56 protein-coding genes and 3 pseudogenes are annotated in these 53275 nt (G+C 66.5%); 39 read left to right on the top strand and 20 right to left on the bottom strand.

Annotated elements, in window-relative coordinates; genetic code table 11:
- Positions 1–446 (bottom strand): tautomerase family protein (locus NV2_RS28675; protein ID WP_067881404.1); only part of this gene is annotated, 446 nt, incomplete at its 3' end.
- Positions 447–603: 157 nt separating this feature from the next.
- On the opposite strand from NV2_RS28675, the gene NV2_RS28670 reads away from it, so the two are divergent.
- Positions 604–1524: a LysR family transcriptional regulator gene (locus NV2_RS28670; RefSeq protein ID WP_067881402.1), complete on the top strand. Its 921-nt coding sequence runs from the start codon at positions 604–606 to the stop codon at positions 1522–1524.
- 143 nt (positions 1525–1667) lie between these two features.
- A pseudogene (locus NV2_RS28665) lies at positions 1668–2117 on the top strand (methyltransferase family protein); the annotation flags it as partial.
- Positions 2118–2179: 62 nt separating this feature from the next.
- Here the strand turns inward: NV2_RS28665 and NV2_RS28660 are convergent.
- Positions 2180–5092, bottom strand: a complete 2913-nt coding sequence (locus NV2_RS28660) for a carboxypeptidase regulatory-like domain-containing protein (RefSeq protein WP_157103136.1) — start codon at positions 5090–5092, stop codon at positions 2180–2182.
- 157 nt (positions 5093–5249) lie between these two features.
- Between NV2_RS28660 and NV2_RS28655 the strand changes: the two genes are divergently transcribed.
- On the top strand, positions 5250–5861 hold the full coding sequence (locus NV2_RS28655) for a TetR/AcrR family transcriptional regulator (RefSeq protein ID WP_067881393.1): 612 nt from the start codon (positions 5250–5252) through the stop codon (positions 5859–5861).
- Positions 5862–5871: 10 nt separating this feature from the next.
- Here the strand turns inward: NV2_RS28655 and NV2_RS28650 are convergent, their stop codons facing one another.
- Positions 5872–6645 (bottom strand): sulfite exporter TauE/SafE family protein, encoded by a 774-nt coding sequence (locus tag NV2_RS28650; protein ID WP_067881390.1) that lies wholly within the window; start codon positions 6643–6645, stop codon positions 5872–5874.
- A gap of 236 nt (positions 6646–6881) precedes the next feature.
- On the opposite strand from NV2_RS28650, the gene NV2_RS28645 reads away from it, so the two are divergent.
- Both NV2_RS28645 and NV2_RS33070 read left to right on the top strand, forming a co-directional pair.
- Positions 6882–8261: an MBL fold metallo-hydrolase gene (locus NV2_RS28645; protein WP_067881387.1), complete on the top strand. Its 1380-nt coding sequence runs from the start codon at positions 6882–6884 to the stop codon at positions 8259–8261.
- Positions 8262–8382: 121 nt separating this feature from the next.
- A complete protein-coding gene (locus NV2_RS33070) occupies positions 8383–8556 on the top strand; it encodes a DUF8730 family Cys-rich protein (RefSeq protein WP_507763254.1) in 174 nt (57 codons plus the stop codon).
- A gap of 117 nt (positions 8557–8673) precedes the next feature.
- On the opposite strand, the gene NV2_RS28640 is transcribed toward NV2_RS33070, so the two are convergent.
- On the bottom strand, positions 8674–9321 hold the full coding sequence (locus tag NV2_RS28640; protein WP_174550646.1) for a hypothetical protein: 648 nt from the start codon (positions 9319–9321) through the stop codon (positions 8674–8676).
- A gap of 17 nt (positions 9322–9338) precedes the next feature.
- Between NV2_RS28640 and NV2_RS31835 the strand changes: the two genes are divergently transcribed.
- From NV2_RS31835 to NV2_RS32515, 3 genes and pseudogenes are all read left to right on the top strand, one after another.
- Positions 9339–9512 (top strand): hypothetical protein, encoded by a 174-nt coding sequence (locus tag NV2_RS31835; RefSeq protein ID WP_168436210.1) that lies wholly within the window; start codon positions 9339–9341, stop codon positions 9510–9512.
- Between the two features lie 84 nt (positions 9513–9596).
- Positions 9597–10124: pseudogene (locus tag NV2_RS32520) on the top strand (TIGR03086 family metal-binding protein); the annotation flags it as partial.
- A gap of 75 nt (positions 10125–10199) precedes the next feature.
- Positions 10200–11039, top strand: coding sequence for an alpha/beta fold hydrolase (locus NV2_RS32515; protein ID WP_067881419.1), 840 nt, complete (start codon positions 10200–10202; stop codon positions 11037–11039).
- Between the two features lie 16 nt (positions 11040–11055).
- Here the strand turns inward: NV2_RS32515 and NV2_RS28630 are convergent, their stop codons facing one another.
- Positions 11056–12012 (bottom strand): zinc-binding dehydrogenase, encoded by a 957-nt coding sequence (locus NV2_RS28630; RefSeq protein WP_067881384.1) that lies wholly within the window; start codon positions 12010–12012, stop codon positions 11056–11058.
- Between the two features lie 93 nt (positions 12013–12105).
- Here NV2_RS28630 and NV2_RS28625 point away from each other — a divergent pair, with 93 nt between their 5' ends.
- Positions 12106–12702, top strand: a complete 597-nt coding sequence (locus tag NV2_RS28625) for a TetR/AcrR family transcriptional regulator (RefSeq protein ID WP_067881381.1) — start codon at positions 12106–12108, stop codon at positions 12700–12702.
- A 13-nt stretch (positions 12703–12715) separates the two neighbouring features.
- On the opposite strand, the gene NV2_RS28620 is transcribed toward NV2_RS28625, so the two are convergent.
- The 7 genes from NV2_RS28620 to NV2_RS28590 form a co-directional block, all read right to left on the bottom strand.
- Positions 12716–13351 (bottom strand): hypothetical protein, encoded by a 636-nt coding sequence (locus tag NV2_RS28620; protein WP_245662820.1) that lies wholly within the window; start codon positions 13349–13351, stop codon positions 12716–12718.
- Positions 13352–13465: 114 nt separating this feature from the next.
- A complete protein-coding gene (locus tag NV2_RS28615; RefSeq protein WP_067881378.1) occupies positions 13466–14341 on the bottom strand; it encodes a carbohydrate ABC transporter permease in 876 nt (291 codons plus the stop codon).
- Positions 14319–15236 (bottom strand): carbohydrate ABC transporter permease, encoded by a 918-nt coding sequence (locus NV2_RS28610; RefSeq protein WP_067881375.1) that lies wholly within the window; start codon positions 15234–15236, stop codon positions 14319–14321. Before NV2_RS28610 ends, NV2_RS28615 begins: the two co-directional genes overlap by 23 nt.
- Positions 15233–15499, bottom strand: a complete 267-nt coding sequence (locus NV2_RS28605) for a hypothetical protein (protein WP_067881371.1) — start codon at positions 15497–15499, stop codon at positions 15233–15235. The genes NV2_RS28610 and NV2_RS28605 overlap by 4 nt, the downstream gene beginning before the upstream one ends.
- On the bottom strand, positions 15496–16818 hold the full coding sequence (locus NV2_RS28600; protein ID WP_067881416.1) for an ABC transporter substrate-binding protein: 1323 nt from the start codon (positions 16816–16818) through the stop codon (positions 15496–15498). The genes NV2_RS28605 and NV2_RS28600 overlap by 4 nt, the downstream gene beginning before the upstream one ends.
- Positions 16819–16977: 159 nt before the next feature.
- Positions 16978–17181 carry a ferredoxin gene (locus NV2_RS28595; protein ID WP_067881369.1) on the bottom strand — a complete coding sequence of 68 codons (204 nt, stop codon included), beginning with the start codon at positions 17179–17181 and terminating at the stop codon, positions 16978–16980.
- Positions 17182–17191: 10 nt separating this feature from the next.
- Entirely contained in the window at positions 17192–18391 is a 1200-nt protein-coding gene (locus NV2_RS28590) for a cytochrome P450 (protein ID WP_067881365.1), read from the bottom strand.
- 202 nt (positions 18392–18593) lie between these two features.
- On the opposite strand from NV2_RS28590, the gene NV2_RS28585 reads away from it, so the two are divergent.
- The 3 genes from NV2_RS28585 (at position 18594) to NV2_RS28575 (ending at position 20883) form a co-directional block, all read left to right on the top strand.
- Positions 18594–19286, top strand: a complete 693-nt coding sequence (locus NV2_RS28585; protein WP_067881362.1) for a GbsR/MarR family transcriptional regulator — start codon at positions 18594–18596, stop codon at positions 19284–19286.
- Positions 19287–19385: 99 nt separating this feature from the next.
- The gene (locus NV2_RS28580) at positions 19386–20390 is read left to right on the top strand and encodes a TIGR03617 family F420-dependent LLM class oxidoreductase (protein WP_067881359.1); all 1005 of its coding nucleotides are present in this window, start codon (positions 19386–19388) and stop codon (positions 20388–20390) included.
- 151 nt (positions 20391–20541) lie between these two features.
- Entirely contained in the window at positions 20542–20883 is a 342-nt protein-coding gene (locus tag NV2_RS28575) for a hypothetical protein (RefSeq protein WP_210749841.1), read from the top strand.
- Between the two features lie 60 nt (positions 20884–20943).
- Here the strand turns inward: NV2_RS28575 and NV2_RS28570 are convergent, their stop codons facing one another.
- The 3 genes from NV2_RS28570 to NV2_RS28560 all read right to left on the bottom strand — a co-directional run bounded on the left by NV2_RS28570 (position 20944) and on the right by NV2_RS28560 (position 22867).
- The gene (locus NV2_RS28570) at positions 20944–21363 is read right to left on the bottom strand and encodes an ester cyclase (protein WP_067881355.1); all 420 of its coding nucleotides are present in this window, start codon (positions 21361–21363) and stop codon (positions 20944–20946) included.
- Positions 21360–22298 carry an alpha/beta fold hydrolase gene (locus NV2_RS28565; RefSeq protein ID WP_245662818.1) on the bottom strand — a complete coding sequence of 313 codons (939 nt, stop codon included), beginning with the start codon at positions 22296–22298 and terminating at the stop codon, positions 21360–21362. The genes NV2_RS28570 and NV2_RS28565 overlap by 4 nt, the downstream gene beginning before the upstream one ends.
- Before the next feature lie 101 nt (positions 22299–22399).
- On the bottom strand, positions 22400–22867 hold the full coding sequence (locus tag NV2_RS28560) for a MarR family winged helix-turn-helix transcriptional regulator (RefSeq protein ID WP_067881352.1): 468 nt from the start codon (positions 22865–22867) through the stop codon (positions 22400–22402).
- A gap of 97 nt (positions 22868–22964) precedes the next feature.
- On the opposite strand from NV2_RS28560, the gene NV2_RS31170 reads away from it, so the two are divergent.
- Genes NV2_RS31170 through NV2_RS28540 form a run of 4 tightly spaced genes read left to right on the top strand, consistent with a single transcriptional unit; the run spans position 22965 to position 25405 of the window.
- Positions 22965–23612, top strand: a complete 648-nt coding sequence (locus tag NV2_RS31170) for an SgcJ/EcaC family oxidoreductase (protein WP_157103135.1) — start codon at positions 22965–22967, stop codon at positions 23610–23612.
- A complete protein-coding gene (locus NV2_RS28550) occupies positions 23609–24328 on the top strand; it encodes an SDR family NAD(P)-dependent oxidoreductase (RefSeq protein WP_067881349.1) in 720 nt (239 codons plus the stop codon). The genes NV2_RS31170 and NV2_RS28550 overlap by 4 nt, the downstream gene beginning before the upstream one ends.
- Positions 24329–24338: 10 nt before the next feature.
- Positions 24339–24785 (top strand): SgcJ/EcaC family oxidoreductase, encoded by a 447-nt coding sequence (locus tag NV2_RS28545; RefSeq protein ID WP_067881346.1) that lies wholly within the window; start codon positions 24339–24341, stop codon positions 24783–24785.
- Positions 24782–25405: an NAD(P)-dependent oxidoreductase gene (locus NV2_RS28540; protein ID WP_067881343.1), complete on the top strand. Its 624-nt coding sequence runs from the start codon at positions 24782–24784 to the stop codon at positions 25403–25405. Before NV2_RS28545 ends, NV2_RS28540 begins: the two co-directional genes overlap by 4 nt.
- A 12-nt stretch (positions 25406–25417) precedes the next feature.
- On the opposite strand, the gene NV2_RS28535 is transcribed toward NV2_RS28540, so the two are convergent.
- From NV2_RS28535 to NV2_RS28530, 3 genes and pseudogenes are all read right to left on the bottom strand, one after another.
- Positions 25418–26944 carry a flavin-containing monooxygenase gene (locus tag NV2_RS28535; protein ID WP_210749842.1) on the bottom strand — a complete coding sequence of 509 codons (1527 nt, stop codon included), beginning with the start codon at positions 26942–26944 and terminating at the stop codon, positions 25418–25420.
- Position 26945: 1 nt separating this feature from the next.
- Positions 26946–27233: pseudogene (locus NV2_RS32510) on the bottom strand (hypothetical protein); the annotation flags it as partial.
- Between the two features lie 226 nt (positions 27234–27459).
- Positions 27460–28047: a TetR/AcrR family transcriptional regulator gene (locus NV2_RS28530; protein ID WP_067881341.1), complete on the bottom strand. Its 588-nt coding sequence runs from the start codon at positions 28045–28047 to the stop codon at positions 27460–27462.
- 115 nt (positions 28048–28162) lie between these two features.
- Between NV2_RS28530 and NV2_RS28525 the strand changes: the two genes are divergently transcribed.
- From NV2_RS28525 to NV2_RS28430, 20 genes are all read left to right on the top strand, one after another.
- Positions 28163–28777, top strand: a complete 615-nt coding sequence (locus tag NV2_RS28525; protein ID WP_067881338.1) for a TetR/AcrR family transcriptional regulator — start codon at positions 28163–28165, stop codon at positions 28775–28777.
- A gap of 98 nt (positions 28778–28875) precedes the next feature.
- The gene (locus NV2_RS28520; protein ID WP_067881335.1) at positions 28876–30096 is read left to right on the top strand and encodes a cytochrome P450; all 1221 of its coding nucleotides are present in this window, start codon (positions 28876–28878) and stop codon (positions 30094–30096) included.
- Positions 30093–30329 (top strand): ferredoxin, encoded by a 237-nt coding sequence (locus tag NV2_RS28515; protein ID WP_307613585.1) that lies wholly within the window; start codon positions 30093–30095, stop codon positions 30327–30329. The genes NV2_RS28520 and NV2_RS28515 overlap by 4 nt, the downstream gene beginning before the upstream one ends.
- A 137-nt stretch (positions 30330–30466) precedes the next feature.
- Positions 30467–31303 (top strand): DUF1684 domain-containing protein, encoded by an 837-nt coding sequence (locus tag NV2_RS28510; protein WP_067881332.1) that lies wholly within the window; start codon positions 30467–30469, stop codon positions 31301–31303.
- A 170-nt stretch (positions 31304–31473) separates the two neighbouring features.
- A complete protein-coding gene (locus NV2_RS32880) occupies positions 31474–31836 on the top strand; it encodes a sigma factor (RefSeq protein WP_067881330.1) in 363 nt (120 codons plus the stop codon).
- The gene (locus NV2_RS32875) at positions 31826–32335 is read left to right on the top strand and encodes a tetratricopeptide repeat protein (RefSeq protein ID WP_067881327.1); all 510 of its coding nucleotides are present in this window, start codon (positions 31826–31828) and stop codon (positions 32333–32335) included. Before NV2_RS32880 ends, NV2_RS32875 begins: the two co-directional genes overlap by 11 nt.
- A gap of 34 nt (positions 32336–32369) precedes the next feature.
- Complete coding sequence (locus tag NV2_RS28495) at positions 32370–33788, top strand: FAD-dependent monooxygenase (RefSeq protein WP_067881324.1); 1419 nt, start codon at positions 32370–32372, stop codon at positions 33786–33788.
- Positions 33789–34014: 226 nt separating this feature from the next.
- The gene (locus tag NV2_RS28490) at positions 34015–34425 is read left to right on the top strand and encodes a hypothetical protein (RefSeq protein WP_067881321.1); all 411 of its coding nucleotides are present in this window, start codon (positions 34015–34017) and stop codon (positions 34423–34425) included.
- 102 nt (positions 34426–34527) lie between these two features.
- Complete coding sequence (locus tag NV2_RS28485) at positions 34528–35871, top strand: family 1 glycosylhydrolase (RefSeq protein ID WP_067881318.1); 1344 nt, start codon at positions 34528–34530, stop codon at positions 35869–35871.
- 152 nt (positions 35872–36023) lie between these two features.
- A complete protein-coding gene (locus NV2_RS28480; RefSeq protein WP_067881315.1) occupies positions 36024–36983 on the top strand; it encodes a DUF5996 family protein in 960 nt (319 codons plus the stop codon).
- Positions 36984–37101: 118 nt separating this feature from the next.
- Positions 37102–38736 carry an acyl--CoA ligase family protein gene (locus NV2_RS28475; protein ID WP_067881312.1) on the top strand — a complete coding sequence of 545 codons (1635 nt, stop codon included), beginning with the start codon at positions 37102–37104 and terminating at the stop codon, positions 38734–38736.
- Between the two features lie 93 nt (positions 38737–38829).
- Complete coding sequence (locus NV2_RS28470; protein WP_067881310.1) at positions 38830–40089, top strand: NAD(P)/FAD-dependent oxidoreductase; 1260 nt, start codon at positions 38830–38832, stop codon at positions 40087–40089.
- Positions 40090–40184: 95 nt separating this feature from the next.
- The gene (locus NV2_RS28465) at positions 40185–41033 is read left to right on the top strand and encodes a 3-hydroxybutyryl-CoA dehydrogenase (RefSeq protein WP_067881307.1); all 849 of its coding nucleotides are present in this window, start codon (positions 40185–40187) and stop codon (positions 41031–41033) included.
- Between the two features lie 413 nt (positions 41034–41446).
- Entirely contained in the window at positions 41447–42421 is a 975-nt protein-coding gene (locus NV2_RS28460; protein ID WP_067881303.1) for a quinone oxidoreductase family protein, read from the top strand.
- A gap of 26 nt (positions 42422–42447) precedes the next feature.
- A complete protein-coding gene (locus NV2_RS28455; RefSeq protein WP_067881300.1) occupies positions 42448–43341 on the top strand; it encodes a TauD/TfdA dioxygenase family protein in 894 nt (297 codons plus the stop codon).
- Between the two features lie 40 nt (positions 43342–43381).
- Entirely contained in the window at positions 43382–44434 is a 1053-nt protein-coding gene (locus NV2_RS28450; protein ID WP_067881295.1) for a beta-keto acid cleavage family enzyme, read from the top strand.
- 88 nt (positions 44435–44522) lie between these two features.
- Positions 44523–45122, top strand: coding sequence for an RBBP9/YdeN family alpha/beta hydrolase (locus NV2_RS28445; RefSeq protein WP_067881292.1), 600 nt, complete (start codon positions 44523–44525; stop codon positions 45120–45122).
- Positions 45119–45889, top strand: coding sequence for a CoA transferase subunit A (locus NV2_RS28440; protein WP_067881289.1), 771 nt, complete (start codon positions 45119–45121; stop codon positions 45887–45889). The genes NV2_RS28445 and NV2_RS28440 overlap by 4 nt, the downstream gene beginning before the upstream one ends.
- A complete protein-coding gene (locus NV2_RS28435; RefSeq protein WP_067881288.1) occupies positions 45886–46551 on the top strand; it encodes a 3-oxoacid CoA-transferase subunit B in 666 nt (221 codons plus the stop codon). The genes NV2_RS28440 and NV2_RS28435 overlap by 4 nt, the downstream gene beginning before the upstream one ends.
- A gap of 2 nt (positions 46552–46553) precedes the next feature.
- The gene (locus NV2_RS28430) at positions 46554–48122 is read left to right on the top strand and encodes a long-chain-fatty-acid--CoA ligase (protein WP_067881281.1); all 1569 of its coding nucleotides are present in this window, start codon (positions 46554–46556) and stop codon (positions 48120–48122) included.
- Positions 48123–48151: 29 nt separating this feature from the next.
- Here NV2_RS28430 and NV2_RS28425 read toward each other — a convergent pair whose 3' ends face one another.
- The gene (locus NV2_RS28425; RefSeq protein WP_067881278.1) at positions 48152–49165 is read right to left on the bottom strand and encodes an AraC family transcriptional regulator; all 1014 of its coding nucleotides are present in this window, start codon (positions 49163–49165) and stop codon (positions 48152–48154) included.
- 222 nt (positions 49166–49387) lie between these two features.
- Between NV2_RS28425 and NV2_RS28420 the strand changes: the two genes are divergently transcribed.
- The 3 genes from NV2_RS28420 to NV2_RS28410 all read left to right on the top strand — a co-directional run bounded on the left by NV2_RS28420 (position 49388) and on the right by NV2_RS28410 (position 51879).
- On the top strand, positions 49388–50686 hold the full coding sequence (locus tag NV2_RS28420; RefSeq protein WP_067881275.1) for an MFS transporter: 1299 nt from the start codon (positions 49388–49390) through the stop codon (positions 50684–50686).
- A gap of 11 nt (positions 50687–50697) precedes the next feature.
- The gene (locus NV2_RS28415) at positions 50698–51438 is read left to right on the top strand and encodes a DUF8020 domain-containing protein (protein WP_157103134.1); all 741 of its coding nucleotides are present in this window, start codon (positions 50698–50700) and stop codon (positions 51436–51438) included.
- Between the two features lie 81 nt (positions 51439–51519).
- A complete protein-coding gene (locus NV2_RS28410; RefSeq protein ID WP_067881407.1) occupies positions 51520–51879 on the top strand; it encodes a carboxymuconolactone decarboxylase family protein in 360 nt (119 codons plus the stop codon).
- 44 nt (positions 51880–51923) lie between these two features.
- Here NV2_RS28410 and NV2_RS28405 read toward each other — a convergent pair whose 3' ends face one another.
- On the bottom strand, positions 51924–53018 hold the full coding sequence (locus tag NV2_RS28405) for an aminoglycoside phosphotransferase family protein (protein WP_067881269.1): 1095 nt from the start codon (positions 53016–53018) through the stop codon (positions 51924–51926).
- Positions 53019–53275 lie beyond the last annotated feature (257 nt).

Genomic DNA, 53275 nt, shown 5'->3' with positions numbered 1-53275 from the left:
CCGGGAGAGGTGGATCGTGTCGTGGCCGCGGTGTCGGTGGGGACATCGGTCATGCGTGTGTCGTAGCCGGTTGCGGGGTTCACGACGCGGCCGGCCGCCCACCAGTTCTCGCGGGCCGTTTCGACGATCATCATCATGACGTCTTCTTCCGGGACGTCGGCGAACAATCGCAGGTTGCTGGTAATCGCTTGGAACAGTTCGTTTTTCTGCTCGGCTGTGCGATGGTTGAACGACAGCTGGATGAGCATGGTGCGCTCGCTGCGCGCCACGCCGAACACCACCGGCTGCATATGGAAGTTGTCCGGGGTGACTTCCAGAAAGACGTGAAACTGGTCGTCCTGCGGGATCTTCAAGACCTCGACCATGGCTCGGTGGAGGGCTGTCGAGATATTGCGACGGTGCTCGGGGGTGGTGCCCTGGCGTAGGTAGATGGTGATCAGTGGCATGGTCGTTCCTTTTCGGGACGTCAGGTGGTGGTGCGTGGATCTGGAAACAGGCCGGCGGCGCACTGGTTTCGAGGTATCGATCGACGAGGTTCACAGTAGGAACCACGCGAGGCATTCGGAAAGCGAATGGTTCGCATACTGGATATGCTGTTTGCTCATGGACATCACCCTGGTTGGCCTGCGGGTGCTGCGTGAAGTTGCCGAACGGGGGACCTTCACGGCTGCCGCCCGGACACTGGGGTACACACAGTCGGCCGTCTCTCGGCAGGTGGCGGCGCTGGAGCAGGCCACCGGTACTCGACTGTTCGACCGGTATCCCGGCGGTGTGCGGCTGACCGTGGCGGGCCGGGCTCTGCTGCGACATGCTGTGACGGTGCTGGACGCGCTCGATGCGGCCACACGGGAACTCGGCAGGGGAGAGGACGACTCCGGTCCGGTGCGGCTCGGATTCTTCCCTGCCGCCGGAGCGGTGCTCGTCGCTCGCGCCCTGGCGACCATGTGCCGCCAGTACTCCCACATCCGGGTCACCACCCGGGAAGGTGCGACACCATCGCTGGTACGGGGATTGCGTGCCGGAACACTCGACCTCGCTCTGCTGACCTCGCGGCCGCCGCATCGGTTGCCCGACACCGATGATCCGTCCTTGCTGGTGGAACCGCTGTTGGACGACCATTTGGTTCTGGCCGTACCGGCACACGGCCGGTTCGCCGACCACGACGGCGTCACCGCTGCAGATCTGGTCGGCGAGAAGTGGATTGCCGGCCCCGCCGCCGCCGACGAGCCGTCACTGGGTGTCTGGCCGGGCTTGCCCGGACGACCCCGCGTCCATCACACCGCTCGAGATTGGTCGACCAAACTGCACCTGGTCGCGGCCGGAGCAGGCATCACTACGGTCCCCGCGACACTGCGGTCCGTGATCCCGGCGGGCGTCCGCATCGTCAGAGTCGAGGACCTTCCCGAGGAACGACGCCGCATCAGTGTGGTTCGCCTGCCGGGGCCTGCCACGGCCCCGATGCGCGTCCTCGTGCACACCCTTCGTCACCACGCCTCCGACCTCGCCGAGCAGAACCGCGAATAGGGGCCGGCAGCACAGTTGTCAGCGACTGTTGCCGTGTCCGGACCCTGAGTTGCCGGTGCCGGCCGACGCTCGGGGAGGGCGCTTCGAATCGTGCGAATCGGCCTGGTGGAAGGGGTTCGCGCGGCGTAATCTACCTGCAGCTGTGGCGGCCGCTGCCGGCGGAGGTCTGGCACGTGTCGGCCACCCCGGCGCGGATTGTGCTGTATGCGATCTCGCTGGCGGGCTGGGCCCTGGTGCTGAGCTCGACCTTCGCCATCGATCACTTCGACCTTTTCGGTGTGCGGCAGGTCGTTCGCCGGCTGCGCGGACAGCCGGGCGCGGACCCCGATTTCCGTACGCCCGCGCTGTACCGGACGGTCCGGCATCCGCTCTATCTGGGCTTCGTGATCGCCTTCTGGGCGGCTCCGACCATGACCGCCGGTCGGTTGCTGTTCGCCGCCGTCACCACCGGCTACATTCTCGTCGCCGTCCGCTTCGAGGAGCACGACCTCGTCGGGGTCTTCGGTGATCGCTACCGCAACTACCGGCGACAGGTCCCGATGCTCGTCCCGCATCCGCATCACCGCGGCGGCGTACATTCGGCCGGTCTCTGACGCGGACCGGATGGCGGTGCGCGGCGCTGTCGTCCACCGGAACGAGACCAGCGCACCGATTCTCAGGCCGGTGGCTCGGTGTGCCCGAGTGTGATCGTGTGGACGTTGTTGTCGTCAGCGCTGATCGTGACGCGGCCGGTCCGCGGGGGGTAGCCGGTGGTCACGACGGTGTAGTCGCCTGGGGGTACGCCCTGGATCGTGTAGCGGCCGTGGGGGTCGGTGCGGGCGCGCGCGACCGGGGTGCCGGTGTCGTCGAGCACGCTGACCGTCGCGTTCGCCACCGCGCCGGCAGTGGAGTGGACCCGGCCGGTGAGTACGGTCGTCGGTGTCATCTCGATGTCGTGGTGTTGTGTCCTGGATCCCGAGGGCAGGGTGAGGGCGGTGGGTCCGTAGCCGTCCGCCGATACGATCAGCATCCGTGCGCCCGTCGCGGACGTGTCGATCAGGTAGCTGCCGTCACGGCTCACAGTGGTCCGCGAAACCTTTTGTCCTCGTTGATCGATCAGGGTCAGGACCGCGCCCGGAACGGGGCCGCCGGTCGACCCGCGAATACGACCGCTGATCGATCGGTGCTCTCCGGTTGTCGGCGGATTCTCGATCGGAGAGCTCGTCAACAGGGTGGTGGCGCCCGGGGCGCCGTTTCCGTCGCCGACCGGTACCGGCCGCGGCACGGTCGCCAATTGTGCGTGCAGTGCGAACAGTTCACTTCCGACCGCGGGGGCATCGCCGGCGTAGTCACTGCCCCGCACGGTGAGGCCGAGGCGGGCGGCGAGGTCGGCCAGCAGATCGTCCAGATATCCGAGGTAGTGCAGGGCGTGCTGCAGTTGCACGTTCTCCGGTGTGACCGACACGATCTGTTGCAGCCGCCGGATATCGTCGGCGCGACGGCCCCACACACCGGATGCAGATGTCTCGGCGGAGTTCTCCCGGGCGGGCTCGTTCTCGACGATCTCGGCGAGCTCGTCGATCGAATCGGCAAGCCCGGCAGTGAGTGTCAGCAAGTGTTCGCGTTGTGGGGAGGTCAGCAGCGCTTCGCCACTGCCGACCGACATCTCCCGGGCGCAGACCACGGCCACCCGCAGGGTGGTGCGAATATCCTCGGCGCGCGCGTGGTCCCCGCCGGGCAGTCGAATGAGTGAATTGCTGAACCGGTCCAGTTCGTGTGCGGCCTGATCCACCGCCCGGGCCTGTTCCCGGGTGCCGTCCGCGCCGGCGAACCCGCTCCACACCTCACCGGACTCCCGCACGAAACTGGCCAGGGAACGCACATGGGTGACCTGCGCGTGGCGTAGCAGGGTACGAGTCGCGATCGGCAGCACCACCAGACCCACCGCGGTGGTGACCAGCGCGCCGATGGCGTTCTCACCTGCGCGCAGCACCACGATGGAATCCTCGTATCCCCCTGTGAACGCGTAGAGCTGGATGAGTGCGAAGGCCAGTGCGCCGGCCCACACCGAGTAGTAGGCGCTGATCGCATAGGCGCCCACTGTCAGTGCGATACAGAGCAATACGACGGTCGCGAACGGATGCTGCACCCCGACCAGGTGGGCGACACCGACACCGATGAACCCTCCGACGAGTGTGCCGAGGACACGTTTGACGGTTTTGCGCACGCGGTCGTGGGGGGAGTGTGTGCCGCCCATAACGATCAGCACGCCGATCAGCGCCCAGTAGTAACGGTATCCGTTGAGCGCATCGCCCAGCGGCAGCACGATGAACAACGCGATCAGCGTCTGCGCGGCGACTCGGAGCTCGGGTTTGGGGTTGGCCCAGACATTCCACGGTGACCGCATGCCTCCGGAGGCGAGGACTCGATTGGCCAGGAGTCCGGCGCCGGGCAGTCTGCCCTTCTCCAATTCGACGGGGGTGGTGAACGGTTCGTGGTCGGCGTCGTCGGGCAGGTCGCCGATGCCGGCGAGCCAGGCCTCGTCGGCCCGGCGCAGATCGCCGAGGAGGGCGACGAATCGGTACAGCCTCGCGACGAGCAGTTCGTGTTCGGGATCTCGAGAGTCCTCTTCGTGCCGGGCCAGCCAGTCCAGCAGTGCGGGCGCGGGCGGGTCGCCGCGGTCGAGATCGGCGAGGGCGGTGAGCACGTGCGTGCGGACCTCCTCCGGTAGCGGGCCTTCGCAGAGCGCGATCGTGGTCCGGCCCAGGGCATGTGCGGCGCGTTCGGTGTCGAAGACCAGCCGATGAATGCGTTCCGCGGTGGGTCCCGGCAGCCCGGAACTGGTCAGATATCCGTCGACGAGCAGGGCCGCATCGTTGAGCCGATTCATTTCGGTGCGCAGTGCCCGGATCGCGCGGGCACTACCGCCCGATGGCTCGAGCAGCCGGGTCACCCGTCGGAGGACGTAGCGGGTGCGGGCGAGAAATCCGCGTTCGACGTGGACGAAACCCGTCTCCGGGCGCATCCGGCACAACACCACCTGGACGACTGCCGCGGCGACGGCAGCCACCGCGACGATCGGAGCGATGTATTTCATCTGTTCCACCGGGATGGGCACCAGTAATCCACTGAGGAATCCGGCGAAGAACATCACGCCCGCGTCCTGCCCGAACTCACCGAGGAATGCGGGAGCCGCGACCTGCACGACCACCGCGGCGGCGGCCAGCAGCAACGCGGCGAGCCGATAGGGTTCGACCTCGATCGCGCAGAACAGGGCGAGCAGGAATGCGGGCACGCCCCAGACGCACCGGACCGCCAATCTGCCCGCGGTGGGTCCGGCGACCGTCAAACCGACCAGCAGGCCGACCATGCCGCCGTAGGTGAGGCCGAAGATGACCGGATGCCCGAGTGCGCGAGCCATGCCGTAGCCCACGGCCAGGGTGGTCGCGAAGACCGCGAGCATCCGCCATCCCGCTCGCAGCCGGGCCAGGGCCGGGTCGGTGGCCTGCAGATGATCGCGTAGCCGGACCAGCCCGGGCGGACGGCTGGTGGGGCTTCTGTCGCCACTGCCGAACACCCGTGACAACAAGCTGCGCTCCTGACTCCCCGATGATCGCGAACCGATGAACCGGTCCGTCGTGCACGCCGCCGTTGCCGTGCCCCCACGCCAAATTACTTAGCAAGGCTAAGTTATTTGCTGCAGTCGTGCAACTATGCAGTACTGCAAAAAGGTTAGGATCATTGCGATGAGCAGTGTCAATACAGGTGCGGGCCTCCGGGAGCGCAAGAAGCAGCAGACGCGTGAAGCGCTGCATCGTGCCGCCATGCGCCTGTACGCGGAGCGGGGCGCCGACTCGGTCACCGTCAACGACATCTGCGCGGCCGCCGGCGTCTCACCGCGCACCTTCTTCAACTATTTCGAGTCCAAGGACGGCGCAATCCTGGACTGGTACGAGGAACAGGCCGGCGGATCGCTGGCCGATCGCATCGCCGCCCGTCCCGCCGAAGAAGCACCCCTGCTCGCCATCTACGAGGCGATCACGGCGGGGATCCGGCGCCTGCAACGGAGTCCGACCTGGCGCGAGTATCAGCAACTGATGCGCCAGAACCCCCGCTTGGTGCCGGGCTCGGTCGCGGACGCCCGGCGCTCCCAGGCTCTCATGTGTGAAGGAGTGGCCCGGCGGACCGGTCACACTGCCGACGACCTCTATCCCCGCGCGCTCGCCGCGGCCGCACACGCGGTCACACGTGCGGCGTTGGCGCAGTGGGATCCCGCAGCCCCGGAATCCGATCTGCCGGCCATCCTGGACGCATCGTTCCGCATGCTGGCGTCGGGGTTTGTGCTGCCGTCCGAGTAGTAGGAATCGTTCACCGCAGGAATAAGGCGTCGACGAGCACATAGGCCGCCACCGCGAACACCAGATACGCGAACCAGCTTTGCAGCCGGTCGGTGTGGAGCCAGTTGCCGAAGTGTCCGGCGATCAGTGAGCCGAGGATTGCGGTGCCCGCGAATGCGGCGGTGAGCGCCCAATTCACTGTCGTTCCGCTCAGATGTGAGACCAATCCGGACGCGGAGTTGGCGACGATGATCACCAGTGAAGTACCCACCGCCACAGGCATTTCCACGCCGAGCATGAGCACCAGGGCGGGAATGATGAGGAATCCGCCGCCGACACCGAACAGGCCGGTCAGGAAACCGACCGCCAGTCCGGCCGAGATCGATCGGGGAGCGCATCGGCGCCAGTTGATTCCCGTGCCCCGGACCGCGCACGCGGTACCGGTGTCGCCGTGGTCGGTGAGCATACGTGCACCGGCCAGGATCATCACCGCCGCGAATCCGATCAGCAGCGCCCGCTCGGGCAGGAGGCGTCCCACCGCGCTGCCCGCGAAGGTGGCCGGGATGCCCGTCGCTGCGAAGATTCCGGCCAGGCGCCACTGGATCCGCCCGGCTCGGATCTTCGGTACCGCACCGACGGCCGAGGCCGCGCCGACGACGATCAGCGAGATCGGAATGGCCTGCTCCATGCTCAGGTCCAGCCCGAACACCAGCGCCGGAACCGCGAGAATCGATCCGCCGCCGCCGAGTAGTCCGAGCAGCACACCGATCACCGCGCCGAACCCGAGCGCGAGCGTCACCGTCATTGCGGTCCTTTCCTCGGAGTGTGTGCCGTCGGAGCGGGAGGTGTCGGGTGGATCACGACACCGCCGGCCGCGGGCCGGCCTGCCTGTGGGGTATAGGCGCCGACCAGGGCCTTCGGTCGAGTCCACAGCGTCCTGCCTTCATCGTACATATACCCCTGGGGGTACTTGACATACCCTAGGGGGTATATGGCACCCTGGGGTGTACCGAGGCAGAAACGACGTTGACGGAGGGATTCATGATTCTCGAGCAGTACTACATCGAGTGCCTCTCGCATGCTTCCTACCTCATCGGTGACGAGGGCACCGGCCGGGCGATCGTCGTCGATCCCCGGCGTGACATCACCGAATATCTCTCGGAAGCAAGGAAATACGGGCTGCGGATCGAAGGGGTGATCAACACCCACTTCCACGCCGACTTCGTCTCCGGGCACCTGGAACTCGTCGATGCCACCGGCGCGTGGATCGGATTCGGTGCGGCCGCCGAGACCGACTACCCGATCCGCCGGTTGCGCGAGGGCGAGACGATCAGCCTCGGCGAGGTCGAACTCGAGATCCTGGCCACTCCCGGCCATACCTGGGAATCGATTTCGGTGCTGGTGCGCGAACGGGCCGGCGCTGTTCCGGCCGCGGTGCTCACCGGTGATTCCCTGTTCATCGGCGATGTCGGCCGCCCCGACCTGGTCAATCTCGGGGACGGCTCGGCCGGTGATCTGGCCCGTGCGATGTATCGCACCGTGCACGAGAAGCTGCTGGCCCTGCCCGATGCGGTTCGCGTCATGCCCGCACACGGTGCGGGCTCCTCCTGCGGCAAGAATCTGTCGACGGAACTGACCTCGACCATCGGTGAACAGCGTGCCTCCAACCCGTCCGTGCAGCCGATGAGCGAGGACGATTTCGTCGCCCTGGTCACCGACGGGCAACCTGCCGCCCCCGCCTACTTCTCGGTGGATGCCGCGATGAACAAACGTGTCCATCCGCTACTGGCTCAGGATCACACGATTCCCGAGCTGCGTCCGCAACAGGTCGCGGCCGAACTTGCCGCCGGTACCCGGGTCCTGGATGCGCGCAGCGTCGACGACTTCGCCGCCGGGCATCTGCGCGGTTCGGTCAACGTCGGGTTCGACGGACGTTTCGCCGAGACCGGTGGCATGGTCGCCGAGGTGGGCGAGAAGATCGTGCTGATCGCCTATCCCGGCGAGGAGCAGGAGGCCGCAATGCGCCTGGCCCGCATCGGATCCGACGGTGCGGCAGGCTATCTGAACGTCGACCGCGACGGAGTATTTCCCGCCGAGCTGACCGACCTCGTGCAGCCCGCATCCCGGACAACGGTGGACGAGCTCGGCCGGTTGCTCGACGCCGACGCGGTCACCCTCGTCGACATCCGTAATCCCGGTGAACGTGAATCCGGGGCCATCCCGGGCGCGGTAGCGATCCCGTTGGCGCAGCTGCGCGTTCGCCTGGACCGGGTCCCCACCGGCAAACCGATCGTGGTGCATTGCGCAGGCGGCTGGCGTTCGAGTGTCGCCGCGTCATTGCTTCGCGCTCAGGGCTTCTCGAATGTCACCGACCTGCTCGGCGGCTACAACGCCTGGGTCCAGGCGCACGCCCTCGTCTGACGTGCGCCCGCGTTTCCGGCCCGTCCAGGGCGCGGCTCCCCCATGACCGACATGGGGGAGACCACCAACTCGACCCGCTGCCGGACCGACCGGGCCGGCGGCTCTCATCCAGGAGGATTCCATGTGTTATCCCGTCGCCTGCGCGAAGTGCGGCAAGACCGGATGGGGCGGCTGCGGCCGGCACGTCGACGCCGTGATGGCCTCGGTGCCCAAGGTCGACCGCTGCACCTGCAGCCAGGGCACGACAGCGGCCCCAGCCGAGCGGCGAGGTTTACGCTCGCTCTTCCGCCGCTGATTCGCGCACTGCCGGCGCATGGTCCAGACGTGTGAACCATCACGGGATCGGCGCCGCGTCAGCTCTTCGGCCAGGGTGATCGGTGTGGTGTTTCACGGTCACTGCACGATGGCCGTGTCACCGTGGGAGAACGTCTACCGCGATTTCCCCGCCGAGGTGATATCCCGCGTTCAGATGCAGATTGTCGCCACTCCAGAAACGGCCCGGGTCGTACCAGTTCGGGCGTTTCTCCGGAAGGAGGTCCATCGCCTGGTAGGTCATGGCGACGATTTCCGCGCAGTAGGCGTTCTCCAGCCCTGCCTCACGGGTTTTCGAACGCTTCGGCCGCGGGATGCGGCCGCGAAACCATCTGCCCGCCAGTGCGGTTGTCGATGGGAAGGGCATGCCGTCCAGTCGCGCCACCGTGCGCAGGGCGGCGTCCTCCATCTCGCGGGTGACCGGCCGATCCAGCTGGCGCAGCCACGCTTGCTGCCCGTAGTCGTCCGTCCAGCGCAGGACCGCGGCCCGCAGATCGTGCAGCTGGGCACCGCGATGGTGGGTGCCGGACCACACGTCGGGTAGCGCCCGGCCCAGTTCGGCATGCCAGATCAGGGCCGGTAGATCGTCGACGACCACCGCCATGCCGACGTGGTTGACCGGGCTGTTGGTCAGGCCCCGGATCGCGAGGTCGGCGCCGGAATGCCCACGGAACAGCCACAAGTCACCGGTCCGGGTGAGGTCCACGGCTTCATCCAGGCCGATACTCGACGGCGATTCTCGGGGCACACGACTAGCCTAGGTGTATGCGCTGGTGGAAGGTACTCGGTTTGGCCGGTGCCGCGGGTGTCGCGGCTACCGGAGTAGTCATCGTGCGATCCGAACGGCAACGCCGCGCCTACACCCCGGAACAGGTCCGGGACCGGCTGCAAGCTCGCCTCGGTGACCAGGACGCACCGGCCGGCAACGGCAAGCACTGATCCGGACCGGCAGCGGGTTCGATTACTTTCCGATCCTCGACACGTCGTCATCTGCACAGTGATGTCACGAGATCGAGGAGAAGCATGATCGACCTGAAACCGGCCGCCGAGGCCGTGATCGACCTGCTGCCGAATATCGGCACCGCACAGTTCGACCACTCGACACCTTGTGCCGATTACACCGTCGCCGATCTGCTGCTGCATCTCGACGAAGTGGCCCGCGGATCCACCGCGCTGGCCCGCAAAGCTGCGGTGCCGGCGACCGCGGAACCGTCGGATATGTTGTCCGACAACAATTGGCGCACGACCTTGGCGGACCGCCTGTGGGAACTCGCCGCGGCCTGGGCCGACTCCACCGCCTGGCAGGGCACCACCGATGCCGGTATCGAACTGCCGAACGAGACCTGGGGCCGGATCGCGCTCACCGAATTGGTTGTCCACGGCTGGGATCTGGCTCGAGCCGTCGACTGCCCGTTCGCGCTCCCGGAACCGATATTGCAGGCATGCCTCGACCATGTCGTCGACTTCGTTCCGAACGCCCCGATCCCCGCCCTCTGGGGTTCGGCTGTGGCGGTTCCCGAGGATGCGGCACTGCTCGATCGGATCGTGGCAGTGACCGGGCGCGTCCCGGGCCCGGTTCGGGGAGGGGCCGGGCACGCTTCGCCGAGCGGAGACGCCCGATCGGACGTGGCTTCGGTGTCGGTGAACGGTGTCGCTCTCGGCATCGAGAGCTTCGGCAGCGAGGACGATCCGCTGGTGCTGCTGGTCGGCGGCACCACCATGCTGTCCTGGCCCGACTCGTTGTGCGAGCGTCTGGCGTCCGGCGGGCGGCGCGTGGTCCGTTACGACCTGCGGGACTCCGGTGCATCGACGACTCTCGACCCCGAGAACCCGGCGTACGACCTACGGGACCTCGTCGCCGACGCAGTCGCACTGGTCGAAGTGCTCGGCGGCGGGAGCGCCCACCTCGCCGGCATCGGCGTCGGCGGGATGGTCGCGCAGGTCGCCGCGGTGGAACACCCGGACGTGTTCTCGGCGCTGACGCTCATCGGCACCCGCCCGGTGGCGCCGGGCCCGGTCGATGCGGACCTGCCCGACCACGACCACGCGGTGATGGGCCCGCTGTTCTCCCGCGCGCAGCCGGACTGGACCGATCGAGACGCGGTCGTCGCGTTCGCCACCGAGGGCGCCCGGCTGATGGGCGACGATCCGCGGGAGGCGGGTGCGGCGGCGGCCCGGATCTGGGACCGGACCCCGTCGCGCGATCCCGCCGTGCATCAAGCGAACCAGCTCGCAATGGTGTTCTCCCGGATCGACTGTGCCCCGCGCTGGCGGGAACGGCTGAGCGAACTCGGTCTCCCCACGCTTGTCGTGCACGGTGCTGCCGACCCGTTCTTCCCGGTCGGCAACGGCCGTGCCCTCGCCGCCGATATCCCGGGCGCGCGACTACTGGTCCTCGACGACATGGGTACCGCCGTGCGGGACGCTGCGGCCGACGAGATCGCTGCCGCCATGCTCGCCCTGTAACCGCCCGGGGTCGGTTTCACGCCCGGGGCACGTGGGGGGACCGGTCGATCTCGAGAACCGCTTTGCCGTGCAGCCGCCGGTCGAGCAGTGCTCGTGCCGCTTCGTCGTAGCGGGTCCACGGGCCGCGAAAGCTGATACCGGTGTCGAGGCGGCCGGCGGCCACCTCGGCGGCCAGCCAGGTCAGGTCGGTGGAGAAGTCGGTGGCGGGGTCGGCGAGCAGGTAGAACGTGCGGATCGATCGGTCGTGTCGTCCTTCGGTGGCCAGGAGCGCCTCGGGTGGAAAGACGGCGTCCTCCCCCGAGGAGCGGCCAACGCTCACCAGCATGCCGCCGGCCTGTACGGCAGCGAAGGCGTCCACGAGTTGCCGGCCGCCGACGTTGTCCAATACAGCGAACACGGGCCGGTCGACCTCGGCCGGATCGGTATACACCTCGTGCGCGCCCAATGCGCGCAACCCGCTGTCCTGGGACGGGTCGGTGCTGATCGCGACAACCTCCGCACCCGCGCGGGCGGCCAGCTGCACCGTGTAGCGGCCGACGCCACCCGAAGCGCCGGTGATCATCACGCGCCGCCCGAGCACTTGCCCCATGCGGCGCAGCACGTGCACAGCCGTCAGACCGGCAACCGGAATCGTGCTGATCGCACCGAGATTCGCGTCGTCCGGGACGGCGCCGAGCAACGTGGCCGGGACTGCGCGCAGCTCGGCCCAGCCGGCTGCACCCAGCGTGACCACCGGGGTTCCGACACCGGGGCCCGATCCGTCGACCGCCGCGCGGACCACCACACCTGCTGCGTCCCAGCCGATTACGGCACCGTTCGGCGCGTCCGGATCGGTGGCGCCCTTGACCTCGCCGTAGTTCAGCGACACCGCGTGGACTTGTACCAGCGCTTCGTCCGGCGCGGGAACGGGGTCGGCAACCTCTGTCAACGAGAGGTGTGCCGGTGCGGTGTGGTCGATGACGAGTGCACGCACAGTAGAGTCTCCTTAGGATCAATGTGCCACAGTGTGGCATTTGCTCTACTGGAGCATAAGCTCAAGAGGTGCGTATTCGCTAGACTGCTGTCGATGACACTCTCCGAGCAGCCGGTTTCACTGCGTGAACGCAAGAAGATGCGTACGCGCCAGGCGCTGGTGGAAACCGCGATCTCGATGTTCAGCGAGCACGGATTCGACACCACGCCGCTCGACGCGCTGCTCGACGCGGTGGAGGTGTCGCGGCGCACCTTCTTCCGCAATTTCCGCTCGAAGGAGGATGTCGCGCTCACCGCCGTCAAACAGCTCTGGAATACGTACCTCGACGTGCTGGACGAGACCGAGAAGTCGGGTCCGCTCGTCGAGGTTTTCCGCGACGCGATGCTGACCACCCTCGACCGGATGGACGAGAACTGGTACCGACGTTTCCGCGCGACGCTCGGGCTGATCGAGCAGTCGCCGGCACTGAACGGCTATTCCTTACAGCACTGCGCGGAGATTCAGGAAGAGATCGCCCACCGGCTCGGCGACCCGCGCCGGCTCGACCTGCGGCTACTCATCGAGTTCTGTGTGGCTACCTGGCGTTGCGCGCTCGACGAGTGGCCGGCCGACGGTAGCTCCGGCGAGCTGTCGCACTCGGTGGTGCACGCCTTCGCCATGATGGAAGCCAGCCTGCAGCTGCAGGTGTGAACCGATCCCGGCCTCAGGCCGGTCCGCCGTGCAGACGCGGCCCACGGCGGAACCGTGGTGTGCTGGTCCGCGGAGTGTACTGGCGGGCGGCCGGGTCGGCCGGCTCGTCGACCCGGCGGGTTTCCACCGTCTCGGCCGCATGTCGTCCGTACGCCAGATCGCGGGTGCTGCGCACCGACAGCCGGCCCAGCGAAGTCGCGGCGAAGAACAGGATCACTGCGCCCAGGCCGGTGAAGAAGGAGATCTGCACGAGCGCTTGCTTCCAGTCCGAACCCGCCAGCGGTGTACCGACACCACCGATACCGATGGGGCCTGCCAACGCCGGACCGATCACGAACCACGCGCCGGCGGCCGCGGCCAGCCAGGCGCCCATGATCGCGGTGGCACGGTTACCGCTCACCAGCATCAGCAATCCGCCGAGCACCGCTACCGCACCCGGCAGCACCTGCAGCCAGCCGCGCGCGGCCGACCAGGTCCACGGTTCGTCCGGGGAGTAGCCGAAATCGAAATAGGGGCCGATGAACGGGATGAGTGCGCCCCAGATCCCGAGCAACAGGACCGCGAGCCCGCCCAGTGCGCCGCGACTGCGTGGAATACGCAAGCGGCCGCCATGTCCAGTAGTGGTCGTCCTCTCGTCGACGTCATTCATGACGCCTCCCATCGTCGGCAATTGATGACGTTGTCGCATTACCCGTAATCAGCGGATATACGCGGCGGCACCCGGACGCGATGTGCTGCCCGTTGCGACGGCTCGACGTACCGCTTACCGGCCACCCAGTCCCGACATCGCGATGCCCCGCACGAACGACTTCTGCGCGAACGCGTAGATCACCAGCATCGGCGCCACCATCAGAATGGACGTCGCCATCAGCACCGGCCAGTTGGTCTCGTACTGTCCCTGCAGTCGCACCAGCCCCAAGGTGAGCGTCGAGATCTCGTCGCGCTGGATCATCACCAGCGGCCACAGGAAGTCGTTCCACACCGTCACCCAGGTCAATACCGCGAGCACCATCACCGCCGGTCGCGCGTGTGGCAGCAGCACCCGCCAATACGTCTGCCAGACCGAGCAGCCGTCGAGAATCGCCGCCTCCTCCAATTCGACCGGCAGCGTGAGGAAGAACTGCCGCATCAGATAGGTGCCGAAGGCGCTGCCGAACAACCCCGGCACGATCATGGCCAGAGGGCTGTCCACCCAGCCGAAAGTGCGCATGAGGATGAACTGAGGGATCACCGTGACCGTCGCCGGCACCATCAAGGTCGCGAGATAGGCGAGGAATACGACATTGCGGCCCCGGAACGGCAGGCGGGCGAAGGCGTATCCGGCCAGTGAGCAGAAGAACACCTGGCCGACGGTGACGCAGCCGGCGTAGACCACGGTGTTGAGGAAGATCCGCCCGAACGGCATCAGATCGAACACGTCGCGGTAGTTCGACCACGCCGGGGCCGTCGGGACGATACCGGTGTCGGAGATGTTGCCCTGTTCCTTCAACGAACTCGACAGCGCCCACAGCAGCGGAAACAACGCACACCAGGCCATCACGACCAATACCAGGTACAGCAGGGTGCCGCGGACGGTGCGGCGGACGACGGCACGGTTCGCGGTTGCTGTCGCCACCTCAGCCCTCGCTTCCGTCGGCATCGCCGCGAGTGAAGCGCAATTGCAGCAGCGTCAGCACCAGCAGGATCGCGAAGATCACCCAGGCCAGAGCGCAGGCATAGCCGATGTCGTCGAAGGAGAAAGCGTTCTGGTACAGCATGATCCCGAGTACGTAGGTGCCGGTTTCCGGCCCACCCTTACCGCCGGTGAGGACATAGGCCTGATCGAACACCTGGAACGAGTTGATGATCGTGATGACGAACGTGAATGCCAGCGCGGGCCGGATCAGTGGCACGGTCATCGAGCGGAACCGGCGGAACGCTCCGGCACCGTCGATGCGGGCCGCTTCGTAGACGTCGGCCGGTATGCCCTGCATGGCGGCGAGCAGGACGATGGTGGCGAACGGGACGCTCTTCCACACACTGACCAGGCACAGCGAGACCATCGCCCACGCGGGGTCGCTGAGCCACGGGACCGGATCGATGCCGATCCAACCGAGAGCGGTGTTGAGTACGCCGTAGTCGGTACTGAAGGTGAGTCGCCAGACCACCGCCATCGCCACCGTCGAGGCGACCAGCGGCATGAACATGATGCTGCGAAAGATGCCGATCGCCCGGAGTTTCTGGTTCAACGCTGCCGCGACCGCGAGACCGATGACGATCGTCGGGATCAGCGTGCCGACAGTGAAGATCACCGTATTGCGCAGCGCCACCCAGAACAGCGGATCGCGGGTGAAGAGCCGGCGAAAGTTGCCGATACCGACGAACTTCGGAGAACTGAACAGATCCCACTGGTGCAGGCTCAGATACAGCGTGAACAACAACGGGAACGCCATGAACACCGCGACCGCGATCAGATTGGGCGCGATGAACATTCGACCCGCGGCGGCCTTGCGCCGGCGCAGCGCGGACCCGCGCGGTGTGCTGGATGCTGTCATCGCGCGTCCAGGGTGGTGCGGTCGGCCGGGTGAGCCGCTGCGCGATTGTCGCTCACTGCGCCCGGTGATTTGCGGGACACCCGCACCCGGTCGGCCCAGTGAGCCGCTGCGCGATTGTCGCTCACTGCGCCCGGTGATTTGCGGGACACCCGCACCCGGTCGGCGCAGCGAGCCGCTGCGCGATTGTCGCTCACTGCGCCCGGTGATTTGCGGGACACCCGCACCCGGTCGGCGCAGCGAGCCGCTGTGCGATTGTCGCTCACTGCGCCTCCACCTCCAAGAGGTCGTTGATTCGGGTTGCGAGGCCCTGTTTGAACCAGTCCGCGGTGGCGGCTCCGCGGAACACGTGGTCGTAGCCCTGTTCGATGACCGCCTCGATACGTGGCCATGCGGGGGTGACCGGCAGGTTGTTGGCGTGATCTCCGCCGGAGAACACCTCGAGGTTGTGGACTCGCGTATGGGCCTGCGCGAACTCCTCGGAGGCGAGAGCCGACTTCAATGCGGGGACGAAGAGTCCCGATTTCGCGATGACGGACTGACCGACCGGCCCGGTGGCGAACTTGACGAATTCCCAGGCCTGCTCCTTGCGTGGGCTGTCGGCGGCGATCGACAACCCCGTGGTACCGATATCGGAGCGGGCCGCGGTTCCGCGTGGGCCGACCGGGAGCACCGTGACATCGAAGTCGAGGTCTTCCTGGCTCGTATAGGTGCTGTACATCCAATGCCCGGACAAGGCCATCGCGGCTTTTCCCTGCGCGAACATGTCCGACGACGAAAGCGATTGCTGGAATTCGATTCTCGGCATCACCCGGTGCCGGGTGGATAGGTCGGTGTAGAACTGGACGCCCTCGATGAAGGCGTCGTTGTCGATATTGGTGCGGGTCGGGTCGATGGACGGGGTGAACCATTCCACGCCGTTGTTCATGCCGAAGCAACTGGCCGAGTAGTAGGTGGTCCAGGGATCGACGAACCCCCACTGGGTGACCTCACCGGAGCTGTCTCGTTTGGTCAATGCGCGTGCGGCATCGAGGAATTCGTCGAAAGTCCAGGCGTCTTCCCAGCGGGCGGGCGGTGGTGGCAGTTCGGCGTCGGCGAAGAGTTTCTTGTTGTAGTACACGAAGATGCCGGCCCACTGTTCGGGCAGGGCGTATTGCGCATTCCGGTAGCGGAAGGTGTTGTACAGCGCCGGTGAGCTGTCCTGTTTCAGTGCGGCCGCGTACACCGGATCCTTGTCCAGGATGGTGTCGAGATTCGCGAAGATGCCGCGTTCGGCGAGGAAGGAATACGACAGCTCCCACGACATCAACACATCCGGGCATTTGCCGCCCGCACAGTAGGTGAGGATCTGGGTTTGCGGATCGGGGCCCGACATCTGGGTCCGGACCTTGATGTCCGGGTGCAGGGCGCGGAACTCGTCGATGATCTGCAGCCGGACCTTCGCCTCGTCGGGTTTGGCCTGGAGGAAGAAGGTCAGCGCATCGTCGTCGCCGCATCCGGTCAGCGCGGACCCGGCCGCTGCCGTCCCGGCGGCCGCCGCACCCCGCAGCAGCGTGCGCCGGTCGAACCTCCGAAACGATGCCACCCGCACCCCCGTCCGACTATCTCGAGCGAACTTGTCTGCCGACGAACGTAATACCGCAGTGGGTGATCCGTCCGGAAAATGCGGCAGACCGGTCGACGGAAGCAGATCCCGGGGGTGGCAAGCATCCGGGAGGCCGCCGCGTGCCACCTCGGTTCGGGTCTACTCGGCCCTGCGGCCGTCGAGCAGCACCGCTGCGGCCGGACAGGACAGCCATGCCCGTTCCGCGTCAGCGTGCCGAGCCGGGGCCTGCGACGGCTCGGTGACAAGTGAGGTGCCGTTGTCGTCCTGATCGAAAAGGTGCGGTGCGGTGAGGGCGCACATGCCGGCGCCGATACAGGCGTCGCGATCGACAGTGATCTTCACGGTTCGCTACTCACCAATCGACCGGGAGGCTGTGGACGCCATAGATGTCCAGGCCGGCGCGCATGGGGATTTCTTCGACGGGTGCCGCGAGCCGGAGGGTCGGGAAGCGGCGCAGCAGGGCGGGCAGTGCGATGCGCATTTCCATTCGTGCCAGCTGCTGGCCCAGACATTGATGCCGTCCGTGACCGAACCCGATATGCCCCGTTGCGTCGCGGGCGATATCGAGCACATCGGGGTCGGCGAATTTCGCCGGATCCCGGTTGGCCGCTTGCATCGCCAAGGCCACCGACTCGTATGCGGCGATGCGAGTACCGGCGATTTCCACGTCTTGCACGGCTGTACGGAGGTTGGTGTGCGCGATGGTCAGGTAACGCATGAGTTCTTCCACCGCGCGGTCGACCGCATCGGGATCGTCTCGCACCGTTGCCAATTGTGCGGGATGTTGCAGCAGCGTCAGCGTGCCGAGCGCCACCATGTTGGCGGTGGTGTCCAGACCTGCACCGAGAAGTAGCGCACCGATTCCGGCCAGTTCGGCGTCGGTGAGATCGGAGATGGTGAGGTCGCTCAGAACATCGTCGGTCGGATGGCGGCGCTTGACGGTGACCAGCTCCGAGATGTAGGCGACGATGGTGCGAAATGCTGTCACACGCTGCTGCATCGAGTCGTCGACGCCGCCGAGGGCATTCATGTTGCGCTGGAACAGATCGCGGTCGGCGTAGGGAACGCCCAATAGTTCACAGATCACCAGGGCCGGGATCGGATGGGCGAAGTGCGGCACCAGATCGAGTGGTCCACCGGCCGCAGCCATGACTTCCAATTGCCGGGCGGTGATCTCGGTGACGCGATCTTCGAGTTGGCGCATCCGGCGCACAGTGAACCGGCCTGCCAGTATTTTTCGATACCGGGTGTGTTCGGGGGCGTCGACCCCCTGCATGTCGCCGGGCTCGGCGGGTGGCATGGCGCCGGCGTCGGCCAGCGGGTAATGGCCGATGTCGTATCGAACGCTGAATCGCGAATCGGCGAGAATCGTTCGAACGATGCTGTGCCCCGTGGCGAGCCAGCCTTCGTGACCGTCCGGGAAGGTCATGCGCACCAACGGTGCAACCGCACGGATGTCACCGAGCTCGGTGGGTGGATCGGCGGGGCTTGCAGCAGGCCGTGTGGTCGGCAGAGCGGCGAGGTGTTCGACGCGTCGGTCAGCGAAGTTCACGTGTTCTCCACATGTCTCGAGTATTCATTGATATGCGAAAGCTACGTTGCGTCGAGCAGGGACTGCCAGGATTCTCGGGTTGTTCGAGTCGATAATATGCTGGTAGACAATGCAATTGTCATTGCGTTAAGCGCCTGTGTCATTGCAACCAGGCCTGGCCTTGTATTGCAATGACGCTGCCAGTGAATGCATACTCGGACGTATGCCCGGTGGCCGACTGACCGCATTCGATCGTGACCACATCGCCGAAGCCCTGTCCCAGGGCATCGGGTACGCCGAAATTGCCCGGCAGTTGTCCCGCCCCACCTCGACTGTCAGCCGGGAGGTGCAGCGTAACGGCGGCCCCTGCCGGTACAACGCACGCCGCGCCCAGCGAGCCACCGAACGACGGGCTCGGCGTCGTGTACGCAATACCGTCGGTTCCGAACCGGCCACCGACGGTCCGCTGTCGGATTTCCTCGATGATTTCGCGGCAACAATCGCTACGACTGGGCTGTCGCCCACCGCCGCGCGCGTCATGGTTGCCCTCTACTCCAGTGACACCGCTGCGGTCACTGCCGCGGAACTGGTTCGACACCTCGGAGTGAGTCCGGCGACCATATCCGCCTCCGTTACTGCCTTGGAGGCGCAGGGGCTGCTGCGTCGGGAGCGGCTACCCGGCACGCGCCACGACACCTACCGTATCGGCGACGATCCTTGGGTGCGAGCCACTTTGGCCAGCGCGGAGCAGATGGCAACCCTCGTCGTCGCAGCACACCGAGGCGCGGCCGTCTTCGCCGCGCGCCCCGCCGGCCCGCGTTTCGAGGCTATGGGCGAATTCCTCGAGTATGTCCGCAACGACATGCTCGCCAGTGTGCAGCGCTGGCGTCGAGTGCTCGATGAACGCGATGCCTGAGGGCCTCCCGAGCCGGGCTGAGCCACATCACGCCGCGGATCCGTGCATAGTGGGAGTTCGTGCTCGGACAGGTGACAGGGACGGAGTGGTTGGAGCGCCATGGAACTAGTGACATCGCTGCCTGCCGACACCCCGCTGCGGCTGGTGCCGGAACGGGTGCGGCGCATCGAAGCCCTCGGATTCGACACGGTGCACATCTCCGAGACGGTCCGGGACCCCTTCGCGGTGGCGGCACTGGCTGTCGAGCACAGTTCCACGCTCACCGTTCGGACGTCGATGGTGGTGGCGTTCGCGCGCAGCCCCATGCTGACCGCGTTGTCGGCCTGGGATCTGGCGGACTTCTCCGGAGGTCGATTCCAGCTGGGGCTGGCGACCCAGGTGCGCGGAAACATTGTCGGGCGATATTCGATGCCGTGGACGGATCCCGTTGCGCAACTGCGGGATTACGTTCGTGCGGTACGTGCCGTGTTCGAGGCGTTCCGCACCGGCGACGCGCTCGACTACGAGGGAACGCACTACACACTCAACCGGTTGCAGCCGTATTTCAACCCGGGACCGATCGAGGCCGCGGCGCCCGAGATCTGGACCGGTGGGGTGAATGCGCGGATGTGCGCGCTCGCAGGTGAGGTTGCGGACGGGTTCGTCGCCCACCCCACCTGCTCGCACCCGAAGGTCCTCGCGGAGAAGATCGTTCCGGCGCTCGAGGCCGGCGGCCGGAAACCTCGGGTCATCGCGGTGCCGAAGGTGATTACCGGCCGGGACGCGACCGTGGTCGCGTCCGCACGTGAGTCGGTGCGCGAAGAGCTGGCGTTTCTGTACTCCACACCCGCCTACCGCATCGCGCTGGACGTGTTGGGGTTCACCGAGGTGGGGGAGCGGCTGACCGCCATGGCACGCTCCGGCGACTGGGCCGGCCTGGCCGGCGTCCTCACCGATCCGGTACTGGATGCCCTTGTCACACAATGCGTATACGCCGAGTTGCCCGCAGTACTGACCGCGCTGTACGCGAACCTCTGCGACGGCATCGCCTTGGCGGTGCCGCAGGACGCTGCCGACGACGAAGAGTTTCGGAGGATGTGCGACGACCTTCGATCTGTCCGGTGACGCCCTCGTGCCCGGTCCCGGAAAGGAAGGATCTCCATGCCGACTCCCCGTTCTCATGACGAACGCGTAGCTGCTGCGCGCCATCGGCTGCAGCAGGAATATCAGATGTGGCTGTCTACCGGCGCACACGACGGCCCCCCATCTCATCCCGGTGGCATTCGTCGAGGACGGCGCCGCCATCGTCACCGCCACCGGTGCGAACAGCAAGACGGTTCGAAACCTTCGCGGCAGCGGTCGGGCTCGCGTCGCTGTGGGCACTACCTCCGACGTGGTGATGGTCGATGCCACGCTCGACGGTCTGATATCGGTAAACGAGGTCGTGGCGGACCTTGCCGACCGCTTCGCCGCCGTCTCGCACGACCCGCGACAGCTGCCGGGCTACATCTACATCCGGCTGCGTCCTCGACGAATCCAGGTGTGGAACGGATTCCACGAGTTCGCAGGACGAACAGTGATGCTCGACGGGGAATGGCTTTCACGCCCGGTCGACTGAGCTGAACAGCGAGCACGGCGAGCGGCGCGCCCCGTCGTGGGGCGGGTGCGGCGGATACGTTCAGACTGCACCGAGCTGCTGCATCATGCCCGTGCTGTCCGATATCACCCAGTACTCGGCGAACCGGCCGTTCTCGACCCGGAAGATGTCGTGGCCGCTGAACGAGATCCGGGTGCCCGGCGTGGCGGTCGCGCCGGGTATGCCGCCCAGGTAGGAACCGTGAAAGGTCCAACGCGCCGCACACAGACCGGAGGCAATGATTGGCCCGACGTCGAGTGTGTTTTCGATCTCGGAGAACAAGGCGCGCGACTGGCGAATCTGATCTGCGGCCGCCTGCGGCCCGTGGACCTCGCGTGACGGCCAATGACCGACGAAATCGGGGGTGAAGATCTCCTCGGCGACAGCGAAATTTCCATACCACAGATCGAAGAGCCAGCGACGGTAGAGTTTCTCCTGCTGTGCGATGTCGTCATCGGTCATGCTGCACACGGTGCCGTATCGGCACGGGGATGTCTTGGATAAAAGGGAACACACCGATCACGCGGCGCGTACGTCCGCTGTGGCCCGGCAGCCGCCGTGATCCGAGAAGCCGCGCAGGTCAGCGGAGCAGGTGAGCCAGCAGCTGGGCAGGAGCGTCCTCCTGCAGGAGGTGGCCGGCATCGTCGATCCAGTGCATCCGGGCGTGCGGAATGCGTTCGTGCAACCAGTGCCTCCGGAGGGAGGATGCGATCCTCGCGACCCCACAGCAGCTGGACCGGAATATCTATTTCCGACAGCAACGGCTCGTACGGTTCGGTGTCGACCTGCGCCAGTTGACGGTATTGCCGGTAGTAGGCGGCTTGGCCTGCCGACCCGAGCCAGGGGCGCAGGAATGCCTGTTGCACTCCGGGGCGGAAGCCGACGTGGGTTGCGTTGCGCAGGTGGGCGGCGACCAGGGCTTCGTGGGCATAGCCGGGCAGCTGCTCGAAGACCTCGTGGTGGGCGCGCATCAGGGCGAAGAGCCCACGTTCCCACTGCCCGCCGCTGACGCAGTCGAACAGGGTCATGTCGCGGTAGCGGGCGCCTTCGAGCAGGAGGGCGCGCAATGCGATCGCCCCGCCGATATCGTTGGCGATCACCGTCGGAACGGAGTCGGCGGTGTCGAGTCCCCAGTAGTGCAGCAGTCCGGTGAATCGTCGGGCCTGCGCGGCCAGGGTCAGATCCTGGCCCTCGGCCTGCTCGGACCGGCCGTAGCCGAGGTGATCGAAGACGTAGACGGTGTGCCGCTCTGCCAGGGCGGGCGCGATCTCCCGCCAGAGGAACGAGGAGTACGGCGTGCCGTGTACGAGCACCACCGACCGCTGCCCGCTTCCCAGCCGGGCCCAGCGCACCGCGCCTCCGTCGACCTCTATCGATTCCGGCAGCTCCCAGGTCAAGATCTTCACCTTTCGTTCGCACGTCACTGGTTCCAGCACGACCTGTCCACGGTGCACCCGGCATCCATTGTTGCGGCGGGTGCTGGATCGTCACCGCTGAGCTAGTTTCCCTGCGCCTGCGCCGCACCGATTTCCTCCGCCGAGTCCTGGAACGCCGTGGCGGCGCGGTCGAAGTAGTCGAAGAGGAATTCGCGCTGTTCGGGGGTGTAGCTCTCGATGATCTCGCCGATCTTGCGGCGGGCCGGGGTGAGTACGCGGTCCAGGTCGGCGGGTTTGGCTACCGGCTCGACGATGACCTTGCGCCGGTCGCCGGGGTCGGCGGTGCGCTGTACGTAGCCTGCCTGTTCCAGGCGGTCGATGAGACGTGTGGTGGGGCCGGTGGTCAGGCCGGTTCTGGTCCCGAGCTCACCCGGGGTCAGCGCTCCGCTCAGTTCCAGCACATTGAGCGCGTACAGGTCCGTGGCGCCCAGGCCGACGGCCTTGGCGCCCGCCTGAGCGTGCAGCACGACGGAACTCAGGTAGCGGCGAAAGACCTGGCCCGGATCGTTTTCCTGGCTGCCTGTTGACAAGATCTCACCTTTCTTCGTAATCTCTTCGTCAACGAAGAGAAATCTTCAACGCAGATACATCTCCTAAGAAGAGAATATCATGAGAAGGGTTTTCGCCATGAGTACCGACATCGATCCGGTCGCCCCTACCGAAGTCGTCCCGGCCGTCAGGAATCGCCGGCGCACCGTCGTCAAGGTGCTGGGTGCGACCGTCGTCGCACTGGGTGTCGCGGCGGCCGGAGGGTATGTATGGCTCGATCGGACCTCGGACGTCCGGAACGTGGGTATCGACGAGTGCACGAGCGTCACCCCGGACGGTGGCACCGCCGATGACCTGCAGGGCGTATGCGACACGTTGGCCGAGGCGACCGCGGCGTGGGGCCGTGGGGATGCCGATGCCTACGGTGAAACCTTCACCGAGAACGGCACTTACACCACGTTCGTCGGCACCCACTACGTGGGTCGGCACGACATCACCGAGGCGCATCGCGCCCTGTTCGACGGATTCGTGAAGGGAAGTAAGCTCACCGATTCCTACCTCGGCATTCGCTTCTTCGGTGGTGACGTCGCCATCGTCACCACCCGCGGCGACCGCTACGAGGGTGATCGCCCGCAGGAGCTGTCCAAGACTCAGACCTACACCATGGTCAAGGAGCGGGACGGTGAGTGGAAGATCGCTGCCTTCCACAACACCCAGCGTCAGCGGGTCATGGAGCGGTTCTCCTTCCTCTACGACAGCGCCACCAAGCCCGAGGCCGAGCAGTGAAAGCGCTGGTCACCGGAGCGAGTTCCGGTATCGGTCGCGCATTCGCGACAACGCTTGCCGCGCAAGGGTATGCGGTGACCGCAGTGGCGCGCGGCGCCGAGGCACTCGATGCCCTGATGGTCGAGCTCGGGCCCGGCCACGACTGTCTCGTAGCGGATCTCACCGCCGCCGAGGGGCTGGCGGCCACGGCGGAACTGCTGCGCGGTGGTGACTACACCCTGCTGGTCAACAATGCCGGAACCGCCACGCACGGCGAGCTCACCCAGGCGTCGCTCGAATCGGCGCTCACCACAGTAGACCTCAACTGTCGCGCGGTGGTCGTGCTCGCCCATGCCTTTCTCGCCGCCGCCGGCCCGGGGAGTGCCTTGGTGAATGTCTCGTCCACTCTGGGGTTCACACCGAAGCCCGGCCTGGGTGTCTACTGCGCGACCAAAGCCTTCGTCACCGCGTTCTCCGAAACCCTCTGGTACGAGCAGAAACCCAGGGGAGTGCAGGTGCTGGCGCTGTGTCCGGGAGTTACGCGCACCGCTTCGCAACGTGCCGACGGAGTGCCGTCGTGGCTGGTGCAGACACCGTCGGCGGTCGTTGCCCGGGCCCGGAAAGCGCTGTCCGACAGGGCAGGGCCGGTAGTGCTGACCAGCCGCATCAACCGACTGCTCACCACCGCACTGCGGTTGGTGCCACGCAAGGCCGCCCTGGCCGTACTCGCCGAGTGAAGGAGAAGAGATGAACACACACACCGATACCACCGCGATCCGGGCTCTGATCGAGCGCAGCGCCGACGCATGGGGACGCGGAGACGGCACCGCCTACGGTGCCTGCTTCACCGCCGATGCCATCGACGTCACCTACGTGGGCACCGTCTATCACGGGCGTGCGGACATCGGCCGTGGCCACCAGGCGCTGTTCGACAGCGTCCTGAAGGGCACTCGGCTCATCATCGAGATCGTCGACATCCGCCGCTACGGCAGCGATACCGCGATCGTGTCGACGCGCGGTGAGTCCGCCAAGCGGCACCCGAAGAAGCTCGGCAAACTGGCCACCTACACCGTGGTCCGCGACACCGACGGACAGTGGCGCATCGCGGCGGTGCAGAAGACCCGGCACAGGCCACTGCTGGAGGCTGTCTCCTTCCTGTTCCAGCCCGACTCCCGGCCGGCCGTCCGCGCATGAGCGTGATCGCCGTACTCGGGGCCACCGGTGGCACCGGGCGCAGAGTCGTCGACGGTGCGCTGAGCCGTGGGCATCGGGTGACCGCCGTCGTCCGGCGGGACGGGATACTGGCTCCCGCCCCAGGATTGACAGTGGTCATCGCCGCACCGACCGACCGGAAGTCCATGGCGGCGCTGCTGCGCGGCCACGATGCGGTGATCTCCGCACTGGGTGCCGCGGGTACGACACCGACGACGCTCTACTCCGACACCGCGGCGGCACTCGTCGACGCCGTGCCGGCCGGTGGACGGGTAGTCGTGCTGTCCTCCGCCGGAGTTGCGACGCCGGTGGGCGCGAACCTGGTGATCGGGTCCTTCGCCCTTGTCCTGCAACGGATCATGCGCAATATCTATCGCGACATGCTGGAGATGGAACGCCGACTCGCACAGAGCGAGCTGCGCTGGACCGCGGTGCGGCCGACCGCGCTCGACGATCGCCCGGCCGGGGGCCACCCGCGAATGTCGGTGGGGGCGCAGACGAGAGTCGGCTCCCGCACCTCACGAGCGGACCTGGCGGACTATCTCCTCGACGTGCTCGACGACCCGGCCACCTACGGCACGGTTGTGGCCTTCTCGTCCTGAACAGGGCTGCCGTCAGGCCGGCTGGAATCGGGTCACCCGGGTATGCAGGATGTCGGTGAGGGACTCCGCGCGCCACTGCCGCAGGAGTTCGTGGAAGGCGACCGCGCCGTACGGGTAGGAATTCGCGCTGTTCGGCCTGCCCGCGCCCTCACGGTTGTAGTAGCCGGGTGTGCACTCCGCGTGGAACCATTCGTGATCGGGGGCGTCTGCGGCAAGGGTGGCGATCCACGCGTCTTCGTCCGCGCGCGTCGGTTCGATGATCGCTTCCCGGGCCTCGGCGGCCGCGACGAGGGCCGCGGCATGAACGGCTTGTTCATCCAGGATGTGGGTGAAGTTGACACTGCTCGCGTTGTGCGTGGTTCCCATCTGGATCAGGTTGGGAAATCCGTTGCTGGTGAAGCCGTGCAGACTACGGTGGCCGTGCTCGGCTCGGACCTGCTGCAGCCCGATGCCGCCGCGGCCGCGGACCGGAATCCTGCCGGCGTGGATGCCGGAGACCCCGACCGAGAATCCGGTGGCGAAGATCAGACAATCGAGTTCGTATTCGGTGGTGCCGACGACCACGCCGGTTTCGGTGATGCGCTCGATCCCGTGCGTGTCCGCGGTATCGACGAGGGACACGGTGTCCAGGTTGAACGCCGAGTAGTACGTGTCGGAGAAGGTCGGGCGTTTGCACGCGTACCGGTACCAGGGCTCGAGCTTGTCCGCGGTCTCCGGATCGGTGACGATCTGCCGGACGCGGCGGCGTAGTTCACTCATCTTCGCGGCATCGGCTGCCTCGTAGGCGGTTTCGAACGCCGGGCCCGGATCGTCGCGGCGGAAGCTCGGCAGCAACTTTTCCAGCAGACCGGCCGAGGCGGTCCAGCCGTCGGCCACGAGGTCCCGGTCGACCGGCTCGCCGGAAACGATGCGCAGGAAGTTTTCCCGGCGTTCCCGGGCCCAGCCGTTGTGGTCGGCGCCGACGTCCTCCGCGGTGGTCCGGCGGTTGCCTCGCACATCCACGCTGGAGGGTGTGCGCTGGAAGACGTAGACATGCTGTGCGTCCCGGGCCAGCATCGGGATCACCTGGACGCCCGTAGCGCCGGTGCCGACGACACCGACGCGCTTGTCGGCGAGGCCGGTCATGCCGCCGTCGGGCGTGCCACCGGTGTAGGTGTAGTCCCACCGCGAGGTGTGAAAGGTATGGCCCCGAAAGGATTCGATACCGGGGATCCCGGGCAGCTTCGGATCCGACAGGGTGCCGGTGGCGGTGACGACGTATCGGGCATGGAAGGCGTCACCGCGATCCGTGGTTACGATCCAGGTCTCGGAGGGATCGTCCCAGGCGAGTGCGGTGACCGAGGTCGAGAACAGGGCATCCGGATACAACTCGAACTGCTGCGCGATGCGCACGGCATGGCAGCGGATCTCCTCGCCGGGGGAGTACTTCCATTCCGGGACGTACCCGGTCTCGTCGAGCAGCGGCAGGTAGACGTGGGAGTCGATATCGCAGTGGATTTCCCGGATAGCGATTCCAGTACCAGGTGCCCCCGAAATCACCGCCCTTCTCGACGATCCGGAGGCGCTGCACCCCGTGCTGCCGCAGCCGCGCTCCGGCGAGGATGCCGCCGAAACCACCACCGACCACGGCCACATCGACGGTGTCGGCCAACAGCTCCCGCTCGGCAACCGCCCCCACGTACGGATCGGCGGCGTAGTAGCCGAATTCTGCTTCGGTGTCACGGTATTGGGCGGCACCGTCGGGCCGAACCCGTCGCTCACGCTCGAGTCGGTAGCGCCGGCGCAGGGCGGCAAGGTCGTCCGAAGTCCACGCATGCGTGATCGTCATTGTGAGGGGCTCACTCCAATCCATCGACGCCCACGAGACGGGCGGCCGACACCCACGGTAACAGCACCCGGACAACACTGTCCGGGTGGTGCCGCCATGAACTATCCACTGCACCAGTCGCTTTCGCGCGCGTACGTGTGTGCGTGGATTCTGGTGGACTCTGTCCGAGGTGTGGGTGCGCGTGGTGCCGCGGCGTTCGGCAGACCGGCGGCCGTCCGGCCCGCGCTCAGTCGTGGAACGGCCGCACCGGCCCGATGTCGACCCCGAGCAGTCGCCACGCCGCCGATGCCCGGCGTTCCCGCTCGGCGCGGTCGGCACCGCTGACGGCGCCGGAGACCATGGCGGAGGCGAGCATGAGATCGCTCACCGAACCGAGCCGATGCCCTTCGGGCAAACGCTGTTTCAAGGCGCACTCGACGCGCTCCGCAAGGGTCCGGGCGTGCGCGCGAACGGTGGATCGCCCGATCGCGATATCGAGATGCATGAGATCGATGAACGCGGCCGACTCCGTCAGATGCCAGGTGAGTACACCGAGAATGTCGACGAAACCCATATCCGCGTCCGCGGCGGCTCGTTCGATCTGCCGGACGTTGTCCTCGAGCACCGCATTCGTGACCGATGCGCGGTCGGGAAAGTTCCGATACAGCACGCCCTGACCCACCCCGGCGCGGCGGGCGATGGCGGACAAGGGAACGTCCAACCCGTGCTCCGCGTACGTCTCTCGTGCTGCCGCGATCAACGCATCCCGGTTGCGGGTAGTCACCTTCCGCCCGGCATTCGGGGGTCTTCTCCCGTCGGCTGTCGGCGGCTGCATGAGGTTGGAGGATACCGGCCGACGAGAGGTGGAACGACCGTGCTCCTTGCGCCCTCGCAAAAATTTCTATTCCTGAAATATTGCCGGATTGGAAGTTTTAGTTGATCATGAAGGCATGGCGTCGCAGGGGTTGAGGGAGCGGAAGAAGCAGGAGACTCGTGCGGCGCTGAGTCAGGCCGCCTGGTCGCTGATGCTGGAGCAGGGGTTGAAGGCGGTCAGCCCGGAGCGGGTGGCCGAGATCGTCGGTGTGTCCGGGCGGACCTTCCGCAACTACTTCTTTTCCGTCGAGGAGGCCATCGTCGAGGCGACGATGCGGCACGCCGAATCGATGGCCGACGCGGTGCGGTCGCGGCCGCCGGCCGAGCCGGTGTGGGATGTGCTTGCCGCGGTACTTCCCGACATCGTCGCGACCATGGTGAGCAGTCGCGACGATGTGGCGACATTGCTGCGGGCCGGTCGTGAGAATCCGTCGATCCTGGCCGCGCATCTGGCCTCGATGGATCGCAGTTCGTGGCAGCTGACCCAGGCCGTGGCCGAGCGCATGGGTACCGATCCCCAGCGGGACCTGACCACCCGGTTGCTCGCCGCCGCGGCCGGGATGACGGTGCGAATTTCCCTGGAAGTGTGGTCCGCGAGCGATGGCTCGACCGACCTGCCCGATGTGGTCCGCGCCGCCCTCGCACAGCTGCGGGACGGAATCCCGCAGGCGGGCAACAGAATTCCCGGCTGACCTGACAGCTGGAGTATCGGGCTCGGTCGGCGCTGCACGGCTCTGCCGTGCAGTGATGCGAAATGAGAAGTGTAACCACTGATAGCGAGGGAGATTTCATGACCACTATCGTCGATTCTGCTCCGCGGTTGCCGTTCAGCCGTCCCAGCACCCTGGAGGTCGCGCCGCGTTACGCACAGTTGCGACAGCAGGCGCCGGTGGTCCGGGTGACGAGTCCGGCCGGTGATCCGGCCTGGTTGGCAGTGGGATACGCGGAGGTCAAGCAGATCCTGGGTGACCCGCGCTTCGGGCGCAGACATCCCGAGCCGGAGAAGGCGGCCAGGGTGTCGCAGGCCGCGGTCGCGGGTGGTCCCCGCGGCGATTACAACACCGAGCAGCACGATCACCAGCGCATGCGCAAGATGCTGGTCCCTGCCTTCTCCGCGCGGCGGATGGCGCAGCTCACCGAGCGGATTCAGGAACTGACCGCACAGTGTCTCGACGATATGCAGGCGCAGCACGACGCCGACCCGGGCGAGCCGGTGGACTTGGACAAGGTGCTGTCGTTTCCCTTGCCCGCCTTGGTGATCAGCGAACTGCTCGGGGTGCCGCCGGAGGATCGCCAGCTGTTCGGCGATATCTCCAAGCGGATGACGAATATGTACGACGGTGCCGACGCCGCGGCGGCACGGGCCGAACTCGAGCAGTACTGCGCCGGGCTGGCCGCGATCAAACGCGCGACACCGGCTGCGGACGTGATCTCCGACGTCGTCGCCATGCAGGAGGAGGATCCCACCTTCACCGACGACGATGTGGCCGACCTGGCCGCCGGACTGTTGTTCGCCGGACACGAAACTACTTCCGGCCGAATCAGTTTCGGCACGATGTGGTTGCTGTCCGACGAGGCGCGCCGGGCGGAGTTCGCCGCCGATCCCGAGAGGCGGGTGCAGCCCACGGTGGAGGAGATCCTGCGCCTGGCAGCACCGTCGGTCAGCCCGGGTCTGCTGCGGTATGCGCGGGAGGATGTCGAGATCGGCGGGATCACCATTGCGGCGGGCGAACTGGTGCTGCTCAATGCCGATTCCGCCAATCGCGACGAGTCGGTGTTCGCCGACCCGTTGGAGTTCCGCACCGACCGAAAGCCGAACGCGCACGTGGCTTTCGGGCACGGCATGCACGTGTGTATCGGTGCCAGCCTGGCGCGGACCGAGTTGCGCACCGTGTTCCCCGCGCTGTTCCGGCGCTTTCCCGGCCTGCGCCTGGCCGTCGACGTGGAGGAACTGGAACTGCGGACCCACAGCGTCACCGGCGGGGTCGATCGGGTACCCGTCCGCTGGTGAGCAGCGCGGCAGTCGGCATCATCACCGGAAAGGAGAAGCCCGTGCACGTGGAAGTCGACCGGCCCATGTGTGTCGGATCGGGACAGTGCGTCCTGACCGCGCCCGATGTCTTCGATCAAGACGACAACGGCATCGTGACGCTCGTCCAGGAGCGGCCCGGTGCCGACCAGCGCGAGGTCGTGGAGGAGTCGGCGGCGCTCTGCCCGGCCGGCGCGATCCGGCTGGCACAGTAGTCACACCGAACAGGGTGTTCCGGGCCGTTTCCGGATGTCGACCGAGACGGCCCGGACGCCGGCAGCGCAGCGCTACATTGTGTTCGGGCTGAGTCGAACCCTGTTCACCCTCCGGGGCACCGGATTCAATCGAAGGTATGGCAGCACAGGGAACGTCGGCCGACGCAGCGGATAGTTTCACCACGGAGTGGGAGCGGTGGCACCGGGGCCAGGAGGCGCACTTGTCCGATCCGCACGGGTTTCTCGCCATCACGAGCCTGCACTGGCTCACCGACACTCCGGAACGGTTCGACGACGCGCCCGGTGTGTGGTCGACGGGCCCCGAGGGGGTGGTGGTGGTGCTCGACGAGGGGGAGCAGCTGACCATCGACGGTGCGCCGGTGCGGGGCCGGTACGGGTTCGGCGCCATTGCCGAACGTGGTGGTGTGAACGCCGTCTGGGGAGAGGCGGTGATCGAGGTCGCCAGGCGTGGCGGGAACGATATCGTACGTCCGCGGCATCCGAATACGCCGCTGCGTACCAACTTTCACGGCACCCCCACGTTCGCGCCGGACCCGAAGTGGGTGGTTGCCGGACGCTACGTGCCGTTCGACGAGCCGCGTCCGACGACGGTCGGGGCGACCGTGGAAGGCCTCGAGCACATCTACGACGCGACGGGGCGGATCGAGTTCGAGGTCGAGGGCCGGGCACTGCGGCTGACCGCATTTCCCGGCAAGGCCCCCGGCACCCTGTCGGTGTTGTTCACCGACGCGACCTCCGGGATCACCACCTACGCGGCGAACCGGGTGGTGCAGGTCGCGGCTCCGGCCGACGACGGCGCAGTGGTGCTCGACTTCAATCGTGCGGTGAATCTGCCCTGCGCCTACACCGACCTGGCGACCTGCCCGCTGCCACCGGCGGAGAACCGGCTGCCGATCGCGGTCGAGGCAGGGGAGAAGCTCCCCTACGAGCGCCGGGGATCAGCTGTGCGCTGATCGGCACGCCGCCGCAACGGGCCGAAGAAAGTTTTTCAGCAGCTGTCCCTTCGCGGGTCTCGCGTCCCTGCAATCCGGCTGGGCGGCGCGGTCGAGACCCGGCCACGGGTAGATATCCCGACCGAGGACGCGTTCTGATCGAGGACGTCTTCCGGCGTGAGTGGGGACGGGTGCTGGCCTCGCTCGTCGGCTTCCTCGGCGATTTCGATCTCGCCGAGGGAGGCGCGCAGGAGGCGTTCGCGGTCGCGGCCGAGCGGTGGCCCCGCGACGGGGTGCCACGACATCCCGTCGCCTGGCTGGTGACCACGGGCCGCCACCGCGCTATCGACCGGCTGCGCCGCGAGCGGACCCTCGCCGACAAGTATCGGACGCTCGGCCACGATCGGATGGTCTCGCACATGGACGACATCGATCTGGACGACACCACGATCGCCGACGAACGGCTGGAGCTGATCTTCACCTGCTGCCATCCGGCCCTGGCGACCGAAGCGCAGGTGGCGCCGCTCCCGGCACGACCAGGACATGATCGCTGACGGGCGCCGCGTCCTCGACCGGGCACTCGCGCTGCGGCCGGACGGCGGCCAGTACGTGCTGCAAGCGGCGATCGCGTCGCTGCAGGCCGACGCGGACATCGACTGGCACGAGGTCGAGTTGCTCTACGCGATGCTCGAACATCGCACCGGTTCGCCGGTGGTCACGCTCAGTCGCGCGGTCGCGATCGCGGAGTCGGGAGCACCCGGGCGGGCCCTCGAACTTGTCGACTCGCTCGACCTCGGCGGCTACCGTTACCTGCATTCCACGCGTGCCGAACTGCTGCGTCGCCTCGGCCGCACCACCGAAGCGCGGGAGGCCTACACGCGCGCACTCGCGCTGGCTGCCACCGAACCGGAAGCGCCGGTTCCTCGACCGCCGCCGGTCGGACCTCGGCTGACTCGGGCGGACATTTATCTGCTTGCGGCACGAACAGGTGTGCCGCAGAATGGTCCGCCGGTGCCGAGACCTGCGAAAATGTGCGATCACGTGTGCCGGTAGGAGAGCGAAGAAAACCGGGCGAAACGGGTGGTTCATGTTCGATGTGATCATTGCCGGATGCGGGCCGACCGGTGCGATGCTGGCCGCCGAACTGCGGCTGCACGAGATGCGGGTGCTTGTGCTGGAGGGCGAGACTGCGCCGGTGTCGCTCGCGCGCATCGTCAGTCTGCACACGCGCAGCCTCGAACTGATGGCCATGCGCGGACTGCTGGACCGACTCCTCGAGCACGGCAGGCGGCGACCGGTCGGCGGGATCTTCGCCGGTATCGCCACACCCGCGCCCCCCGGCCTCGAGTCGGCCTACCTGCTCGGTATTCCGCAGCCGGTGGTGGTTCGAATCCTCGAAGACCACGCTCGGGAACTGGGCGCGCAGATCCGGCGCGGTTGTGCGGTCACAGGTTTCGAGCAGGACGACGACGGTGTCACCGTCGAACTGCGCGACGGGGAGCAGCTGCGCACCCGGTATCTCATCGGTTGTGACGGTGCGCGCAGCACCGTGCGGTCCCTGCTCGGCGTCGGCTTTCCCGGCGAGCCCGCCCGGACCGAGACACTGATGGGGGAGATGGAAGTCGGTGTGCCCCAGGAGGAGATCGCCGCCAGGGTCGCCGAGATCCGCGAGACCGACAAGCGTTTCATGCTCGGGCCGGTCGGCGAAGGTATCTATCGTGTCGTGGTTCCCACCGGAAAAGTCGTGGAGCATGCGCCCGCGCCCACGCTCGAGGAGTTCGCGCACCGGCTGCGTACCACCGCCGGCACCGACTTCGGCGTGCACTCGCCGCGGTGGCTGTCCCGTTTCGGCGATGCCACCCGATTGGCCGAGCAGTACCGGATCGGGCGGGTCCTGCTGGCCGGGGATGCCGCACACATTCATCCGCCCGCCGGTGGTCAGGGTCTGAACCTCGGTATCCAGGATGCGGTCAACCTCGGCTGGAAGCTGGCCGCCCAGGTGCAGGGCTGGGCGCCGGGGACTCTGTTGGACACCTACGAGGCCGAACGCCGTCCGGTCGCCGCGGATGTCCTGGACAACACTCGAGCCCAGATGGAGTTGCATTCGACCGAGCCCGGCGCGCAGGCCGTGCGCCGACTTCTCACCGAACTGATGGAATTCGATCGGGTGAACCGGTATCTGATCGGGAAGATCACCGCGATCGACATCCGCTACGACTTCGGCGACGGTCCCGACCTGCTCGGCCGCCGGCTGGCCGACCTCGACCTGCGGCAGGGAACGCTCTACGAGCGAATGTACCGGGGCCGTGGTCTGATCCTGGACCGCACCGGAGCTCTCACCGTCGCAGGCTGGTCGGATCGGGTAGATCTGATTGCGGACAGCACTGTGGCACTGGATGTTCCGGCGCTGCTGCTCCGCCCCGACGGTCACATCTGCTGGATCGGTGAGCAGCAGCGGGATCTCGACGATCACCTCGCCCGCTGGTTCGGCCGGCCCGGCGGCTGATTCGCCGCGGAGTCGGCTGGAGCGCGGACCCACAGCGGTACACACCGGCAGTGACCGGCACCGACTCACCTGGTACGACGTACGGCAGGCCAGTGCCGGGGTGGGGTTTGGTCTCAGGTGTTCGGGTATTCACTCGACCGAGACACATGAGCTCTCGACCGCGATAGGGAGCCCGACCGATTCGTTACATCCGCCCGTATCCGACGAGCCAGGAGGACGAACTTCGATGCTGACCGGCCACAACTACCGCCGCCCCGCGTTCGTGACCACCGCTCTGGCGGCACTCACACTCGCCGCGGTCGCGACCGCCGCACCGGTGCTCGCCGACAACACCATCGACATCAAGGGGGTGGGTCCTGCGAATGTCGGCGTCGACTACACCTGTGACGCCGATTCCGGGGCGGTCGCAGTCAAGGTGATGGCCGGTGCTCCCGATGCCGACGCCCCTGCGGCGACCGGCGCGCAAACGGATATCACCTGCGACGGCCGGCCCCGGAATACGGTCGTCATTCTGGCTGGAACCGACGGTTCACCCGCGCAGCTGTCCCAGGGGCACACCGTGCAGGTGCGTGCGGCACTGGTCGACGCGGGCGACATCGTGGTGTCCGGGAAGGCCAACGTTTTCACGCTCGGATAGGAGGCCCGGTGGGTGCCCCGGCCCGGATCGCCTGTCCGGGCTCGGGGCTGCGGATCGGGTGAAGGCGGCGCGTGCGGCGGTTCCGCTCGCTACCCTGAGTCGATGCGATCCCGGGGATTTCGGAACGTCATGGCTGTGCTCACCGCTGTCGGTTCCCTCCTGTTACCCGGTGCTCCCGCTCAGGCTGCTCCGCCGATGCGCGCCACCGTCGCACCGCTGGATCCCGGATTCCTGTGGGGCGTGGCGAGTTCCGGGTTCCAGTCCGAAGGACATGCGCCCGACAGTAATTGGACTCGCTATATCGCCGGCAATCCCGGCTACGAGGCGTTGGGTGATTCGGTCGATTTCGCCGGGCGGTACGAGTCCGACATCCGGCTGGCGGCCGATATGGGTATGCGGGTGTTCCGGGTCGGGGTCGAATGGGCCCGGCTGCAACCGGCGCCCGGGGTGTGGGACGAGAACGCTTTCCGGTTCTATGATTCCGTTGTCGACGCCATCGAGCGCGCCGGGATGCGGCCGATGATCACGCTGGACCACTGGGTGTATCCGGGCTGGGAGGCGGACCGGGGTGGGTGGAACAATCCGGGAATGGTCGGTGACTGGCTGGCGAATATGCGAGCCGTCGCCGACCGATACTCATCGCGGAATCCACTGTGGGTCACCGTGAACGAGCCGGTGGCCTATATCCAGCACGAGGTGCGGCAGGCGGGGGCCGACGCGGGCGCGATGCTGGGGCGGGTAGCCGAGGCGCACAACGCCATCTACGACTACATCCACCAGAAGCAGCCCGGGGCACAGGTGACTGCCAACGTCGGCTATGTCGCCGGTGCCGAGGACCAGGTCAACGGTGAGTTCGTCGACCGGGTCGCCGGGCGGCTCGACTACATCGGCGTGGACTATTACTTCGGTTTCGATCCGGCGCGGTCGCTGTACGAGTCGATCGGCCGGGCGACCGGTTCGGCGCTGCCGAATCTGCCGGGCCCGCGGATCTGGGAGACGCCGCTGCGCACCGAGGGTATCTACTATGCGCTGCAACATTATTCGCGTCGCTTTCCCGGTAAGCCCCTGTACATCGTGGAGAACGGGATGCCTACCGAGAACGGCCGGCCCCGCGGCGACGGCTACACCCGCGGCGACCACCTGCGCGACACCGTGTACTGGCTGCAGCGTGCGAAGGCCGACGGGATGAACGTGATGGGCTACAACTACTGGAGCCTCACCGACAATTACGAATGGGGAAGTTACACACCCCGATTCGGTCTCTATACCGTGGATGTGCGTACCGATCCGTCGCTGACGCGTCGTCCCACCGACGCCGTCGGCGCCTACTCCCGGATCGTCGCCGCGAACGGTGTGCCGGCGGACTATCGGCCCACCCGGGCCCCCGCACTGTGCATTGTCGTCGACCCGCCGGCGAGCTGTCTCGACCCGATCGGTGTGCCGTAGCTACCGGGATCCGGTGAATCGGCGATTGCGTGCGTCCGGCGTGCACACGGGGGTATGTTGCCAATATGTTGCTGTATGTCCATCCTGGATCAGTGAACGCTCCTGGAAGTCGAAATCCGAATCGAAACCGGTGACGAAGGGAATAGGCCGACATGCCGGAAAAGAATTCCATCGTATGGCCGCAGTTGCGGGTGGCGGACTGGACCGATACGCGCGAGACTCTGCATATGTGGATGCAGGTGGTGGGAAAGATCCGGCTCGCGCACGCCCCGCTGACGAATCATTGGTGGCAGGTGACGCTCTATGTCAGCCCACGCGGGTTGACCACGTCGGCGATTCCGTACGGTGATCGGCTGTTCGATATCGAATTCGACTTCTTCGCACACCAGTTGCTGATTCGTGCCGACAACGGCACCACCCGCACCGTGGCGCTCGCACCGAAATCGGTCGCACAGTTCTACGGCGAAACAATGCAAGCCCTCGACGAGCTGGGATTGGAGACGCGGATTCAGGGTCGGCCCAACGAGGTCGACCCCTCCATTCCGTTCGCCGAGGATACCGAACATGCCTCCTACGACCCGGAGGCCGCGCAGACGTTCTGGCGTCAGCTCGTGCACGCCAACCGTCTGCTGAACGACTTCCGCTCCGGCTTCACCGGTAAGGTCAGCCCGGTTCATTTCTATTGGGGTGCCATGGATTTGGCCTGCACTCGGTTCTCCGGTCGCACCGCGCCCGAACACGCCGGCGGTGCACCGCACTGTGCCGACTGGGTGATGGTGGAGGGCTACTCCCATGAACTCAGCAGCTGCGGATTCTGGCCCGGCGGCGGCGAGGAAGGCGCATTCTATGCCTACTCCTATCCCGAACCGGAGGGGTATCGCGACTACCGACTTACAGTTCCGGGCGCGCACTATGCCGCTGACCTGGGGGAATTCGTGCTACCTTACGAAACCGCGCGTGTCGCGCCGGACCCGAACGAGATGGTCTCCATGTTCCTGCACGAAACGTACGCGGCGGCAGCAGATCTCGGCAATTGGGATCGGGAATCGCTGGAATGCGATCCGCGTCGGTGGGCCGAGAAACGAGTGGCGGCCCGCTGGTCGGCGCGGTAACCGCCCGGACGAGCAGCGTGGTTGCCGGTGGCGCCTCAACCGGGACGGGCGATGCGATAGGCCTCCGTGCCGGGTCCCGCTTTCTTCTTCCGCCGATACCGCGTAAGAATCATGCATCGTGACTGCGACCACATCGTTCACCGAACTCACCCCGCTGGCGTTCCTGGGCCGCTCCGCCGTTGTCTACCCGAAAAAGACGGCGATCGTGCACGGCGCAGACCGCTGGACCTATGCGGAGTTCGCCCGCGACGCGCAGCGGCTGGCACGCGGCCTGTGGGCCGGTGGGGTGATGCCGGGCGACCGCGTCGCCTGCCTGTTGCCCAACATTCCCGCCATGCTGCAGGCACATTTCGGTATCCCGTTGGCCGGAGCCGTACTGGTCGCAGTCAATACGCGATTGTCGCCGGAGGAGGTCCGCTACATCCTCGACCACTCCGGTGCGACGGTGCTGATCATCGACTCCACGCTGCTGCCCACGATCGAGCCGATCCGTGAATCGCTGGCGACGGTCCGCGAGATCGTGGTGCACGTCGATCCCGAGGGCCCCGATCAGGGAGTCGACGAGTACGCGGCGCTGTTGGAGCGCGGAAACAACGGCCCGGTCGTGCCGTGGACCGTGGCCGACGAACGCTCGACGATCTCGATCAACTACACCTCCGGCACCACCGGCCGGCCCAAGGGCGTGCAGTATCACCACCGCGGCGCCTACCTGAACTCCTTCGGCGAGATCGTGCACAGCTACCACGAGCCCTCGAGTGTGTACTTGTGGACGTTGCCGATGTTCCATTGCAACGGCTGGTGCACCCCGTGGGCGCTGACAGCGATCGGTGGCACCCACGTGTGCCTGCGCGAGGTGCGCGGCGAGGCGATCTGGCATCTGATCGACGAACACGGTGTCACCCACCTGAACGGTGCGCCGACCGTGGTGACGACGATCGCGAACGCACCCGAGGCCCATGTGCTCGACAGCGAACTGGTGGTGACCACCGCCGGTGCGCCGCCGAGCCCAACGACCATCCTGGAAATGGAGCGGCTCGGTTTCCGGGTCGTGCACGTGTACGGCCTCACCGAGGTGTACGGGCCGTACACGGTATGCCAATGGCAGGACAGCTGGGCGACGCTGCCGCCGCAGCAGCGCGCGGTACTGCAGTCCCGTCAGGGTGTGGCGATGATCCAAGCAGACCCGGTGCGGGTGGTGGAGCTGGTCGAGCCCGATGCCGACCCCGCCATGGTCGAGCTGAGCGATGTGCCCGCCGACGGAAAAACCATGGGGGAGATCGTGATGCGCGGCAACAATGTGATGACGGGGTACTACCGGGACGATGCGGCGACGACGCGTGCGTTCGCCGGCGGCTGGTATCACTCCGGCGACCTCGGCGTGATGCATCCCGACGGCTACATCGAACTGCGGGACCGGGCCAAGGACGTGATCATCTCCGGCGGCGAGAACATCTCCACCGTCGAGATCGAACATGCGGTCCTCACCCATCCGGCGGTGCTGGAGGTCGCGGTCGTCGGTGTCCCCGACGAGCGGTGGGGCGAGCGCCCGAAAGCCTTCGTGACGCTGCGTCCGGACCGGTCCGTCGCACCGGACGAGCTGATCGAGCACGTGAAGAACGCCATCGCCCGGTACAAGGCACCCCGCGAGGTCGAGATCGTGACCGAATTGCCGAAGACGTCGACGGGCAAGATCCAGAAATTCCAGCTCCGCGACCGGGAGTGGGGCGGGCAGGACAAGCGGATTCACGGCTGACCTTCCGGACCACACCCGGCGGCCGGGATTCGTCCGGACAGTCGACCGTCCGAGTTCACCGAGAGCCCGGGCTCTTGCGGCTAGCGTGGCAGGATGGCTACGACGATTTCCCGAGATGTGATTGTCGTCGGCGGCGGTTTCGCCGGCGTTGCCGCGGCCCAGCACCTGGCGCGTCAGGGCGTGCAGGTGCTGCTGGTCGACAAGAACAACTATCACCAGTTCCAGCCGCTGCTGTATCAGGTGGGCACCGCGCAGATCGGGGTCTCGGAGGTGGCCCGGCCGCTCCGGGCGATCTTCCGGCGGCACCGGTCGGTGCGGGTCCTCGTGTCCGAGGTCGAGGCCGTCGACGCGGCCGCCAAAACCGTCACCCTGGCGGACGGCACTCTCTGTCAGGCGAAGGTGCTGGTCGTCGCGGTGGGTGCGGAACCGAACTTCTTCGGCATTCCGGGCGCTGCCGAACACTCCTACCCGATGTACTCGCTGCACGACGCCGTCCGGCTCGGTGCTCGGATGGTCGCCGACCTCGATCGCGCCGACTCGCTCACCGAACAGCACCACGACCTCGGCCTGATCGTGGTCGGCGGCGGCGCGACCGGCGTCGAACTCGCGGGCGCGGTCGCCGACAACCTCCGTTCCGCCGTGCCGAAATTGTTCTCCGAAGAGTTCGCCCAGGCCACGAAGGTGCACCTGGTGGACATGATCCCCACCGTGCTGGCCCCCTTCTCCGACTCCTCGCAGAGCTATGCGCGGGAACAGCTCAGCAAAATGGGTGTCGACCTGCGGCTCGGCGTCGGCGTGACCGAAGTGCGTCCCGACGGGGTGACGTTGAAGGACGGGTCGACCATCTCCGGCAGCCTGGTGGTGTGGGCCGGTGGTCTGAAAGCATCGGCGCTGATCGCCGAATCCGGTATGCCACAGGGCAAGGGCGGTCGTATCGACGTCGACTCGGACCTGACCGCGCCCGGCTTTCCGGGCGTCTACGTCCTCGGCGATGCCGCGAACATCGTCGACGCCCAGGGGCGGGCCCTGCCGCAACTGGGTTCGGTGGCACAGCAATCCGGCAAGTGGGCCGCGCGCAATATCCATGCCGACCTCACCGGTGGATCCCGGCAGCCGTTCCGGTACCGCGACAAGGGCATCATGGCGATGATCGGCCGCGGCGCCGCCGTCGCGGAGGTCGGGCCGCGCCGGCGGGTGCTGCACGGCCCGCTCGCCTTCGTTGCCTGGCTGGGGGTGCATGCGGCGCTGTTGTCGGGGGTCTGGCAGCGGGTCGGCGCCGTGGCGTCGTGGGGTGTCGACTACTTCACCCACAATCGGCCGCAGGTCGTGCTGGGGCGGGTGGAGGACAGGTGAATTCCGGCGGATCGGGCGGGGGTGTGCTCGCGCGCACAGCACCGCGCCGAATAACCTGACAGGTCCGAGAGATGCCGAGAAATTGGGAGACGACTGTGAAGCTGATCGGTGTGATCGGTGGCGGGACCATGGGTGCGGGAATCGCCGAGGTGTGCGCGAAGGCCGGTAGTGAGGTCCTGGTCCTGGAGACGAAGCCGGAGTTCGCGGAGGCCGCGCAGCAGCGCATCACGACCTCGATTTCGCGCGGGGTGACCAAGGGCAAGATCACCCAGGAGGAGGCCGACGCGGTCATCGCCCGCGTGCGGGTGACGCTCGATATGGCGGAGTTCGCCGATCGTGACCTGGTCATCGAGGCCGCACCGGAGATCGAATCGCTGAAGTACGAGATCTTCGGCAAGCTGGACGCCATCGTCAAGCCCGAGGGCATCCTCGCCACCAACACCTCCTCGATCCCGGTGATCAAGGTCGCGGGTGCCACCAAGCGACCGGAGAAGGTGCTGGGCCTGCACTTCTTCAACCCGGTGCCGGTGATGCCGCTGGTAGAGGTCATCTCGACCCTGACCACCGCACCGGAGGTCGCCGCCGCCGTCACCGACTACGCGAAGAACACCCTGAACAAGACCACCGTGCAGGCCGGCGACCGTTCCGGTTTCATCGTCAACGCGCTGCTCATCCCGTACCTGTGCCAGGCGGTGCGCATGCTCGAGTCCGGCTATGCCAGCGCCGAGGACATCGACGCCGCGATGAAGGGCGGCTGCGGCTACCCGATGGGCCCGCTGACCCTGCTCGACACGGTCGGCCTCGATATCGCCCTCGCCGCCGCCGAATCGCTGTACGGCGAATTCGCCGAACCGCACTACGCGCCGCCGGCTCTGCTGCGTCGCATGGTCGACGCCGGACGCCTGGGCCGCAAGTCCGGCCGCGGGTTCTACGAGTACAGCTGAGCGGCTACTGCTGGCGATACGGCGGTTGCTCCGCCTGGTAACCGGCTGTGGGTGTACTCCTCCTCCTGCGGCGCCGTCATCGCCATGCTGGGTCCATCGGTAGCACGATCGGCTGCCGATGGACCGGCGTGCCCGGCTCATTCCCCGTGCCGGACACCCCTCACCGTGGCTCCGATTGGTGTCGACGGAGTTTCAACGGGAACCTGCCTACCCTTCGCGTGTCCCAATATGTCAATAACTGTGTCCCGTGTAGGTAAGCGCAATACCCTCGGGGCGCTTAGTGTCGAGTACATCACACAGCGTGGCGAGTCGCGCCGGACGGAACATGATCCGCTGCCGGAAACGTGGTCGCCGACTGTGTCACACCCACTGTTGCCGGGCCGTCTGGTCCCCGTTGCACGAGGAGATGTACTGTGCCACAAGCCTTTCGATTTTACGAGACCGGTGCGCCGGAAGTACTGCGCTGGGAAGACGTCGAGGTCGGTGAGCCCGGCCCGGCCGAGGTCCGGATTCGGCACGAAGCGGTGGGGCTGAACTTTGCCGACACCTATTTTCGGACCGGCGTGTATCCGGGGCCATTGCCTGCTGGAATGGGAGTCGAGGCCGCGGGTGTCATCGAGTCCGTGGGGTCCGATGTCACCGGCTTCGCCTCCGGTGATCGCGTCACCTACACCGGTAGTCCGCTGGGGGCCTACAGCACCGAGCGGGTCATGCCCGCCGAACATCTGATCGCGCTGCCGGACGATATCGCGTTCGATACCGCCGCGGCGATGACGATGCGCGGACTGACGGCGGCTTACCTGCTACGCCGGATCTACCCGCTGCAGGCGGGAGACACGGTGTTGCTGCACGCCGCCGCCGGCGGGGTGGGACTGATATTCACGCAGTGGGCGAAACTGCTGGGCCTCACCGTGATCGGCACCGTTTCCACCGATGCCAAGGCGGAGGTTGCCCGGGCACACGGCTGCGATCACACGATCGTCTACACCCGCGAGAACGTCCCCGAACGCGTGCGTGAGCTGACCGGTGGGGCCGGGGTGAAGGTGGTCTACGACAGCATCGGCAAGACCACGTTCCGATCCTCGCTGGACTCGCTGGCCCGGCGTGGACTACTGGTGTGCTTCGGCACGGCCTCCGGGCCGATCCCGCCGATCGACGCCATGCAGCTGGCGATCAAGGGCTCGGTATTCGTCACCCGGCCTGCCTTGGCCGATTACGTCGCCGACCCGGCCGAGCGGGCGGAGTTGGCGAATGAGTTGTTCTCCCACGTGGGCGCCGGTCGCATCCGGGTCGCGATCAATCAGCGTTACGCCCTCGCGGACGCGGTGGCTGCGCACCGTGATCTGGAGAAGGGGATCAGCGTCGGCTCGTCGGTTCTCACCGTCTGAGGCGTGTTTCGGATCAAGGAGCAATTATGACAAGCGTTGCACCCATTGATATTTCGACGCGATCGGGCATCTTCGGCGTGCGCCCGTTGACCTGCACGATCGGCGCCGAACTATTCGACGTGGATCTGGCCGAGGTGTCGCGCAGCGACACCCTGTTCAGTGCCGTGAAGGACCTGCTGCTCGAGTACAAGGTGCTGTTCTTCCGCGACCAGGACATCACCCGAGCCGAACACGTCGCCCTCGCGCAACGTTTCGGTCCACTGGAGGATCATCCGGTGCTCGGCAGCGATCCGGACCACCCCGGCCTGGTACGGATCTACAAGGATCTCGACAGTGCGCCCGAGCACTACGAGAACGCCTTCCACTGCGATGCGACCTGGCGGGAAGCGCCTCCGATGGGGTGTGTGCTGCGGTGTGTGGAAACACCGGCTATCGGCGGCGACACCATCTGGGTGAATATGGCCGAGGCGTATCGGCGGCTGCCGGACTCGGTGCGAGCACGGATCGGCGGATTGCGGGCCCGGCATTCGATCGAGGCGAGTTTCGGCGCGATGCGACCTGAGAACGAACGGCTACGGCTGCACGAGCAATTCCCCGACGCCGAACATCCGGTGGTCCGCACTCATCCGGAAACCGGTGAAAAGGTGTTGTTCGTCAATGCGTTCACCACGCACTTCGTCAATTACCACACCCCCGAGAATGTGCGGTTCGGTATCGACTACGCGCCGGGGGCGTCGGAACTGCTGAACTATCTCGTCCGGCAGGCGAGCGTCCCCGAATATCAGGTCCGCTGGCAGTGGGCCGAGAACAGCTTCGCCATATGGGACAACCGCTGCACCCAGCATTACGCGGTGCAAGATTACTTCCCCGATGTCCGCAAAATGGAGCGCGCGGGAATCATCGGCGACAAGACATTCTGAAACATATTCCATTACAGGATATTTCGATCGGAGTTGCATCATGCACTTTCACGACGACGCCCTCTTTCCGGAGAATCAGGAAAAGCTGGTCATCACCTGTGCCCCGTACGGCCCGGAGTGGGAGCCCGATGATTTCCGCGATGATCTGCCGCTGACCATGGAGGAGCACGTCCAGCAGGCGGTGGATTGCTACGAGGCCGGAGCGACCGTTCTGCACATTCACGTCCGTGAACTCGACGGTAAAGGGTCCAAGCGGCTGTCGAAGTTCAACGAACTGCTCGCCGGACTCCGCGAGGCCGTTCCGGAGATGATCCTGCAGGTCGGCGGGTCGATCTCGTTCGCGCCAGAAGGCGAAGGAGCCGACGCGAAATGGCTGTCCGACGACACCCGCCATATGTTGGCCGAGCTGGATCCGAAGCCGGATCAGGTGACGATCGCGATCAACACCAGCCAGATGAACATCATGGAATTGATGACCGCCGACGATATCGCCGGCACTTCGATGCAGCGTCCGGAACTGGCCGAGGCATACCGAGAGATGACGGTGCCCGCCGGCCCGGGCTGGGTGGCCGAGCATCTGCGCCGGCTACAGGCCGCCGGAATCCAGCCGCATTTCCAGCTGTCCTCGATCCCGCAGCTCGAGACCGTCGAGCGGCTGATCCGCCGCGGCGTGTACACCGGTCCGCTGAACTTGACCTGGGTCGGCATCGGTGGTGGCTTCGACGGCCCCAATCCGTACAACATCATGCAGTTCATCAACCGGGTGCCCGACGGCGCCTGCCTGACCCTGGAAACCCTCATGCGTTCGGTGCTGCCGGTCAACACGATGGCGACGGCGATGGGCCTGCACACTCGGTGCGGTAACGAGGACACCATCTGGGGTCGCAAGGGCGAGAAGATGACCTCCGTGCAGCAGATCCGGCAGCTGGTCCGCATCGCCGGTGAACTCGGCCGTGAGGTCGCCACCGGCAAGGATGCCCGAGACATCTACAAGATCGGCACGATCTATGCCGATACCGACGAAACGCTCGCCAAGCTCGGCTATGCACCCAACCGGAAACCGGGCCAGGTCGGTTTCACCCACCACGCCTGAGCAGCGCACCGCACTCCGGCGGGCGGCCACCGTCTCCGCCCGCCGGGTTCTGCGCGAGCCATCCATTCACCGAAGGGATGTCAGCACTATGCAATCCACCAGAGAGCCGACCGTGGTGATCGTGCCCGGCCTGCGCGACCACGTTCCCGATCACTGGCAGACCGAACTCGCTGCGGAGCTCGATCGGGTACGCATCGTGCCACCGCTCGAACAGGACACACTCAGCCTCGCGACGCGAGTCGGCGTCCTCGATGACGTGCTGTCTCAGCTGAGCGGTCCGATCGTACTGGTCGCCCACAGCGCGGGGGTGATGATCACCGTGCACTGGGCACAACACAGCGACCGCGAGATTCACGGCGCGCTGCTGGCGACTCCGGCCGATATCGAACAACCCTTTCCCCCGGGATACCCGAGCACTGCCGAATTGGACGGTCACGGCTGGCTGCCGATTCCGCGTCGGCGGCTGCCGTTCCCGAGCCTCGTCGCGGCGAGCAGCACCGATCCGCTGGCATCGGTGCGCCGGGTGGCGGGCATGGCGGAGGCATGGGGGAGCCGGCTCGTCGAGCTCGGCGACGTCGGACATCTCAATCCCGCCTCCGGGTTCGGCCCCTGGGATGGGGCCCGGGTGCTGCTGGACGAGGTCGTCGAGATGGGGCGGCGCGCGGTGCAGGCGGAGGTGGTCCGATGACCGAGGTGATGGAGTCTGTGGCTGCCGCGACCGCGGATCTGGCTTCGGGAGCGTCGATCGCCGTCGGCGGATTCGGGTTGTGCGGTATTCCGGACACCTTGATCGAGGCGGTGGCTGCGGCCGGGCCCGACCAGCTCGAGCTGGTGTCCAACAACTGTGGCACGGGCGCACACGGACTGGGAATTCTGCTGGCAGACAAGCGAGTACGCCGAGTCATCGCCTCCTATGTCGGGGAGAACGCGGAGTTCGCGAGGCAGTACCTGGCTGGTGAGCTGGAGGTGGAGCTCACCCCGCAAGGCACATTGGCCGAGCGGCTGCGGGCCGGTGGCGCGGGCATCCCTGCCTTCTATACGCCCGCCGGCGTCGGCACTCTGATTGCCGACGGCGGGATGCCGTGGCGATTCGGCCCGAACGGCAGCGTGGCGGTCGCGTCACCGCCGAAACCGGTTGCGAGTTTCGGTGGTCGGTTCGGTCCGAAACAGTATGTGCTGGAAGAGGCGATCGTCACCGACTATGCCCTGGTCCACGCAGTGATCGGCGATACCGCGGGCAATCTGATCTTCAACAAGTCCGCCCGCAACTTCAACCCGCTGGTCGCCGCCGCCGGGCGGATCTGTATCGCCGAGGTCGAAACCCTGGTGCCCGCAGGCGATCTGGACCCCGACACGGTTCACCTACCCGGAATTTTCGTCGACCGCATCGTGCACACGGGCAGGACCACGGGCCTGATCGAGAAGCGGACAGTACGCGCCGAGGAGTCGCAATGACCAGTATCACCACCCGCCGGGGCTGGGACCGGCCCGCCATGGCCGCGCGCGCGGCGCGGGAGCTGCGCTCGGGCGAATACGTCAACCTCGGGATCGGGTTGCCGACTCTGATCCCCGATTACCTGCCCGACGACATCCGGGTAACGCTGCATTCGGAGAACGGCATCCTCGGCACCGGGCCGTATCCGTCCGCCGCCGAGGTGGACGCGGACCTGATCAATGCGGGCAAGGAGACCGTGACCGTGTGCCCAGGTGCGTCCTACTTCGACTCTGCGGCCAGCTTCGCCATGATCCGCGGCGGTCATATCGATACCGCGATACTCGGCGGTATGCAGGTCTCCGAATCCGGTGACCTGGCGAACTGGATGGTCCCCGGCCACCTGGTCAAGGGGATGGGCGGCGCCATGGACCTGGTACACGGCGCTCGCCGGGTGATCGTGCTGATGGAGCACGCCGACCGGTCCGGTGCATCGAAAGTGCTGAGTCACTGCACATTACCGCTGACCGGCAAGGGCGTGGTGAATCGTGTCATCACCGATCTGGGTGTCCTCGACATCACCGCCGGTGGACTGGTGTTGACCGAGTGTGCACCCGGCGTCACCGAGGCGGACGTGCTGGCCGCGACCGACGCGCCGGTACAGATCGACACCCGAGGGCAATGAGCATGCTCACTCTCGCCATGTTGCTGGAAGATTCGGCCCGGCGGTACCCGGACCGAGACGCGGTACGCTCGGCCGCTACCTCCATGACCTATGCCGAACTGAACGCGCGCGCCAACCGGGTGGCGAACCTGCTGGTCACCTCGGGGGTGGAACCGGGGGACAGGGTAGCGCTGACCTGCCCGAACATCCCCGACTTCGCCGCTGTCTACTATGGGATCCTGAAATGCGGTGCGGTGGTCGTGCCGCTGAACATTCTGCTCAAACCCGCCGAAATCGCTTACCACCTGGAAGATTCCGGCGCGGATGTCTACCTCTGTTTCGAAGGCGACGACGCATTGCCCACAGGGGACTGCGGAATCGAAGCGTTCCGGCGGAGCACCTGTTGCCGGGAGATGTTCCTCATCGCCGATCCCGTCGCGTCCGCACCGGCATCGGGGGTGGAGATCCTCGACCGGGCAATCGCCGCGCAATCGGCGAGTTTCGACACCGTGATCGAAGGACCCGAGCACACCGCGGTGATCCTCTACACCAGCGGGACCACCGGAAAACCCAAAGGCGCCGAACTCACCCACGCCAATATGGTTCTCAACGCGCTGACCGCGAACCGGCTGTTCGACAGCAGTCCTGAACGGCCCGATACCCATCTGGTCACCCTGCCGCTGTTCCATTCGTTCGGGCAGACGATCAACATGAACGCCGGCTTGTCCACCGGGGCGACGCTGGTGATGATGCCGAGGTTCGATCCCGCGGCGGCGCTGCGGACGATGACCGAGGAGCACATCACCTTCGTCGCCGGCGTGCCCACGATGTACTGGGCCTTGCTGCATGCGATCGGCGCGGACACCGACACCGATCGCCTGGCGGCGACCCTGCGCCGGGCGGTGTCCGGTGGTGCCGCGCTGCCGGTGCAGATCCACTTCCGTTTCGCACAGCGCTTCGGCGTGCGCATTCTGGAGGGTTACGGCATGTCCGAGACCTCGCCGCTGGCGATTTTCGCCGACCCGCGGCGTGATCCACGTCCCGGATCCATCGGTGTGCCGGTGTGGGGAATCGAGGCCCGTCTGATCGACGCGGACTGGAATACCGTCACCGATGGTGTCGGCGAGATCGCGCTTCGCGGCCACAATGTGATGCGGGGATATCTGAATCGCCCGGAGGCGACGCGGGAAGCAATCCGCGACGGCTGGTTGCGGACCGGCGATCTCGCTCGTCGTGACCGGGACGGCTTCTACTACATCGTCGACCGCGTCAAGGATATGATCGTGCGCGGTGGGTTCAACGTCTATCCGCGAGAAATCGAGGAAACGCTGCTGACCCATCCCCAGGTGTCCCTCGCGGCCGTGGTCGGCACACCCGACGACCGTTACGGCGAGGAGATCGTGGCCTTCGTTGTGCCCGAACAGCATTCGATCATCGATACCGATGAGATGATCGCCTGGTGCCGCGAACGGTTGGCCGCATACAAATATCCGCGGCATATCCAGGTCACCGAGGCGCTGCCGATGACGGCCAGTGGCAAGATCCTCAAGCGTGATCTGCGGCTCCCGGAACAGGTCGAGGCCTTGCCGTAGCACTGTGCGGTGGGGGCCGAGATCTCTCGCTATCCGGTACCTTCCGATGCAGCCCGACGCCATTGGCTCGGGCTGCATCCGTGGTGGCTGCGAAACCACCTCGTGAAACTGGCCGGGCTGGAGAAGCCCAGCATGTCGGCGACCTCGGTGAGCGACCGGTCTCGATTACCCACCACGCGTCGCGCCAGATCTCCCCGGGTGGAGTCGAGAATCTCGGAATAGGTGTGCCCTTCCTCGGCCAGGCGCCGATGGACGGTGCGGCGGTCGACACCCAAGCTGCGGGCGACCTGATCGACGGAGCAGCGCCCGGTCGGCAGGAGCAGTTCCACGAGTTCCTGCACCCGATCTCGTACCGCTGTGTCGTGTGCGGTGTGGTCCACGGATTCCAGGAATTGTTGGGCGTAGGGGCGCAGCAGCGGATCCGACATCGGATTCGGGATATCGAGATCCGTTGTGTACAAAGTCATTCCGGTGAAATCGTGATCGAACGTGAGATGCGGTCCGAAGATGCGTAGATGTGTGGTGCGATCGCGCGGCGCGCAATGAGTGAAGGTCGCTTCGGTGGGGCACCAGTTCGCTCCCAGGAAGCTGCGCAGAATGCCCTGCATGGCACCCATCGCGAGTTCGGTGGCTTGCCGGGTGCTGCGCCGTTCGCCGACGTCGAGGTGTAGCCGCGCACTGGCGATGCCGTTGCGTTCGGTGAGGCGGATGTGCAGGGATTCGTTGTAGGTGTGTTGATGGCGAACCATGAGCTCGAGTGCGCTACGCACATTCGGCTCCTCGCGAATGACCAGACTGAGCGGACCGAGATTGGACAGGCGCCGCCGCTCGGCGAGGAGGAGCCCGAAATCCTCGTGGTCGGAATCGGCGGCCGACCGCTCCAGTAGTTCGGTCACGGCCGAGGCCGGCACCCAGCGATCCTGCATGCTGAGGGTTGCAGGATCGAGGCCGGCCTCGCGCACCAGGCGGGCCGGATCCAGTCCGAGTGACTGTCCCAGATCGACGTAATCGTTGAGGGCCGCGTACCGAGCCAAAGGCTTCATAACCGTCACTCAATGTCCCAAATTGTTCAGATTGCTGTCCCCTGAAGTAAAGCACAATGCGGCACTCCTGCTTAGTGTTGTCTGCATCACAGCGAGGAGGGCGTCGGATTCCGGCGTCCGACGGCAGGTCCGACAATGCGCTCGCACACACCGGGCGGCGCATTCGGACCCCTCACTATCCCGGCGAACAGTTCCTTGTCCGCCGGATCGGCAGGAGCACCCATGCAGTTGCAGACCACCCCTGAGACTCCGGCGGAGGCGGGCTCGACACGACGGGCGCGGATGTATCCGTGGCTCGTGTTCGCCCTCGCCTTCGGACTATTGCTCGCCGACTATATGTCGCGCCAGGTCCTCAGCGCCGTCTTCCCAATTTTGAAAACCGAGTGGGCCCTCAATGATTCGCAGCTCGGATCGCTCAACAGCGTGGTGGCGCTGATGGTCGGACTGCTGACTTTCCCACTGTCGCTGCTGGCTGATCGGTGGGGCCGGGTCAAGAGTCTGGTGCTGATGGCGACGCTGTGGAGTGTCGCAACCCTGCTGTGCGCCGTTGCCGTGAACTATCACCAGATGCTCGGCGCCCGATTTCTGGTGGGAGTCGGGGAAGCCGCCTATGGCAGTGTCGGCATCGCGGTGGTGCTCAGCGTGTTCGCTCCGCGAGTGCACGCGGCGCTGAGCGGTGCGTTCATGGCGGGCGGATCGTTCGGTTCGGTCCTCGGTGTTGCCGCCGGCGGCGCGATTGCGGTGCACCTCGGATGGCGGTGGTCGTTCGTCACCATGGCGGCGGCCGGGCTGGTGCTGGCGGCACTGTTCGGCACTGCCGTCAACGAGAAGAGGCTCGCCAGGCACGCCGATCCGCAGTCGAGCGGACCGGCCGAGCGCAGTGGCTTCCGGGCGCCGGTGTCGACGCTGTTCACCAACCCCGCCGTGCTGTGCGCCTATGTGGGCGGGGGTGTGCACCTGTTCACCGCCGCGGTGCTGCTGGCATGGACTCCCAGCTTCTTCGACCGGGTCTACGGCCTTGCTACCGACACCGCTGCCGCCGCGGCCTCGGGCATCGTCCTGCTGGTCGGTGCGGGCATGGTGCTGTGCGGCGTGCTCACCGACCGGGTCGGGCGCCACGATCCCTCTCGTAAATGGTTGACCGCGATCGGGTTCTGTGCGATATCGCTGATCTGTCTGACAGTCGGGTTCGGTATCGAACGGGGCGCGGCACAGTTGGTGGTGCTCGGCATCGGCGCGTTCTTCGCGGGCGGCTGCTCCGGGCCGACCGCCGCGATGGTTGCCACGCTCACCCATTCCTCGGTCCGTGCTTCCGCCATGGGAACCCTGACACTGTCCAACAGCCTGCTCGGCATGGCATTGGGACCGTTCGTCGTCGGACTGCTCGCCGACCGGTACGACCTGATCACCGCACTGCGATTGGCACCGCTGGCCTATCTCGTTGCCATCGCCGCGCTCGTGGCCGGCCGGTGCCTGTACCCCGCCGGCCTGCGCAAACTCGCTTCCGTGCACAACCGATGATGAGGAATCCGATGAAGTTGACGAAACCCGCCCTGATCACCGCACTCGCTGTCGGCGCCGCGACGGTGACCGCCGGTACCGCCCACGCCGAGTCCGAACCCGGCGGCGTGCACTACGAGATAGGGCGACAGGCGGACTCAGCCGTGGTGAGTACCTCGGACGGCAACTGGAAAGTGGTTGCGGACCAGCTCATTCTCTCCGATCTCGCGGGCCGGCCGGTGGCCGCGGTGCCACTGACCTTCGCCATCGACGACACCGCCTATCCGATCAATGCCCGGATCGACGGCAACACCGCCACCCTCACTCCGGACCGTTCCCACGGCCACCCGGCGCAGGCGCCGGCGCGCGGCGACGTCGTCTCCGTACAGCAGGCCGCGGAATCGTTCACGCCCCGCGACTCGCAGGCGTTGGGTGCGTTCGGCCAACGTGTCGCCATCGGTGCCGGTGTCAGCGCGGTACTCGGCGCGGTCATCGGTGGTGGGGTCGGTTGTCTGGTCGGAGGGGCGGTCGGCGCGGCGATCTCGAGCCCGGTGATCATGCTGCTCGCGCCGTTCGTCGGCGCGACGGTCGCCGGGTGTGTGCTCGGAGCGGCCACCCTCGGCGCGGTCGGGTCCATGTCCGGCCTCATTCTGGCGGGCGGTCCCATCACGCTGTTCTCGGCGATCCAGTACTTCTCGACCATTCTGGCGCCCTGCTCGCCGGAGCTCGCCTACTGCAAAGATCCCGCACAGGCGATGGTCTCCGGGAAATAGCCATCCAGCAACGCATTCCGCACACCAGGAGGTGTCGTGTTCGAATCGTCCCCACCCTTCCCCACACCTGTCGTGGATCGGATGCGGGCCACCGGCAGCTGGAATCCGCTGTGGAATCAGCTGTACGAATGGGATCCGGAATGGACCGAGCGGTTCATGGCCATGCATGCCACACCGCTCGGGAGAGGCCTGTTTCCACCGGAATTCGTGGAGCTGCTGAGTATCGCGATCGATGCGGCCTGCACCCACATGTACTCACCGGGCGTGCGACGGCATATTCGTGCTGCGCTGGAGCTCGGTGTGCCGCCGGAACAGATCGTGACGGTGCTGGAAATGGTCAGCGTGCTCGGTATTCACGCCTGCAATCTGGGTGTGCCGGTTCTTGCCGAAGAACTCGAGGCCTTCACTCGGCGATCGCAGGTCCGCGGCCGGAAGCCATGACGTGTGGCGGGGTCGTCGAAGGGCGACCGCGTCTCGCCGGGAGTTCAGCTACGTGCCTCCAGTTCGGCCAGTGCCGCCTCGGCGTCGAGGTCGACGAAGGCCGTTGCGTAGCGTTCGGCCAGCGGCAGGGAAACCTGCAGTGGCTGGTAGCTGTCGGTGCCGGCGGTGGACAGCCAGATCGCCAGGCCGTATGCGGCGCAGGCCCGGTAGTGCCGCCAGGCCTCGTCCCGCGTGGGGCGGGAGTGTTCGGGCACTTCCAGTGCGTCGAGATATGCTGTGAGCAGCGCAGTTTCGTGTTCGCGGCGGTCGGCGACGGTGAGCGCACCCATCAGGAAATACCCCACATCCTGAGACCATGCGCCGCGGCGAACCACCTGCCAGTCGAGGAATCCCACCTCGTCGTCGGGCAGCGTGTAGATATTGCCGATATGGGCGTCGGCATGCAGTAATGTCACCGGATCACGGTGCAGTACAGCGACATAGCGGGCCCAGAGGTCGACGATGCGCTCGCCGTCGTAGCGGGTGACCCGGTCGGGGAGGAGGCCGGCGCTCCGGACGAGGCCGGTGGGCACGTAGGCGCGCAGCCCCGCCTGGAATCCGGCAGTCGGCGCCCAGGTGTTCACCCAGCCGAGTTGTGGCCAGGTCCTGGTCTCGAATTCCCAATAGCGGCTGTGTAATCGGGCGAGTGCGCGTACTGCGTTGCATGCCTGGCGCACCGTGAGCGGGCGGGTGGAGTCGCGGGGGTCGCCGCCGCGGCCGGTCACATCCTCCATGACGAGCACGTAGTCGAGGCCCGGCCGATCGATTCCCACCGCGTAGACGTGCGCGTGGTCGACATCCAACGGCACGCCGGAGGCGAACAGTAGAGGTTCGTTGAACAGATTTCCGTTGCGGCTGTGGACATCTCGGTGATCGCCCTCGGCTTTCAGGAACACCCGGGCCGGACCGGAACCGTGCCGGTAGGTCAGGTCGAATCGGGCGCGCCGGTTGGTGCCGTCGTCACGCGAGATCAGGCGCGCACAGTCGACCTCGGCGCCGGAGTGGTCGCGCGCCAGTGCCGCCGTCATCCATTCGGGCGTCACCTCGTTCCAGTCGCCCGGAATCCGAAGCGCCGGTGCCGGGACCGCGTCGTCGCTCATCGGATAAGTATGTGTTCACTCACTTGAATGAGTGGTGGAAACGACGAAATCCGGCCGCCGAGATGCTCGGCGGCCGGACGGTACTGCGATCGATGCGGTGCGCGCGATCAGTTGCCCGGGTAGGCCTGTTGTCCGTAGGCGGGCAGCACCTGAGTGTCGGTGTCGCCTTCCTTCTCCATGGACTCGCGGATGGCGGCCTGGGCGGAGTGCGGCAGGGTATGCATGATTTCCAGCACGCGCCGGCGCCGGCGTTCGAG

Origin of the sequence: Nocardia vermiculata NBRC 100427 (genome assembly GCF_001613265.1) — a bacterium.
GTDB classification, from domain to species: domain Bacteria; phylum Actinomycetota; class Actinomycetes; order Mycobacteriales; family Mycobacteriaceae; genus Nocardia; species Nocardia vermiculata.
Note: the sequence above shows the minus strand (reverse complement) of the source record. Positions and strands in the feature narration are given on the sequence as shown.

What these genes read in the sequence shown, in the direction of transcription:
- NV2_RS28455 (WP_067881300.1), top strand. Translation starts at nt 42,448, where the DNA reads ATGACAAGCGTTGCACCCATTGATATTTCGACGCGATCGGGCATCTTC.
- NV2_RS28435 (WP_067881288.1), top strand. Translation starts at nt 45,886, where the DNA reads ATGACCAGTATCACCACCCGCCGGGGCTGGGACCGGCCCGCCATGGCC.
- NV2_RS28530 (WP_067881341.1), bottom strand. Translation starts at nt 28,047, where the DNA reads ATGCAGCCGCCGACAGCCGACGGGAGAAGACCCCCGAATGCCGGGCGG.
- NV2_RS28490 (WP_067881321.1), top strand. Translation starts at nt 34,015, where the DNA reads ATGCTGACCGGCCACAACTACCGCCGCCCCGCGTTCGTGACCACCGCT.
- NV2_RS28540 (WP_067881343.1), top strand. Translation starts at nt 24,782, where the DNA reads ATGAGCGTGATCGCCGTACTCGGGGCCACCGGTGGCACCGGGCGCAGA.
- NV2_RS28410 (WP_067881407.1), top strand. Translation starts at nt 51,520, where the DNA reads ATGCGGGCCACCGGCAGCTGGAATCCGCTGTGGAATCAGCTGTACGAA.
- NV2_RS28670 (WP_067881402.1), top strand. Translation starts at nt 604, where the DNA reads ATGGACATCACCCTGGTTGGCCTGCGGGTGCTGCGTGAAGTTGCCGAA.
- NV2_RS28470 (WP_067881310.1), top strand. Translation starts at nt 38,830, where the DNA reads ATGGCTACGACGATTTCCCGAGATGTGATTGTCGTCGGCGGCGGTTTC.
- NV2_RS28645 (WP_067881387.1), top strand. Translation starts at nt 6,882, where the DNA reads ATGATTCTCGAGCAGTACTACATCGAGTGCCTCTCGCATGCTTCCTAC.
- NV2_RS28620 (WP_245662820.1), bottom strand. Translation starts at nt 13,351, where the DNA reads ATGAATGACGTCGACGAGAGGACGACCACTACTGGACATGGCGGCCGC.
- NV2_RS28420 (WP_067881275.1), top strand. Translation starts at nt 49,388, where the DNA reads ATGCAGTTGCAGACCACCCCTGAGACTCCGGCGGAGGCGGGCTCGACA.
- NV2_RS33070 (WP_507763254.1), top strand. Translation starts at nt 8,383, where the DNA reads ATGTGTTATCCCGTCGCCTGCGCGAAGTGCGGCAAGACCGGATGGGGC.
- NV2_RS28545 (WP_067881346.1), top strand. Translation starts at nt 24,339, where the DNA reads ATGAACACACACACCGATACCACCGCGATCCGGGCTCTGATCGAGCGC.
- NV2_RS28520 (WP_067881335.1), top strand. Translation starts at nt 28,876, where the DNA reads ATGACCACTATCGTCGATTCTGCTCCGCGGTTGCCGTTCAGCCGTCCC.
- NV2_RS28615 (WP_067881378.1), bottom strand. Translation starts at nt 14,341, where the DNA reads ATGCCGACGGAAGCGAGGGCTGAGGTGGCGACAGCAACCGCGAACCGT.
- NV2_RS28655 (WP_067881393.1), top strand. Translation starts at nt 5,250, where the DNA reads ATGAGCAGTGTCAATACAGGTGCGGGCCTCCGGGAGCGCAAGAAGCAG.
- NV2_RS28430 (WP_067881281.1), top strand. Translation starts at nt 46,554, where the DNA reads ATGCTCACTCTCGCCATGTTGCTGGAAGATTCGGCCCGGCGGTACCCG.
- NV2_RS28570 (WP_067881355.1), bottom strand. Translation starts at nt 21,363, where the DNA reads ATGACCGATGACGACATCGCACAGCAGGAGAAACTCTACCGTCGCTGG.
- NV2_RS28585 (WP_067881362.1), top strand. Translation starts at nt 18,594, where the DNA reads ATGCCCGGTGGCCGACTGACCGCATTCGATCGTGACCACATCGCCGAA.
- NV2_RS28450 (WP_067881295.1), top strand. Translation starts at nt 43,382, where the DNA reads ATGCACTTTCACGACGACGCCCTCTTTCCGGAGAATCAGGAAAAGCTG.
- NV2_RS32875 (WP_067881327.1), top strand. Translation starts at nt 31,826, where the DNA reads ATGATCGCTGACGGGCGCCGCGTCCTCGACCGGGCACTCGCGCTGCGG.
- NV2_RS28440 (WP_067881289.1), top strand. Translation starts at nt 45,119, where the DNA reads ATGACCGAGGTGATGGAGTCTGTGGCTGCCGCGACCGCGGATCTGGCT.
- NV2_RS28610 (WP_067881375.1), bottom strand. Translation starts at nt 15,236, where the DNA reads ATGACAGCATCCAGCACACCGCGCGGGTCCGCGCTGCGCCGGCGCAAG.
- NV2_RS28405 (WP_067881269.1), bottom strand. Translation starts at nt 53,018, where the DNA reads ATGAGCGACGACGCGGTCCCGGCACCGGCGCTTCGGATTCCGGGCGAC.
- NV2_RS28480 (WP_067881315.1), top strand. Translation starts at nt 36,024, where the DNA reads ATGCCGGAAAAGAATTCCATCGTATGGCCGCAGTTGCGGGTGGCGGAC.
- NV2_RS31835 (WP_168436210.1), top strand. Translation starts at nt 9,339, where the DNA reads ATGCGCTGGTGGAAGGTACTCGGTTTGGCCGGTGCCGCGGGTGTCGCG.
- NV2_RS28445 (WP_067881292.1), top strand. Translation starts at nt 44,523, where the DNA reads ATGCAATCCACCAGAGAGCCGACCGTGGTGATCGTGCCCGGCCTGCGC.
- NV2_RS28485 (WP_067881318.1), top strand. Translation starts at nt 34,528, where the DNA reads ATGCGATCCCGGGGATTTCGGAACGTCATGGCTGTGCTCACCGCTGTC.
- NV2_RS28525 (WP_067881338.1), top strand. Translation starts at nt 28,163, where the DNA reads ATGGCGTCGCAGGGGTTGAGGGAGCGGAAGAAGCAGGAGACTCGTGCG.
- NV2_RS28580 (WP_067881359.1), top strand. Translation starts at nt 19,386, where the DNA reads ATGGAACTAGTGACATCGCTGCCTGCCGACACCCCGCTGCGGCTGGTG.
- NV2_RS31170 (WP_157103135.1), top strand. Translation starts at nt 22,965, where the DNA reads ATGAGTACCGACATCGATCCGGTCGCCCCTACCGAAGTCGTCCCGGCC.
- NV2_RS28650 (WP_067881390.1), bottom strand. Translation starts at nt 6,645, where the DNA reads ATGACGGTGACGCTCGCGCTCGGGTTCGGCGCGGTGATCGGTGTGCTG.
- NV2_RS28415 (WP_157103134.1), top strand. Translation starts at nt 50,698, where the DNA reads ATGAAGTTGACGAAACCCGCCCTGATCACCGCACTCGCTGTCGGCGCC.
- NV2_RS28510 (WP_067881332.1), top strand. Translation starts at nt 30,467, where the DNA reads ATGGCAGCACAGGGAACGTCGGCCGACGCAGCGGATAGTTTCACCACG.
- NV2_RS28425 (WP_067881278.1), bottom strand. Translation starts at nt 49,165, where the DNA reads ATGAAGCCTTTGGCTCGGTACGCGGCCCTCAACGATTACGTCGATCTG.
- NV2_RS28625 (WP_067881381.1), top strand. Translation starts at nt 12,106, where the DNA reads ATGACACTCTCCGAGCAGCCGGTTTCACTGCGTGAACGCAAGAAGATG.
- NV2_RS28495 (WP_067881324.1), top strand. Translation starts at nt 32,370, where the DNA reads ATGTTCGATGTGATCATTGCCGGATGCGGGCCGACCGGTGCGATGCTG.